The sequence below is a fragment of the Labrys sedimenti genome, from assembly GCF_034424805.1.
GTDB classification, from domain to species: Bacteria; Pseudomonadota; Alphaproteobacteria; order Rhizobiales; family Labraceae; genus Labrys; species Labrys sedimenti.
This window is the reverse complement of sequence record NZ_JAXOUF010000008.1, coordinates 1-56553: the sequence shown is the minus strand read 5'-3', so window position 1 is coordinate 56553 and position 56553 is coordinate 1. Positions and strand designations below refer to the sequence as shown.

The window sequence follows — 56553 nt, the reverse complement described above, 5'->3', positions numbered from 1 at the left end:
CGTTGCGTCGACAAATCGATGACCAGCCTGCTGATCGCCAGGGCCGGCCTGCCGACGCCGGATACCTTCGTGGTGTCGAGCCGGGAGGCGGCGGTGGACATCGTGCGGCGCGAGGCCGGGCCGGGCGTGCCGTTGGTCCTCAAGCCCCTGTTCGGCTCGCAAGGCGAGGGCCTGCGCCTGATCGGCGTGCCGGACGATCTCCCGCAGCCCGAGGACGTGGCGCGGGTGTATTATCTGCAGCGTTTCGTGCGCCGGAACGTCGAGGGCTGGCGGGACTACCGCATCTTCGTCTGCGACGGCCGCGTGGTGGCCGCCATGGCGCGCGAGGGTGACGGCTGGATCACCAATGTCCACCAGGGTGGGCGCCCGTCGCGCTGGCAGATGCCGGAGGAAGCCGAGAATCTTGCCTTGAGGGCGGCGCAGGCGGTCGATGTATCCTATTGCGGGGTCGACCTCATCGAGGATGATCACGGCCGCTTCCTGCTCCTCGAGGTCAACAGCATGCCGTCCTGGTCCGGCCTGCAGAGCATCGTTGACGCCGATATCAGCGAGGCCGTCGTCCGCGCCTTCCTGAAGGCGGTCTATGCCGCCCACCGTCCAGCCATGGTGGCGGTATCATGAACTATCATCCTCCCAGCCTCGATCTTGCCGGCACCTATCGGGACGCCTGCCTTGCCGAACTCCGGGCCCTGAAGCCTGGCAATGTGCATGTCTTCGCGGATGTCGGCGAGACCAAGGTCGCCGATTTCGAGGCGAGCGCCGTCGCTTCTGCACCCTGGATCGGCCAACCGCGCGCCAGCGTCGGGGCACGTATCCTCGGTGCCATCAGGGCGACGCGCGAGGCCATAGGCTGGAACACCAATCTCGGCATCGTGCTGCTTTGCGCGCCGCTTGCTGCGGCCGCCGAGGCGGGAGGAGACTTGCGTGCGGCGCTTGCATCGATCCTGTCGGGACTCGACAGGATCGATGCGCGCGATGCTTTCGAGGCGATCCGCCTGGCCTCGCCCGGCGGGCTGGGAAGCGCCGATCGCCACGATGTCCACGAAGCGCCGACCGTTACCTTGCGCGAAGCGATGGCTGAGGCGGCGGCGCGCGATCGCATTGCCCGCGCCTATCTCACCGATTTCGAGGATGTCTTCGAGACGGGCCTGCCGGCGCTCCGGCAGGCGCAAGGGGGCGGCCTCGACGAGCCCTGGTGCACGACATCAGTGCATATGGCCTTCCTGTCGCGTTTTGCCGACACGCATATCGAGCGCCGCCGCGGCCGCAAGCAGGCCGAAGCCGTACGGGCGCGCGCTGCCGAAATCATCGGGGCGGGTCCACCAGGCCCCGCCTCGCTCGCAACCTTGCTGGCATTCGATGCCGAACTCAAGAAAGGAGATCTCAACCCCGGAACTTCCGCCGACTTCACCGTGGCGACATTGTTTGCCGCCGCGATCATGCGCTCTCCGGCAACCGGCAGCTGAACGGATGCTTGCTGGTGACGGAATGCGCGATTACGCTCATAAAGCTATCTGGCCAACCGGTTCGGCGCCGTGCCGAACGCTGCAAACAAGGATAGATGGCTCGGCCGCCGTTCCAAGGGATCGGGGCCTTTGTTCTCGCAGGGAGGACTATCGAATATGGCAAAGATCAACAAGGTTTTGATCGGTGAATCCCTTGTCGGCGACGGCAATGAAGTCGCTCATATCGACCTGATCATGGGTCCTCGCGGCTCGGCCGCGGAGACGGCATTCTGCAATGCCCTCACCAACAACAAGGATGGCTTCACCTCGCTTCTGGCGGTGATCGCCCCAAACCTGCAATGCAAACCCAACACCTTGCTGTTCAACAAGGTGACCATCAAGGGCGCCAAGCAGGCCGTGCAGATGTTCGGTCCGGCCCAGCACGCCGTGGCGCGCGCGGTGCAGGACAGCGTCGCCGACGGTACCATTCCCGCCGACGAAGCCGACGACATCTTCATCAGCGTGGGCGTCTTCATCCACTGGCTGGCGGACGACGACGCCAAGATCCAGAAATACAACTACGAAGCGACCAAGCAGGCGATCGAACGCGCTGTCCAGGGCTGGCCGAGCGCGGCCGAAGCCACCAGCAAGCGCGAGCAGGTCAAGCACCCCTTCGCTGCATAGACAGGGGACAGCCCTGGGCAGGAGCCGCCTGCTGCGCCCATGCCTGCAGGCCTGCTTCAGCGGTTGGCCGCCATCTTTCTCGGACGCTGAAAATTCGCCGGAGGGACCCAGTTTCCTCCGGCGAAGACTTGCCGGAGGCGATTGCTTTGACCGCGGAGTAGAACCGCCGTCATTGCGAGCGCAGCGAAGCAATCCAGGATGGGCGAGCGAATCGAAGGCTTCTGGATCGCCACGTCGCTACGCTCCTCGCGATGACGACAGGGCCGTGCCATGGTCAACTTGCGGCCATGCCCTTAAAGGCGTCCGTCATGCAGGGCAGAAGCGACGAGAATGCCGGACACGCCGATTTCGGCGAGGGCGGCAAGATCGCCCTTGTCCCGCAGGCCACCAGCGGCATAGAGCCTGCAACGGGCGGGAGCCTGCCGACGAAGCGCGGACAGCCTATCGAGGTCGGGTCCGCTGCCCATGCCCACGCGCCCCAACGTCATGACGATCACCCGCTCCGGCCAGATCGACGGCGTGGCGAGGATCGCTTCGGGGCCGACATAGTCGTCGCCGCGAAAATCCAGCGACAGCACGGCATGATCAGCCAGGTCCCGCACGAGCCTGTCGCCGCTCTGGCTCTCGGAGCCGAGCACCGGGAGGCCGAGGCCCTCATCGAAAAAGGCCTCGGCTTCGGAGCGGGTGGCAATGCCGGCGTCGATCCACAGGCGCACCGCCGGAAAGGCGTGGGCGAGGCGTCGAAGGCTGGCGGTATCGCGCCCGCGTCCCTCGATACCGTCGAGGTCGGCGACATAGAGCTGGCGCGACGGCGCGGCGCGCAGCAGGCCGGCGGCGACGTCGACCGGATCGGCCGTCGGGCTGAGCGGTGTGACGATCGGCTGGTAGCGGGCGCGATCGCCCGCCTTGGCCCGCACCACCGAGCCGTGCCGCAGATCGATGACCGGCACGATCTCGACGCCGAGGTTTGCACCCGGTGCGGTATGGGCTTTGTCCTGTCGATCCGGTGCAGGCATGATGACGACTCGAAAGCGGCGTTACCCCTTTGTGGCACGGCGCCTAGAATGGTGAAAGCGACAGGCCGTGAAAGTGATTAGTATGGATTCCACTGCGTATGATGATCCGGTGCTCGCCACGAACGATCTGGTGCTGGGCTGGGATCTCGGGGGCGTGCACGTCAAGGTCGCCGCCGTGGCACAGGGACGGCTACTGGCGGTGACGCAGGAACCCTACCAGATCAGGCAGGGGCTTGCCGTGCTCGACCGAGCCTTCGCCGCCCTGCCGTCCTGGGCGCGCGAGGCGCGCCACCATGCGGTGACCATGACCGGGGAGCTCAGCGCCCTGTTCGACGATCGCGCCGCTGGCGTTGCTGCCCTGACCGACTGGGCCACCCGGCACTTCCAGGGCGAGATCGCCATCTATGGCGGACGGGCGGGTTTCCTGCCGCCCCATCGGGCGGCTGCCCATGCGGTGGATGTCGCCTCGGCCAACTGGCATGCGACTGCGGCCTTCGTCGCTTCCCGCCTGCCGAATGCCCTGCTGGTCGACGTCGGATCCACCACCTCCGATCTCATTCCGATCGAGGAAGGCCGGATCACGGGCCTCGGCTATACCGACGCCGAGAGACTGGCATCGGGCGAACTGGTCTATGCCGGCGTCGTGCGCACGCCTTTGATGTCGCTTGCCGAAAGACTGCCCTTCCAGGGGCAGGACGTCACGCTGGTCGCCGAGCATTTCGCCACCATTGCCGATGTCCATCGCCTGCTCGGCACCTTGCCCGAGGAGGCCGACCAGCACGACACAGCCGATGGCCGCGACAAGAGCCTCGCCTCCACGCGGACCCGGCTGGCGCGGGTCGTCGGCCAGGATGCGAGCGACGCGCCCGATCATGTCTGGAACGAACTGGCGGCTCATTTCGCCGAGCTGCAATTGCGCCGCCTGCATGATGCGGCGGCTCGTATCCTGTCGCGCCGCAAGGCAGAGGCGCGCCCACCCGTGGTGGGCTGCGGCGTCGGCCGCTTCGTGGTTCAGGCGCTGGCGGCGCGGATGGGCCTGGCCTATCACGACCTTGCCGATCTGGTGCCGAGTGCCGACGGCTCGGAGAGCTATTGGGCCTCCTCCTGCGCGCCGGCGGTATCGCTCGCACTGCTCGCAGCCGAGCGGGTTTCGGATGTGGCTCGGGGATGACAGGATCGTTTCGAATCCAGGGGTCGCGTCTCAGCGGGATGAACTAGCGGGTGTCGGCCCGGCCAGGATCTTTTCCTCGATCCACCGCCAGGCTTCCAGCTCGGCTTCGCCGGCCGTCTTGCCGATGGCGATGCGAAGGTAGTCCATTTCGGTGCGGATCTTGTCGGGGCTGAGCATATGCAGTCTCGTCGACAGGATGGCCGCTTCCAGCACGGCCGCCTGGGCGCGATTATAGCCGAGGAAAGGATGGTGCAGCCCCCGGTGCACGACGCGGCAGCGAAAACGGGGCCTGACCTCGTCGGGAACCACCGCCTCGACCGCAAGCTCCATATGGGCGAAGGCTTCGGCCAGCCTGACGCCCTCGATCCGCTCGCAGGGAAGGGTCGTCCAGCCGCGCCGCCCGGTAACGCAGCCGGCGATCACCCGGATGTCGAGAGGAGCGGCGGCGGCCAGGAAGGGATGGCGCTCCAGATTGGCAATGGTCGGCGAGGGGCGGAAGGGGGCGACGACATAATGCTCGTCTTCCTCGATCAGGCCGAAAGGCACCAAATGCGCACTGCCGTCGGCATTGAGCGTGGTCACGATGGTTTCGAGAATACGCGGCATCGCTACTTTTCCTTGTGGCCGGCCAACGTATGGCCGGGCGCCTTGAAGCCGGTGGCGTCTTCGCTCGGCCTGTCCGCGGCGCAGCCGAAATCGAGGGGCTCGTCCTGGGCGTAGCGCTTGCCGAGCCGCCAGGCGGTCTCGGCCTTGGCCAGCTCCGTACCGAGATAGAAGGCATGGGCCGCGTCGCCGGCGACGTCGAGCTCAGGATAGAAGGCCAGGGCATCCGTGCCGCGCGCATGGAGGGCGCGGTTATAGGCGTGGATGCCGTCATCGCTGACCTCGATGCGGAAATTGGCATCGCGCACGTCCTTGGCGTTCTGCTCCACCTGTTCCGGCGAACTCACCACCGGCCGCTTGTCATGGAGAGCGAGCAGGGCCGAGCCATAGCCCTTGGGCAGGGAATTATCGGCCTTTGCCGCGAACATCAGCCGGCGCGCGGCGTCATGCTCCTGCAGCGTGCGGCGGGTGTGGGCGCTGACCTGCACCACCAGCACATGGCGGATGGCGAGTTCCGAGCAGATCCCCATCAAGACAGCGGTGAGGCCCAGGCTGTCGGCTTCGGTCAGTTCCGTGAGGTTCCCGGTTCCCATCAGGATCTCGGCCTGCGGCTTCAGGCGCCGGAACTCGACATAGCGCGCCAGCGAGGCGGCAAAGCCGAAATGGATCGGATCGAGCACGGGATCGGCGATATAGGGCCGGCCGGCCTCTTCCATGCGCTCGACCGCCCGGAGCAGCGAGGCGAGATCGCCGGGCTCGACCGGCACCAGCACCGGGATGGCCTCAGTCCCCGAGGCGAGGTCGAGGGTGTGCTCGTTGAGGCTCAACAGGAAATCGGCACCCGCCTCGGCGCCCCGCCGGAGCTCGGCCGGTGCGGCGCTGTCGACGCTGACCCTGAAACCATGCTGCTTGAGCAGTTTGATGCTGTCTTCGAGATGCGGGAAGGGCGTGTCGGGCAGCGCGCCGAGATCGATGATGTCGGCGCCCTTGGCGGCCATGGCGCGGGCGCGCTCCAGCAATTGCTCGGGCGAAAGCTGGGACGCGTCCACGATCTCGGAAAAGATGGTGACGTCGTGGCGCGAGAGATCGGGCGGATGGCCGCCCCGGCCGAGAAAAGCGGGCAGGTCGGCGATCTCGTCGGGGCCGCGCTGCACCGGGATGCCGAAATGGCCGGAAAGGGCTTCGAGGTCGGCCCGGCAGCGGCCGGGCAACAGGACGCGGGTGACACCGTCAGGCAAGGTGATGCGCCGACGGATGATCTCTTCCGTCATCAAAGCGGCGACCTTGACGCCGGCATCCAGGATCAGCCAGTCGAAGGAAACCGGGCCCAGGGCCGTCATCGTGCGCTCGAGCCTGGTGCGGCTGAGATGACCGGTGATCAGGGCGAGGTGTTCACGCATTTCAGCCTTTCCAACACCGCCTGGCGCAGGCCCTCATAAGTCTCGACCACTGTCGTCGCCTCGAAATCCTTGAGCCGTTCGACATTGTCGAGGTCGATCCGCCTCGGATAGACCTTGACCATGCCGGAGGGGGCCTGCGTCTCCATCTCCGGTGCGGTGTCGCAGGCAAACACGATCGAGGGGATACGGCATTTGCCGGCCTGCGCATAGACATTGGTGGCGAGCGTGTCGGAGATGCCGAACACGCATTTGGCCACGGTGTTCGAGGTCGCCGGCGCCACCACCAGCGTATGGTAGTCGCCATGGTAGAAAGCGCCAACCGGGGCGGCGCTGGCCGTGGTGTCCTTGATCAGCCGCGTGCCCTTGGGCAGGGCATCGAACTGCTTGCGATACATGCGGATCACCTCGGCCGCGGCCCGGGTGACGAAGAGATCGCACTCGCCCACCTCGCGGATCAGCTCCAGGCATTCGGTGAAGTAATGCCCGGAGCCGGTGAGGGCCCAGGCCAGGCGTGGTTGTGCAGGATGCCGGCTCATGAGGCCTCGCAGGGAGCGGAGAGCAGCGCGGCAAGGCCGTCGTCGCTGGAAGGGCCCGCTACCACGATGGAGCCGGTGAACCGGGCCGCGTAGCGGGGAAAATGGGTGTCGACGATATCGGCTGCCGCCAAAGTCGCGGGTGTCGAATCGGCGGGGGCGTCGACGGATTTGACCAGGATGAGCCTGTCGCCGCCCAGTTCGGTGGCCAGCCAGGCAGCCAGGCTGTCCGAGGTCACCGCCCAGCTCTCGGTGATATCCGGATGCCCGGCGCGCAGCTCGGCGGGATGCCAGATTGGGAGCCTGCCTTGCCGCACAGCTTCCTTGACTTCAGCCCTGCTCCCGACAGCTGTCAGGCGCGGATGGCGGGTGGCCAGCACTTCGGCCAGATGCGTCATGGCGTCGAGGGCGAGGCGGTGGGCGAGCACGTCGTCGAAGGGCATGGCTGCCTGGACCTGGCGCACCGCATCGGCAAAGGGACCGCCGCCGGCAACCAGCACCAGCGGCACCTGGGTTTCACCGGCGAGTTGTGCGAGCAACTGCTCGAGGCGGGCCGAGCCGCACAGGCTGCCGCCGATCTTGACCACGGTCAGGTTCATGCAGCCCGCTCGCCGTCAATCTGCCCACTTTGCCGGATGGCCTGAAGACGGTGGGCCGCGCGGTCGATGGCCTGCGGGTCGAGCTGGCCGCGACGGTCGCCGGCCAGGCAAAGCCCCCCGCGAAAGCCGAGATAATCGGGACGGAGGACGGCGAGCGCTTCGATGTCCTCGACACGCAGGGAGCCGGCGAGCCCCGACATCAGGCCGAACCGACGACAATCCGAGATGAAGGAGGCAAGCTGGCCCACAGTCATCAGGTCGGGCAGGCGAATGCCTTTCTTCTGGCGCGTGTCCAGCATGGCACCAGCAAAGCCGGCCTCCTGGAGGGCTTCCGTCAATTTCAAGGGGGGATCCTCGTCGGCGAACAGCACCGCGATGAAGCGCCCATGCCCGCCGAGCCGCCGGCCAAGCTCGGCGATGCTGGCGACCCGGGCCATCGTCCGGCCGAGACCGAGCTTGACGAAGGTGACGCCGGTGGTGGCGATCGCCAGGGCACTGTCGGCAAGGCGTCCCACATCGTCGTCGTCACCGGCAACCGCACTGGTGATGGCGTCATCCGGCAGGCTGGCCTGAATGCTGCGGATGGTAGCAAGAGGCAGGGCGCCCAGGGCGCCGGCCTCCGGATCCTTGGCATCGACGAGATCGGCCCCCTGCGCATGGGCGAGCCGGGCTTCGGCGCTGTCGACGACACTGACAAGCAAACGGGTCACAATGGGCCCTTCCTCTTTATTTCCCACAATGCCCTCATGGGCGTTCGGCGGCAACCGCGCGATTTTTCACTGCGCCTGCCGTGCCTCTTCCTGCAACTGGCCCAGAACGAAGTCCGTGGCGTGCTGCCAGGCCTCGTTGGTGTCGCCGCGGAAGCTGATCTGGCGGAAGAAGACGCGCTTGCCGTCCCTGGCATCGAAAACGCCAACCCAGATCGCCGAGATCAGGGTGCTGGTCTTGTGCACGGCTCCGGTCAGGATGAAATCTGCGCCGGACTTGCGTGCTTCGCCCAGCAGGCAATCCTGGTCGTTGCCGGCGCAGGCGATGATTCCTGGCGTGGCCGGAACGATGCGATAGAAGCCGCCTGCCTGCAGCCGGTCGGTCAGGCGGGTCGACATCGCCTTCAGTCGGTCGGCATGGGCTTCCTTCTGGTCCGATGCCTCGCCGGAGGTGTCGAGATAGCCGAAGGGCAGAGCGAGCAGAGCCTTACCGGGCTCGCCGGCCCAGGCCTGCGAGGGGAGGACGGCTGCCATTACCAGCAGGACAAATATTGTCCTGCCCGCCTGCCGCAGCAGGCTGCTGTGTCTTCCAGTCCAATACTTCAGGCTGCGCCGGCGCGTTCCTACAATCAGGGACATCCATTCAAGCACAGTGGTCCCTTCACAAATAAGAATATTCTATGAAAACTATCAGTTCGCGTTCTAGTAAAAATTGCCATGAACATGAAAGCCAGTACAGACGTATTCAGCTTATAAATTTCTTAGGTATATTAAGTTGACGTTCTTCATTTGCAATGCGTAAGCTTGCCGATGTTCAGGCACGCAGAGGCCTGCGCGTTCGGGAGCGAAATGTGTTACCGGCTGCGAGATCGAGAAACCTGTCCAGCCTGATGGCAGCCTTGCTGTGCGCCTTTGTGGCCCTGCTGTCCTGCGGCACGGCAAGGGCGGCCGAACCGCTCGAGGTCCGCATCGGGGTCATCACCCACAAGGCGCCGCCGCCCGCGCTCTACGAACTCGATCCCACCCCGGAAGACGAAGCCGCTGCCGGCGCGGGGCTTGCCATCGACGACAACAACACCACGGGCCGCTTTTCCGGCCAGCGCTATGTACTGGACCAGGTCGTGCTGGACAAGGGCCAGTCGCCGGTGGAGGCCGCCGTCAAATTGGCCGATGCCGGGGCGAAATTCCTGGTCGTGGCGCTGACGGCGGACGAACTCCTGGCCGTCGCCGATGCCCTCAAGGGGCGCCCGGTGGTGGTGTTCAATGCCGCCGCGCAGGACGACCGGCTGCGCGGCGCCGATTGCCGCGCCAATGTGTTCCACGTTCCGCCGAGCCGCGCCATGCTGACCGATGCGCTGGTGCAATATCTTGCAACCAAGCGCTGGATGAAGCTCTTCCTCACCTTTGGACCCACAGCGGCGGACAAGCTTTATGCCGACGCGCTCAAGCAGTCGGCCAAGAAGTTCGGGCTCACCCTCGTCGCCGAGAAAGCCTGGGAATTCGGTCCGCTCGCCCGCGCCCGCAGTGACAGCATCACCCAGTCGGATGCCCTGGTGTTCAGCCGCGGCGTCGACTACGACATCATGCTGGTGGCCGATGAGGAGGCCGATTTCGGCGACTATCTCAGCTATCGCACCTGGGACCCCAAGGTCATTGCCGGCACGCAGGGCCTGATCGCCACCTCCTGGCACCGCGCCCAGGATGCCTGGGGCTCGGCGCAGCTGCAGAGCCGCTTCTTCAAGCGTGCCAAGCGGACCATGCGGCCGATCGACTATCAGGCCTGGGTCGCGGTACGCGCCGTGGGAGAAGCCGTGACACGGACCAAGTCGGCAGATGCGGCGGCGGTCTCGACCTATCTCGTCGATCCGAAATTCCAGCTGGCCGCCTTCAAGGGCGTGCCGGTGAATTTTCGCAGCTGGGACCATCAGCTGCGCCAGCCGGTGCTGATCGCCCAGCCGATGGCGATCGTCTCGGTGTCGCCGCAGCCCGGCTACCTGCATCAGCGCAGCGTGCTCGATACGCTTGGCGCCGATCAGCCCGAAAGCCAATGTCATTTGCCGTAAACGCGCTGCGGGGATGCCCGCCTGGAGAGGAACCGGATCATGCCGCATTTCGCCAAGGCTGCTTTTTTGGGGCTGGCGGCCGCTTGCTTGGCCGGAACGGCGCAGGCCTACACGGTCTATGTCTCCAATGAGAAGGGCAATTCGATCTCCGTGATCGATTCCGAGACCCAGACCGTCAAGCAGACCGTGCCGACTGGCCGGCGCCCGCGGGGCATCACCATCTCCAATGACGGCAAGTCCCTCTATCTGTGTGCCAGCGACGACGACGGTGTCGAGGTGATCGACACGGCGACGATGAAGGTGGCCCGCACCTTGCAGTCGGGGCCCGATCCCGAGCTCTTCATCCTGCACCCTTCCGGCAACCCCCTCTATATCGCCAATGAGGACGATGCCCAGGTGACGGTGGTGGACGTGAAGGAGAACAAGGTGCTCGCCACCGTGCCCGTTGGCGTCGAGCCGGAGGGCATGGGTATCAGCCCCGACGGCAAGGTGCTGGTGAACACCTCCGAAACCACCAACATGGCTCATTTCATCGACACCACCAGCTTCCAGGTGATCGATAGCGTGCTGGTTGATTCGCGCCCGCGCTTTGCCGAGTTCAACAAGGACAATTCCAAGGTCTGGGTCAGCTCCGAGGTTGGCGGCACCGTCAGCGTCATCGAGCCGGGCACCCGCAAGATCCTCAAGAAGATCGAGTTCCAAATTCCCGGCGTCACCGCCGAAACCATCCAGCCCGTCGGCGTGCGCGTCACCAAGGACGGCAAGACCGCCTTTGTGGCACTTGGCCCGGCCAATCGCGTCGCGGTGATCAATGGCGAGACGCTCGAGGTCGAGAAATATCTGCTGGTGGGCCAGCGCGTCTGGCAGCTCGCCTTCACGCCGGACGAGAAATATCTCTACGCCACCAACGGCAATTCCAACGACGTGTCGGTGATCGATGTCGCAAGCCAGAAGGTGATCAAGACCATTCCGGTCGGCGAGGCGCCCTGGGGCGTGGTGGTTTCGCCGAACTGACACGACGATTCAATCAGCAAGATCTGGGGAGGAAGAACATGCGTATCGCGACTCTTGTCGGTGCCTTGACGGTATTGGGCCTTGCCTGCAGCCCGGCCCTCGCGGAAAAGAACTCCAATCGGGTGGAGGGCAAGGGCACGCCGGCCAAGGCCTGGGCCTTGATCGGCGATTTTTGCGGCATCAAGACCTGGCATCCGGCCATCGCCTCCTGCGAGCTTTCGGAGAAGGATGGCGCCAAGATCCGCACCCTTACCACCAAGGACGGTGCCAAATTCGTCGAGAAGCTGGTGAAGTGGGACGACAAGGACACATCCTACACCTATGCCATCCTTGAGAGCCCCCTGCCGATCGAGAATTACGTCTCCACGCTGAAGGTGGAAGAGGACGACGAGCCGGGTAAGATCGCCATCACCTGGTCGTCCACCTTCGATCCCAAGGGCGTGTCGGGGGATGCTGCGCGCAAGGCCGTGGCGGATATCTATCTGGCCGGCCTGCTTCAGCTCAAGGCCAAGCTCAAGGGCAAGTGATGGTTGTTCCGACTGCCCGTTCCTGGTGTATCCTGCCGCCCTTTCGGCGCGACGGGGAGCAGCCATGACGGTTGGCACGGACAAGCCGGCGCTCTCGGTTGCGGCCGTCGGCCACCGCTTCGGCAAGCGCGAAGCACTGGCCGACGTTTCGCTCGAGGTGCAGGCCGGGCGTTTCGTCGCCCTGCTGGGGCCGAACGGCGCCGGCAAGACGACCCTGTTCTCGATCGTGACGCGGCTCTACCAGAACCGTTCCGGCCGCGTCGAGGTCTACGGGCATGATCTCAACCTCGCTCCGTCACGGGCGCTGGCCGAGCTCGGCGTCGTCTTCCAGGCCCGCACGCTCGATGCGGACCTGACGGTGCGCCAGAACCTTGCCTATCACGCCGCCCTGCACGGGCTTGGCGGGAAGGCGGTGCGCGAGCATATTCTCGCGCTTCTGCAGCGCGTGGGTCTCGCTGAGCGGGCCGACGAGAAGGTGCGCACCCTCTCCGGCGGGCAGGCCCGGCGCGTGGAGATAGCCCGCGCTCTGGTGCACAGGCCGCGCCTCCTGCTCCTGGACGAGCCGACCGTCGGCCTCGACCTTGCAGCCCGGGCCGATATCGTCGCCACGGTGCGGCGCCTGGTGGCCGAGGAGGGCATCGCGGTTTTGTGGGCGACCCATATCTTCGAGGAGATCGCCGACAACGACGACGTCTATGTGCTGCATCAGGGCCGGATCGTCGCCGAGGGCAAGGCGGCCATGCTCGCCGCCCGCAGCGGCTCCAGCCTGGCCGAGACCTTCCGCCGCCTGACCGACAGGGAGGCCGCCTGATGTCGGAAGCGACGCTCACTTCGCGATTGAGCTTCTCGGGCTATCTCGTCTGCCTCGGCGGCATCGCGCATCGGGAGATGCTGCGCTTCGTCAACCAGAAGGAACGCTTCCTCTCGGCACTGGTGCGCCCGCTGATCTGGCTGTTCATCTTCGCTGCCGGCTTTCGCAACGTGCTGGGGGTCTCGATCCAGCCGCCCTACGAGACCTATGTGCTCTACGAGACCTATGTCGTGCCGGGGCTGGCCGTGATGATCCAGCTCTTTTACGGCATGCAATCCTCGCTCTCGATGGTCTATGACCGCGAGGTCGGCTCGATGCGGGTGCTGCTCACCAGCCCGTTCCCGCGCTGGTCGCTGCTGGCCGCCAAGCTCACGGCGAGCGTGCTGGTGTCGGTGTTGCAGGTCTATGTCTTCCTGGCGATCGCGGCCTGGTGGGATGTCGACGCGCCCGTGCAGGGCTATGTCCTGGCCTTGCCGGCGCTGGTACTGACCGGCCTGATGCTCGGCTCGATCGGCCTCTTCCTGTCCTCGCTGATCCGTCAGCTCGAGAATTTCGCCAGCGTGATGAACTTCGTGATCTTCCCGATGTTCTTCGCCTCCTCGGCGCTCTATCCGCTCTGGCGCATCAGGGAGGCGAGCGAGGGTCTTTATCTGACCTGCCTTGCCAATCCGTTCACCCATGGGGTCGAGCTGGTGCGCTTTGCCCTCTATGGCCGGCTCGAGCCGGTCGCGCTTGCGGTGGTGGTTGGCACCACGGTGCTGTTCTTCGCCGCTGCGCTCATCGCCTATGACCCGTCCCGCGGCCTGATGGTGCGCCGCGGCGGCCCCAAAGGAGAAGCATCATGAGATTTGGCAGGCCCCCGATATCTGGCAGGTCCATGGTTCGGACCCTTCGGCCGGCCATCCTCATGGTGATGCTGGCGGGAGGTGTGGATTGGGTTGACGCGGTGCAGGCCCAGCAGGCCCAGCCAGATCCGGACTGGCCCTGCATTCAGCGCAAGGTCGGCACGCTCAGTGCCGGCGTGGTCTGGAGCGGGCCGGACATCGCGGCAGCGGGTGATTGGACCAAGGATTTCGACACGGCGGCGATGGCCCAGAAGCTCGCCTCGCGCCGGACGCCGATCGAGGAGGTCGACGGCCTGCTCGACGGTTTCGTGCAGCAGGCGGGGGCGGAGAAGGATGCTCGCTTGACGCGCCTGTTCGCCGGTGTGCTCGAACTGGTCAACGAGGAGCGCGACAAGATCCTGGGCGGCATCGGCCGCTATGCCCGCGGCCAGAACAAGCTCGCCGACCGCATCCGGGACGAGAGCGACAAGATCGGCGCCGCCAAGGATTCTCCCAGCGCGGCCGGCAGCAAGGAAACCGACGATCTCGAGACCCAGCTCAAATGGGACAAGCGCATCTTCGAGGAGCGCGGCCGTTCCCTGACCTATGTCTGCGAGACCCCTGTCTTGCTGGAACGCCGACTGTTCGACATCGCCCGGCGCATCCAGCAGCGGTTGTGAGAGAGATGGCCTGCACGCCATTCGAAACGAGCGTACAGCGCGATATGAGGTGGCAGCGCCGGCCAGGATAACGGGAACAGAGCCTTTTGAAGGAGGTTTGGAAGCGTACCCTGGGGCCTGGGGCACGTCACCCACTTCAAAGGAGAAGGCCAGTGATCAAGTCAACCTGTGTCGCGGCGGCTCTCACATTGGGTCTGGCAACAGGTGCGATGGCCGCGCCCAACGCCGTGTGGACACGCGCCAGCCAGTGCAATGAATCCCAACTCAAGCAGATGAAAAACAGCGTGGATTCAATTCGGGATCCGCTGCGGCAGGAAGCGGCCCTGGAGGAATTGGACACGGCCGTGGCATTGCTGCAGGACAATGATCCTGATGGATGCATGATGCATCTCAGCAATGCTGCCGAATATGTCACGCCATGACGTAGCGGGCGCTGTCGTGGCGCCCGTTTCCTTTCAACGAGGTAAAGTTCTGCGCCTCATCCCTCGGCCGGAGTGAGGCCTCGATCGGCGACTCCTTCGCTCTTATTGGCGGCAAGGATGTTGATTTCAGCTTGATCCAGGAAGGGTGCGACGCGCTGTGGATGATGTCCATGCCCTCGGGGGCGGTGCCTGCACTCTCCACCCATCTCGCCATTGTGAAGACCGCTCGCCCGAAGATCCTATAGGCTGCTGCCGGATTGACAGGGTAGGGGCGCGCGATGACCCGCATGACGGCCAGGGATTTTCCGCAGGAACTCCTCGAACTCTACGACTTCTATGCGCATGGTAAGATCTCCAAGCGCGAGTTCCTCGATCGGGCCGGCAAGTTTGCCGTGGGCGGCCTGACGGCGACGGCCATTCTTGCTTCGCTGAGCCCGAACTATGCCTATGCACAGCAGGTGCAGTTCACCGATCCTGATATCGTGGCAGAGTACATCACTTTTTCCTCGCCCAAGGGGAATGGCGAGGTGCGCAGCTATTTCGTGCGGCCGGCCAAGGCGAGCGGTCCTGTCCCCGGTGTGGTCGTCGTCCACGAGAACAGGGGCCTCAACCCCTATATCGAGGACGTGGCGCGGCGGGTCGCCAAGGCGGGGTTCGTTGCCCTCGCCCCCGACGGTTTGAGTTCGGTCGGCGGTTATCCGGGCAATGACGACAAGGGGCGGGACCTGCAGGCCAAGGTCGATCCCGAAAAGCTGATGAACGATTTCTTCGCGGCGACCGAGTTCCTGATGAAGCACAAATCCGGCACGGGCAAGGTCGGCATGACCGGCTTTTGCTATGGCGGCGGCGTCGCCAATGCCACGGCCGTGGCCTATCCCGAGCTTGCGGCTGCCGTGCCCTTCTATGGGCGCCAGCCCAAGGCCGAGGACGTGGCTCGCATCAAGGCGCCGCTGCTGATCCATTATGCGGAACTGGATACCCGCATCAACGAAGGCTGGCCGGCTTTTGAGGCTGCGCTCAAGGCCGGCGGCAAGACCTATGAGGCGCATATCTATCCGGGCGTGAACCACGGCTTCCACAACGATTCAACCCCGCGCTACGACGAGGCGGCGGCCAAGCTCGCCTGGGACCGGACGATTGCCTGGTTCCGGCGCTATCTGGCCTGAGGCGTTCGGTTCGATCCGGTTTCCGACGTGTCGCTGTGTCTTCTCCGCCTCCTGCCAAAGTGCAGGAGGCGCCGGCTGCCTGTGATGGCGGGACGGCCTCATCCGGGCGCTGACGGCTGCTGCGGCGTGGCTGGCAAGTTAATCTGACATTCCACAATTTTTTTGCTACGGAATAAAAATTCCATAGAAGGGTGGTTGTCTTACGATTTGAACAGGCACGACCTATATAGGACGGAAGATGTTGGGTACTGGGCCCGGCATCGATGTTTTGGCCGCCGTCCTGCCCAAGAGGCAGGCACCAGATAGTGTAGGATATTGGGCGTTTTACGATGCGGAATCCGCCAAAGCCGGACCCAGAATTGCTGCGGACCTGCTATCTTTCCGGGCAGATGACCGAGGCTCAATGGCAGGAGCACGTCGCCAACGGTGATGTCGAGGAGCTCGCCGGCGCCAAGGACGACAGCGCCTCGATTTCGTCCCTGGAAGCCGCAATGATCCTCGGCAGGGAGGCCATGCAGTTGCGGGCCCGGCAATTCATGGACAAGCACCCGGAACTCTCGGTTACCGATCTCATGGTCGAGTTCGCCTTGCTCGAGGCGGAACTGCTGATCGCGTCGAGAAATCGGGCGGCGTAGCGGCAGATCCCACTCAGCGCCGACCTTGCCACCCCAGCCGGCTCTCGATGCGCCGGGCGCTGGCCTTGACGAGGGCGATCAGGTCGGGATCCTTCTGCTCGAGCTTCCTGTCCGGCACCACGATCGAGATAGTGGCGCGGCAGGCGCCCTGGTTGTCGCGGATCGGGGCGGCGATGCAGGCGACCGCGAAGTCGGAATCGCCGGCCTGGATGGAAAGACCCTGCTCCAGGGCTTCGGCCGCTATCTGCGCCAGCACATTCTTGTCCGTCTCGGCCCGGCCGGTCGGCGAGGCGACCGCCGAGCGCGCGAAGATCTCACGCCGCTCCGCTTCCGGCAGATGGCCGACCAATATGCGGCCGGATGCCGTCCAGTTCAGCGGGCTGCGCGTACCGACGCGCGAGGTCACCTGGAAATGGTCCTTGCCCTCTTCCATGGCCAGCACGACCATGTGATCGCCGTCCCGTCCGCAGATCTGGATGGTCTCGCCCGAACTCTGGGCGAGTTCGTGCATCTCCTGCTCCGCCACGTTGAGAAGGTCGAGCGTGCGCGCATAGGTCAGGCCATAATGATAGAGGCGGGGCCCGAGCCAGAGCAGGCCGCCATCCTGACGGTCGAGCATCTCCTTCTCCACCAGGTCGTCGACGATGACATAGATCGTCGACAGGGGGGCGCCGATGTCGCGCGCGATCTCATAGGCGGTGGCGGGACGCTCGACCTTCTGCAGATAGTCGAGAATCTGCAGGGCGCGGTCGATGCCGCTGGTGCGCGAGCGGCGCCGGGTGGCACCGCCTTCGTTGGCGTCGTCACGCTCGAGGGCTGTCGTGGACATGGGATTCGGAGCTTTCCATCATGCATCATTCTATGCCGCGGTCGTGGCAATGAACAAGCAGGGCTCAGTCCGGCCATTGCAGAATGGCGGCCTCCTTGGCCAGCAGGCGATCCTCGAAGGGGGTGGCGATCGGCAGGTTGGACTTGCGGGCCTGCTCGAGTTCCTCGGCGAGGCGGGCCGCCACGATATCTTCCTCATCCAGGTGCAGGTTGCAGGGATCGAGGAAGAAATAGCCGTGCTCGACCTCGTGATCGCGCACGATCACCGGGCGATCGCCGGCCGCGAGACGGTCGGCAAGGTCCCAGGCGGTGATGCGGGCCTCCTGCGGGTCGATGAAGACCTGGAGCCGGTCGAGCGGATTGCTGGTCGGGTCGGGGACGACCACCGCCTTCACGCCCTGCTTGCCGTCGAGAGCCGCCACCCAGCAATCGAGGGCCTTGCGCTCACGGGAGCGGATGCCGTCATGATCGCGCGTCTTCCAGGCCTGCAGGGCGGCCAGCGTGCCGACGATGCCTTCCTTGCCCACCTTCATGCCGCGGCCGATGCCCCGGTTCTGCAGATAGACATTGCGCACCAGTTCCTTGGGGCCGGCCACGATGCCGGAGGTCGGGCCGCCGAGGAATTTGTGGCCGGAATAGAGGACGAGGTCGGCGCCATCGGCCAGGAAGCCCTGGAGATCATATTCGGAGGCGGCGTCGACGATGACGGGAATACCACGCTCATGGGCGACCTTGGCGAAGACCTTGAGCGGGATCTGCGCATAATCGACGACGTGGTGGGAGACCACATAGACGGCAGCGGCCGTGCGATCGGTGATGGCGCCGGCCAGATGGTAGGCCGAGGCGCTGGTGGCCTGGCCGATCGGCACGACCTTGGCGCCGGTGAGGCGGATCGCCTGCTCGACGGGCGCGCCGTAGCTGACCATGTGGCCGGACTGGATGATCACCTCGTTCTTCAGGCCTGTCGTATCGGGCAGGCGTTCGATGGCGGCAAGATCGTTGCCGGTCATGGCGGCGGCGACGGCGAGGCTGATCGCGGCCGAGCAGGAGGCCGTGATGAAGCCCGCCTCCGCGCCGGTGAGGTTGGCGATCACCGCGCTCGCCTTGCGATGGAGGTCGCCGAGTTCGACGAACTCGCTCAGGATCGCCGAGACCGCTTCAACGGCAGGCGGCACCACGATGGAGGCACCGAGCGAGGTCATGGTCCCGGACACGTTGATGACGGGCCTCAGGCCGAGGCGGCTGCGGATATCGTTGGCGGGCATGGAATTGTGCTCCGAAAGGCGAGGGGAAGGGCTTGAGAAAGCTTGGATCGGGATGGATCGTTTGGGCTGTCATCCCCGGCGCCACCTGCTCTCGCTGCGCTCGCGAGTAGCTCGGCCGGGGATGACAGGCATATTAGTTGCTCGAAATTCCTTTCAGTCGATCGCTACGATGGCTTCGATCTCGACGGTGATCTGGCCGGGCAGAGAACCCTGGCCGACCGCCGAGCGGGCATGGACGCCGCCGTCGCCGAAGACCTCGATGAACAGGTCCGAGCAGCCGTTGATCACGGCCGGATGCTGGGCGAAATCGGGCACGGCATTGACCATGCCGAAGAGCTTGACCACCCGCCGCACCCTGGAGAGATCGCCGAGCGCGTCCTGCATCACGGCGATCAGGTTGATGCCGGTCAGGCGGGCATGCTGATAGGCTTCCTCGACCGAGACTTCGGCACCGACCTTGCCGGTGTGCGAGCGGCCGTCGGCATGGTTCGGACCCTGGCCGGACAGGAAAAGTAACTTGCCCTCCTGCACATGGGTGACGAAATTGGCGATGGGCGCGGGCGCGGCGGGAAGCTTGATTCCGAGGGCTGCCAGCCGCTCATAGGGCGAGGCGTGCGGGCGTGGAACCGTCCCGGAAATGGTCATTGAAAACACTCCAATAATGCGAATAGCGCGGCCGTCATGCGAAGAGCCCGGCTTGGCGGATGCAGGCGACGTGGTGTCCGCCGCCGATAGGCTCGACCGGCGGGATGATGGTTGAGCAGGCCGGCGCGGCGGAGGGGCAGCGAGTGCGGAACACGCAGCCCGATGGTGGCGCGATGGGGCTCGGAATATCGCCCTGCAGCGGCGCGCGGGTGCGCCGGCGGGTGGGGTCGGGCACGGGCGCCGTCGCGAGCAGGGCCTTGGTATAGGGGTGGCGCGGAGCGGCATAGACCTGCCGGCTCGGGCCCCGCTCCATCACGCGGCCGAGATACATCACCACCACCTCGTCGCACAGATATTCGACGACGGAGAGGTCGTGGGCGATGAACAGCATGGTCAGGCTCAGCTTCTTCTTGAGATCGCCGAGCAGATTGAGGACCTGGGCCTGCACCGAGACGTCGAGAGCCGAGACGGGCTCGTCGGCGACGATGAATTCAGGTTCGACCGCGATGGCCCTGGCGATGCCGATGCGCTGGCGCTGGCCGCCGGAGAATTCATGCGGAAAGCGCGTGGCATAGTCGGGCGACAGGCCGACCAGGCTGAGCAATTCGGCGACGCGTTCGGCTCGCACCTTGCCGCGCGGGTAGCCGCAGGTGTCGAGCGCTTCGCCGATGATGGCCGAGATGCGCATGCGCGGATTGAGGCTGGAGAAGGGATCCTGGAAGACGATCTGCAGCCGGCGGCGATAGGCCAGCATCTCCCGGTTGCTGAGGCCGAACAGGTCCACCCCGTCGAAGATGGCCTTGCCGGAGGTCGGCTCGACCAGGCGCAGCACCGAGCGGCCGGCGGTGGTCTTGCCGGAGCCGGATTCACCGACCAGGCCCACCGTGGCGCCGCGACGGACGTCGAAGCTGACATCCTCGACGGCATGGACTATGCGCCCGTTGCGGGCCGGGAAATGCTTGGTGAGGTTCTGCACGCTGAGGAGCGGCGTGTCGGCCGCAGCCTGGGGGGAAGGGGCTGTCGTCATAGCTCGGCGCTCCGGATGCAACGCGAGAAGCTGGCCGCTCCCGTCGCGACCAGTTCGGGGACGGCGGCGCGGCAGGCCTCGAGCGCCAGGGAACAGCGCGGTCCGAAGGCGCAGCCGGGGGGCAAAGCGGTGATCGGCGGCACATTGCCGGGAATGGAATGGAGCGCCCGGCGTTCGCCGCGGGCATCGATGTCGCGTGCCGCGTCCGGGGTGCAGGCGAGCAGGCCCCTGGTATAGGGGTGGCGCTGATGGGCGAACAGATCGATGACGGGCGCCTGTTCGACCACCCTGCCGCCATACATCACCACCACATTGTGGGCGATCTCGGCGACCACGCCAAGATTATGGGTGATGAACAGGATGGACATGCCCAGTTCCGCCTGGAGACGGCGCAGCAGGTCGAGGATCTGGGCCTGGATGGTGACGTCGAGGGCAGTGGTTGGCTCGTCGGCGATCAGCAGGGACGGGTTGCAGGACAGCGCCATGGCGATCATTACGCGCTGGCGCATGCCACCGGACATCTGGTGGGGGTAGTCGTCGAGCCTGGAGGCCGCATCGGGAATCTCGACATGCTTGAGCATGGCAAGCGCCCGGCGACGAGCTTCCTGGCGGTTGACCGGCTCGTGCAGGGCGATCATCTCGCCGATCTGGTCGCCCACCGTATAGAGCGGATTGAGGCTGGTCATCGGCTCCTGGAAGATCATGGCGATCTCCCGGCCGCGCATGCGGCGGAACTGGCGGGGCTCGAAGGCGGCGAGGTCGTGCACGCCGCCGGCCCGGTCGCGGAACAGGATCTTGCCGCCGGCGATGATGCCGGGCCTGGAAAGCAGCCCCATGATCGACAGGCTGGTGACGGATTTGCCCGAACCGGACTCGCCCACCACGGCGAGTGTCTCGCCGCGCTTGAGGTCGAAGGTCACGCCATCAACCGCCTTGGCAGTGAAGCGCTTGTTGACGAACCAGGTGCGCAGGTCCTGGACGGAGAGGATGGTATCGGCCGCGATCGAACCTGTCATGACTGCCACCCGCAATGAGGGCAGGCGTGTTTGCCGGTCGTTGGCGCCTGTGCCGGAACGTAGCGCTCGGCGGCAATCACCTCGGCGCCCAGGATGGCCTGGCGCGGTTCGAACACCCGGGTGAGCCGGCTGACCGCTCCCTGCGAGTCCTTCACCGTGAGATCGGCGTCGGCGACCTCAAACAGGGTGAACTCGGCGGGCCGGCCCTTGTCCAGCAGCCCGTCCGCCTCAAGGCCGATGGCCCGGCGTGGGGTCGTGGTCACCGCGGCGACCACCTCTTCCAGCTTCATGCCGAGCGAGAGCAGCTTCGACATGGTCGTCGCCATGTCCCACACCGACCCGTCGAGCGAGCGGTTGTGCAGGTCGGTGGAGATGGTGGCGGGCGGCAGGCCTCGCGCCAGGGCCGCCGTGGCGACATCGAAGGAAAAAGAAGCACCGCCATGGCCGACATCGAGCACGATGCCGCGCGCCGCCGCGTCCTCGGCGAGGCGGTAGAGGTCCTCGTCCTCCAGGATCGAGCTGCCGGCCTTGCCGTTGAAGCAATGGGTGACGATGTCGCCTTCGGTCAGCAGGCCGAGGACGTCGTCATAGAGCGGCGGCGGCTCGCCGACATGCACCATCAGCGGCAGCTTGAGGATGCGGCCGAGCTTCTTGGCGAGCTTGACCGGCGTGAGGTCCCATCCGCCGGTGATGACATGGCTGGCTCGCACCTTCAGGCCGACGATGACGTCGCGATTCTTCTCCACCGTGGCGATGATCCGCTCGAAATCGATGGAGCGGATGTCCATCAGCTCGCTGACGCGGTTGCAGGCGACCAGGCCGATCGAGCCGAGATTGAGGAAGGCGTAGACGTTCTCCCGTGCCGGCTCGATGATGAATTCGCGCAGGCCGTGGAAATTGGCCTCCCCGGCAGAGCCGGCGTCGACCATGGTGGTGACGCCGCGCGCGGCGCCGCATTGCTCGGGCCGGAGCGAGATGTCGGTGCCGCCATACCAGACATGGACATGAAGATCGGTCCAGCCCGGCGACAGGAAGCGCTCGCCGGCATCGAGGATTCGAACATCGTCGCCGGCCGCGATCGAGGCGGCGACCTCTCCAATGCGGCCGTCGCGGTCGACGAAGATGTCGAGAGGCGTGCCGGCCGGGGCGGCGGTGAAGCCAATGGTCCTGGCACCCTTGATGAGAAGCGGCCGGTCGGCCTGGAGGAAGCGATTGCCGATCATGGCTCAGATATCCTTTGCCAGGCGCGGATCGAGGAGATCGCGCAGGCCGTCGCCGACCAGTTGCAGCGACAGCACGGTGATGACGATGGCGGCCCCTGGGAACCACATGAGCCAGCCTGCCTTGTCCATGAACTGGCGCCCGACGCTGATCATGGTGCCCCAGGTCGGCGTGTCGGGCGAAATGCCGACGCCGAGGAAGGACAGGCCCGCTTCGGCGAGGATGGCATTGGCGAAGATGAAGGTGCCCTGCACCAGCAGGGGCGAGGTGACGTTGCGCAGCACGTGGCGCAGCAGGATCTTCCAGGTCGGCACACCCAGCGCACGGGCCGCCTCGACATAAGGCAGTTCCCGGATGACCAGAGTGGAGGCGCGCACCACGCGGGCCAGGCGCGGGGCATAGACGATGCCGAGTGCGATGATGACGTTGATGGCCGAGGCGCCGAGAGCGGCGACCAGCGCGATGGCCAGAAGGATGTCGGGAAAGGCCATCATCGCGTCGATCACGCGCGACAGCGGCGTATCGGCCTCGCGGAAGAAGCCCGCGGTGAGGCCGAGCGCGATGCCGATCAGCGAGGCCAGCACCACCACGGCGAGGCCGACGGACAGGGAGGTCTGAGCCGCATAGAGCATGCGGGTGAAGATGTCGCGCCCCAGGTCGTCGGTGCCGAACAGATGGGCGAGGCTCGGCCCCTTCAGGCGATTGGCGACCGAGAGCTTGGTCGGCGAATAGGGCGCGATCAGCGGCGCGAGGATCGCGGCCAGGGCGATGATGGCGAGAACGGCAAGCCCGATGAACGAGGTCGGCCGCCGGATCAGGCGCGACAGCAGGCCAGGCGCCGCCAGGTGGGAGGAGGAGATGGCAGCCATCAGTAGCGCACCCTCGGATCGATGAGGAGGTAGAGCATGTCGATGCAGAAATTGACGAGGACGTAGAGCCCGGCGATCACCAGCAGTGCGCCCTGGATCACCGGGTAGTCGCGCCGGAGCACGGCCGAGACCACGAGATTGCCGATACCTGGCACACCGAACACGGTTTCGGTCACCACGGCGCCGGAGATCAGCAGGGCCGCAGTCAGGCCGATCACGGTGAGGATGGGGATCAGCGCGTTCTTGAAGGCATGCCTGATCACCACGCGCCATTCGCTCATGCCCTTGGAGCGGGCGGTGCGGACATAGTCGTCCGAGAGCACGTCGAGCATCGAGGCGCGGGTGAAACGGGTGATCAGGGCCGATGAGACCACGCCCAGCGCTACCGCCGGCAGCACCAGATGATTGAGGCGTTCGCCGAAGGACGCCCCGGGCCCGCCGTAGCCGGAGGTGTCGAACCAACCGAGCTTCACCGCGAAGATCTGCATGAGGACGAGGCCGAGCCAGAAGCTCGGCACACTGGCGGCAAACATGGCGAGCGTGGTCGCCGCCTGGTCGAACAGCGAGCCGCGCCAGTAAGCCGAGAGGATGCCGACCGGCAGGGCGATGGCGCTGGCGATCAGCAGCGAGAACAGCGTGAGGAAGAAGGTCGGCTCGGCGCGGGCGGCGAGAGCCCGCGTCACCGGCTGGTTGAGGAAGATCGACTGGCCGAAATCACCCTGGACGAGACCGAGGACGTAATAGGCGAACTGGGTGATGATCGGGCCGTCCAGGCCGAGCTTGGTGCGCAATGCAGCGATATCGGCCTCGGACGCGTCGGGCCCGAGCATCATGGCGGCCGGATCGCCCGGCGTGACCCGGACGATGATGAATACGATCGTCACGACGAGGGCCATCACGATGATCATGCCGAGAAGGCGGTGGAGAATCGTGCGCAGCATCTGGGATCCTGGCGTTGTTCGAGGCCGGAGAGCGTGACGAGGCGATCTGAGCGAGATCGCGGGCACCGCCGGTGTCGGCTGGTGCCCGCTCTCAAGCCTCCCCGGGAGAGAAAAGGAGGCTATGTCAGCCCAGAGGCACTGGTCGCTCTTGGGGCCGCAGGGGGCTTTACTTGCCTTCCAGATAGGCGTTCCAGAAATAGGGCCAGGGGGCCGGCGTGACGCCCTTCAGATTGGGGGCCTGGGCGGCGAGGGCATTGAAATTGCCGACCTTGTAGGCTGGCGCCTCGTCATAGAAGGCCTTCTGGACGGCCGGCCACAGGGCCAGCCGCTTGGCGGGATCGGACTCGGCGTTGAAGGCGCCCAGTGCCTCGTGCTTCTTGTCCGAGACCCACCAACCGGGCGAGCTGTCCGACATGAAGCCGGTCAGCGACGGCTCGGGCAGGAAGGGGCTGTGGGTGATGTAGATGTCCCACAATTTGGGATCGGTGCGGTTCTTGGTCAGCGTGGCCCACTCCACCACGTCGAGCTCGACCTTGAAGCCGGCCGCCTTGAGATATTCGGCGGCGACCTGCGCCAGCTTGTAGTGGAACTCATATTGGCGGCTGGTTAGGATGCGCAGAGGCTTGGAGCCGTCATAGCCCGCCTCCTTCAACAAGGCGGTCGCCGCCTCGACGTCACCCTCCGGCTTGTAGGGCTCAGTTCCCTCTTCGGTATGCCACTTGTAATCCTTGGGGTAGAGGGCGCCGTCGACCGAGAAGAATTCCTCCGAGCCGAAGGCGGCCAGCATCATGTCTTGCGGGGAGAGCGCCGCCTGGATCGCCTTGCGGATGCGGATGTCGGACGCGAGGCCCTCCTTGTTGTTCATGAAGAGGACCGGCCAGCCGAAGGGTTTCAGCAGGACAGGGGCGGTCTTGCCCTTGGAGATCTTGTCGAAAGCCTCGACGGGCAGGGAGTCGACATAGGCGAACTGGCCCGATGCGGCGCCCTCGACGCGGGTATTGGGATCGGGGACCGGCACGAAGCGGATCTCGTCGAGATATTGCTTGCGTGCGCCGCCATAGCCGTTCGGCTCGCCCGGGCGGGACGCATACTCGTCGAAGCGCGCGAGCTGGATGAACTGGTCGGGCTTGCGCTCCTTGAGCTTGTAGGGTCCGGTACCGATGAAGCTGGTCAGGGGATCCTGCCCGGCATTCTTGGCCGGAATGATGATCGCCGCGGCATTGTTGAAGGCGAGCAAAGCGAGCAGCGGTGCATAGGGTTTCTTGAGCGTGATCTTGACGGTGTGATCGTCGGTTGCGTCGATGGCGGCGATCATCTCGGCCGTCTGCTTGCCGCGCGTGGCGATCTTCGTCCAGCGTTGCAGCGAGGCGACGACATCGGCGGAGGTCATCACCGAGCCGTCATGGAACTTGATGCCGGTGCGCAGGGGAATGGTGTAGGTCAACCCGTCGGCCGAGATTTTCGGCATCTCGGCGGCGAGCAGCGGTGTCACGCCCCAGTCCTTGTCGAAGGTGAACAGCGTTTCGAAGATATGCTGGGAAACGATGCCGACGAGGTCGGCGGTCGAAGCCATCGGGTCGAGCGTGGGCGGTTCGCCGACAGTGGCGACGTCGATGACGCCGCCTTTGGTGGCATCGGCCCATGCTGGTCCGACGGCCGGAAGCAATGTCAGTGCAAGCAGGGCAGTCAGTCGTGCCAAGCGTCCCATATTGCGTCCCTTTGTTACATTATTATGTAATCTATAACTTATTTATGTATCACTATGCCTTCAATGCTGTGTTTGGTCAAGCCGGCTCGTGTTGGCGAGCCTCTGCGAGGGGCGATTCAGGCATTGGCCAAGCGATGGAGCACGATGTCGGCGCTGCGGTCGGAATTGAGGATGACGGCGTCCTCCAGGCAGCGAACGCTGAACAGCCAGGGCAGTTCCCACGGCGCCGCCCGCCAGACGTCATGCGTCTCCCGGCTGGCCGGATGGGCGAGGAAGAGATCGTGGTCGCAGGGTTCCAGGCCGAGATCGAGCGCCCCGAAAGGCGAGGACAGGCGCAGGCCAGGGCCGTCGGCGGTGCGATGGAAACTCGCCTCCAGCCCGCTCGTCTCGTCGCGATAGCGTCCCGCGGGCAGGACGCTCCGGTCTGGTGGAGTCTCGACGAGCCTGAACCGGCGGCGGCGTCCAAATTTTTCGGTCTCGATGCTGCCATCTGCCTGAACCAGGAGATCATAGGGCGCCAGCCCCGCCCGGGGGCGGAAGCGGTCCTGCGACACCTCCTCGAGCTCTGCTGCCCCCATGCTGGACACCAGGCTGGGCGTGCCGCCCTCGTTGGCGATACGGATGAGGGCGCTGGTGCCGTCTTCCCGATAGGTGCCCGCGCGCTCGTTGAGCAAGGCGATCGCAGAGGGTGACAGCGCCGGCCCGCCTTCCAGGCCCAGGACGATGTCGGCGATGCGCCGGGTCAGGGCATAGGGCGAGAAATCATCGTGATTGGCGAGGAGGACGATGCCGAGATCCTGGTCGGGGATGCGGATCGATTCCGAGCGCGAGCCTGCGATCCAGCCGCTATGGCCGACGCAGCGAAGGCCGCTGTGCCGGCTGGTGACGAGACCGAGGCCATAGGGGGAAGCGATGCCGTTGATCAGCGCGCCGGGAGCCTCCATGCGGGCGATCATCGCGGCATCGCCGACCTTCGGCCGGGCGAGATTGGCCTGCCAGGCCAGCATGTCCTGAAGCGTCGAGACCAGCCCGCCCTCGCCGCCGATGGCGATGCCCCAGGCCGCCTTGAGCCAGGTGCCGCCGGCGCCGCGGCGGTGATGGGTGGCGAGGCGCGGATAGATCTCGTCGTCGCGGGCCATCAGCCTGGTGTCGTGCATGCCGAGGGGGCCGGTGATGCGCTCGCGCAGGAGATCGTTGAAGGAGAGGCCCGAGACCTGTTCGAGGATTTCGGACAGCAGCAGGAAATTGGAGTTGGAGTAGAGCAGATCGGTGTCGGGCGGGAAGTTGAGGCCCTTCTGGCGGGCGACGATGGCGCGTGCGGTGGCGCGCGAGGAGGGGGCCAGGATCGGAATGCCGGCCAGGATCATGGTGTCGAGAATGTCGCGCAGGCCGCTGGTATTGGCGGCCAGGTGCCTCAAGGTGATCGGCTGCTCATAGGCGGGCAGCCAGGGGCAATGCTCGCGCACGTCGTCGTCGAGCGAGAGCTTGCCTTCCGCTTCCATCATTAGGGTCAGCAGCACGGTGAACTGCTTGCTCTGGGAGGCGATGCGCACGACCGAGGTCGGCGACAGCGCGACGCCATGGGCGAGGTCGGCCATGCCGGCGCAGCGCTGATAGACAACGGCGTCCCCGAGCCTCACCGCCACCATGAAGCCCGGCGAGGTCTCGCTGGCCCAGGGCGTGAAGAGGGCATCGATCTCGGTGACGGCGGCGGGGGCAAGGGAAGAGGTGGTCATGGCATGCGACTTTCTGGCAAAGTGGCTTTGGGCATTGAAAACACTGTCATTCCCGGCGGTGACTTGCGTCGCAGCAGCTACTCACCCTGTTTGCGCTACGAGATGCACACATCTCGACCAAGCCGGCTGGAGCGCGCGAATCCCTCCCCGGCTTCGGGGAGGGTGGGCGAGCGAAGCGAGGTCGGGTGGGGGAGAGTGGTACAAATCCAGCCATCATTGGCGTGGTAGTGCCACCCTTCCCCATCCGTCGCTGCTTTATCTGGAAAGCGTGAGATGTCAGCATGCCGTGGCCTTCTTACAGGGCGGTGCTGCGCGACCTCGACGGCAGCGCCGCTGCAGGCGACTCATTTCTCGAGATAGACGTTCCAGAAGGCCGGCCAGGGCGAGGGCTCGAAGCCCTTCAGCTTGGGCGACTTGGCCGAGAGGGCGTTGAAGTCGCCGATCTTGACGATCGGGGCTTCGGTCATGATCAGCTCCTGCACGCGCTGCCAGTGCTTGACCCGCTCGGCTGGATCGGAGGTGGCGTTGAGGGCCTCGACCGCCGCCCGGCTGTCGGGCGTATCCCACCAGCCGACCGAGGCCGGCGCCAGGATATTGATCAAGGCGGGCTCGGGCAGGAAGGGGCTGTGGGTGATGAAGATGTCCCAGGAGGCGGGGTTCTGGATCTGCTGCACCAATGTCGCCCAGTCGACCACGTCCATCTTCACCTTGAAGCCGGCGAGCTTGAGATATTCGGCGGCGACCTGCGCCATCTTGTAGTGGAACTCATATTGGCGGCTGGTGAGGATGCGCAGCGGCACCTCCTCGCCGAGGCCCGCCTTTTTCAGTTCGGCCTTGGCCTTTTCGGCGTCGGCGATATCATAGTTGCCTTCGACGCCAGCATCCGTGCGCCAGGGATAGCCTTCCGGATACATGGCGCCATCGACGGCATAGAATTTGGTGTCGCCAAAGGCGGCTGCCAGCATGTCACTTTCGCTGAGCGCGAGCTGCACCGCCTTGCGCACGCGCATGTCGGCAAGGACGCCCTGCTTGGCGTTCATGCGGATCATCGGCCACCCGAAATGTTCGAGCAGCACCGGCTCCGACTTGCCCGACTTGATCTTGTCGAACTGTTCGACGGGCAGCGAGTCCGCATAGCCGAATTGGCCGGAGACCGCGCCTTCGATGCGGGTATTGGGATCGGGAACCGGTACGAAGCGGATCTCGTCGAGATATTGCTTGCGCGCCCCGCCATAACCGTCGGGCTCGCCGTCACGCGAGCGGTAGCCCTCGAAGCGCACGAGCTGGATATATTGATCGGGCTTGCGCTCCTTGAGCTTGTAGGGTCCGGTGCCGATGACCTGCTTGAGCGGCGTGTCCTGGTCCTCGGATGGCAGGATCACGGCGGCCGAATTGTTGAAGGCGAGCAAAGCGGGCAGTGGCGAATAGGGCTGCTTGAGCGTGATGCGCACCGTCAGCGGGTCGGCGGCAGCGATATCGACGACCAACGGAGCGACCTGCTGGCCGCGGGAGGCAACGGTCAGCCAGCGCTTGAGGGAGGCGACGACATCGGCCGAATCCATCGCGCTGCCATCGTGGAAGGTGATGTCCTGGCGCAGCTTGATCTCATAGATCTTGCCATCCGGGCTCACCGTGGGCAGCGCTTCGGCCAGCAGCGGCGTGACGTTCCAGTTGCGATCGAAGGTGAACAGGGTTTCGAAGATGTGCTGGCCGACCATGCCGACGATGTCGGTGGCGCTCGCCATCGGGTCGAGCGTCGGCGGTTCGCCGATGGTGGCGACGTCGATGACACCGCCTTTCTCCGGCGCGGCCATCGCCGGGCTGATCGTCGGCAACAAAAGTACAGCCAGGGCTGCGGCCAGACTGAGGGCGCGCTTCATGGATCCTCCCCAAAATGATATTATAATGGAATATATATCTTATTTAGGGACTATGGTTGCATCCCCCTCCAGCGTCGTCAAGATGGTACCGGCCGCTCGTCGTCCGAGAGCTTCTTGCGGTAGCGTGGCGTGAAGCCGCGCGTACCGACGTGGAAGGCGAGTTCGTGCAACCTTGTGAGTAAACAGCGCGGACGAACAAGAATCGGAAGGATTTGGCCAAGCACGACGTTAGGGTAGGGCAGTGTTTCTGCCCAAACGCGCTTTGGCCTAATCTGAACGCCGGACGACATCCGGTTGGACAGGGAGGCCCATGGTTGAGAGGAAAAGCGGCATGATCGCGCTTGCGGATATTCGCCAGACGCTCCGGGGGCTTTATTTCGGTTCGAGCCGGAAAGCCGTCAGTTTCCAGATCCTGCGCTTCGTCATCGATGTCGGCATTCTCGTCTTCTTCATCGCCGGGCCGAGCATGAAGAACGAGGCCTGGCATGCCGCCATCAATGCCATCGTCGCGGCGATCATCGTGCTCGAACTCGCGGCCAGCGCCCTCGTCGCGCCGAACCTGAAAAAGTGGGTGCTGCGGCCGATGACCTGGATCGACCTGGCCATTCTCGCCACTTTCGTGGTGCCCGCCTTCTTCTCCAACCTGTTCCTGCGCGTGCTGCGCATCTGGTCGCTGAGCAAAAGCAATCTGTTCACGCTGGCGCTGCGCAAGTCGGGCTACCGGCAGATGGAAGACACGTTGCGCGCCGTGATCGATCTCACGGTGTTCCTGTTCCTGGTCTCCAGCTTCGTCTACACCATGTTCTACGCCAACGGCTTTGATGGCTATATCCAGGCCCTGTACTTCACCGTCGCCACGGTGACGACGACGGGCTTTGGCGACATCACGTTGCCCGGCAATCTCGGCAAGCTCACCTCCATCGTCGCCATGATCATCGGCGTGTCGCTGTTCGTTCGCCTCGCCCAGGCGATCGTACGGCCGCACAAGGTGAATTTCAGCTGCCCTCAATGCGGGCTCTCTCGGCATGAGACGGATGCGGTGCACTGCAAGGCTTGCGGCCATGTCCTGAACATCCCGGATGACGGGGAGTAGGGGCGGTCAATCCTGCCCGGCCTCCAGGAGGGCCATGATCCCTGTAGCCAGCGCGGGCTCGATATCCATGTTTCCGATCATCGCCACCAGATTTTGACGCTCGACGGCACCGGCACCCGAACCGATGGTCGTGGCCGCGATGGCACCCGCCGCATTGGCAAGGGCGCTGGCGCCGGCGGGCGCCAGGCCGTTGACGATGCCGAAAATATAGCCGGCGGCGAAAGCATCACCCGCGCCGGTCGTATCGATGGCTTCGACTTGGGCCGCAGGCGAGACGACCTGAGGCTGTCGGCTATGGACGAGGGATCCCAGGGCGCCACGCTTGACGACGACCTGTTTGGTGCCAGCCTCAACGAGGCGTTCGGCCGCCTGGTCGAAAACCGCATCGCTGCCGATGCCGGCAAGGAGACGGGCATCGGCCTCGCCCAGGAACAGGATGTCGATTGCCGGCAAAAGAGGGAGGACCGTCTCCTTGATCGTGCCGGTGATGCCGGCCGGGATGTCCAGGCTGACGGCAATTCCTGCTGCCCCGGCGAGTTCGAGCGCGCGGAGCGCGGCCTCGCGCTGCGGTGCCGGCAGCAGGGCATAGCCGGACAGATGCAGGAGGGCCGTGCCGGCCAGGGCGGCCGGATCGACCTCCTCCGCGGCGAGGCGGGCATTGGCGCCGCGATAGGCGAACATAGTGCGCTCGCCCTCGGGGCTGACGATCACGACATTGAGCTGGGTCGGCTCGGCCTCGTCGCGCCGAATCCAGCGCGTTTCGACGCCTTCGCGTTGCATCGCGGCCAGGCACCAGTCTCCCCAATTGTCCTTGCCTGTCTTGCCGATGAAATGCACCGGCAGGCCGAGACCCGCCAGGATCCGGGCGGTATTGGCGCCGGAACCGCCGAGGCCATGATTCTGGCGCTCGGCGATGCCTTCCCCGCCTTCCGGCGGATAGGCCGGAACCTGGAGCGTCAGGTCGACATTGATATCGCCGAGGACTGCGACTGCCGGCACGGTGCCTCCTCTGCTTCCGTCATCGGGCGATGGTATCGGCCTAGACCTCGAAATGCATCTGGTCGATCGCCTGGGCGACGTCGGCGATGATGTCGTCGGCGTGCTCGATGCCGACCGAGAAGCGCACCAGGCCGTCGACGATGCCCATGGCCTGGCGCTCCTGGGAGGGAATGTCGAGGAAGGCCATGGTGCCCGGCATCTGCGTGGTGGTGCGCAGGCCCCCGAGGCTGGCGGCGAAGGAGCACAGCTTCAGCCGCTTGAGCAGGCGCACGCCATGCTCCTCGCTTTCCACCTGGAAGGACAGCATCGCCCCGAAATTGCGCAGCTGTTCCTGGGCCGAGGTGTGGTTGGGATGGGAGGCCAGGCCCGGATAGAACACACGCTTGACCTTGTCGTGTCTCTCCAGATAGCGGGCGAGGGCAGCCGCATTGGCGCATTGCTTTTCGAGCCGGAGAGCCAGGGTCTGCGCCCCGCGCAGCAGCAGCCAGGCATTGAAGGGCGAGAGCGGTGCGCCGAGCTTGTTGAGCGTATTCCAGCGCACGTCCTCCAGCCAATCCTTGGGCAGGATTTCGGATTTCAGCGTGATGATGCCGCCGACGGCGTCGTTGTGGCCGCCGATGAACTTGGTGGCGCTCTCCACCACCACGTCGACGCCGAAGGCATGCGGCTGGCATACGGCGGGGCTGGCGAAGGTGTTGTCGCAGATCACCGCGATGCCGCGGCTATGGGCGAGCTCCACCAGCTTGCGCATCGGGGGCACCTTCATGGTCGGGTTCGCGAGCGCCTCGAAATAGAGCACCTTGGTCTTTTCGGTGAAGGCGCGCTCGACCTGGACGGGGTCGGTGGTGTCCACGAAGGTGACGGTGATGCCGAAATCGCCGATGCGATGGTCGAAGAATTCGTGGGTGCTGGAATAGGTGGTGAGGTCGGTGACGATGTGGTCGCCGGCCTTGAGGATACCGAACAGCGCGTGCGAGATCGCGGCCATGCCCGAGGCGGTGGCGAGGCAGGCATCCGCGCCGGTCAACTGCGCCATGTGTTCCTCGAGCTTGTACTCGGTGGGATTGCCGCAGCGGCTGTAGATGTTCACGTCCTTGCGCGCGCCGGCCACGATCTGGTCGTAGATGTCGCCGGCATATTGGAAGTTGGCCGACATGTAGATGGGATAGCTGATCGATTGCGATTCCGGCTCGGGCGCGTAGAACACGGCGCGGCTGGCGAAATCGAGCTCTTTGGACGACATGCGGGCACTCCTTGAGGTGTCATTCCTTGACGGCGCCGCCGGTCAGGGCGGCGGTGATCTGGCGTTCGAACAGGACGAAGAGGACGAGCGGGGCGAGGGCGGCGATGAAGATGGCCGCCAGCATCACCGGATAGTTGGTGATGTGCTCGCCGACGAAATCGGCAAGGCCGACCGGCAGCGTCTTCTTGGCCGGCGTGTTGATGAAGACGAGCGGGAAGAGGAAGTCGTTCCACACCCAGATCATGTTGACGATCGCGGCGGTGAACATGGCCGGCCGGGCGAGCGGCACCGCGATGCGCCAGAAAATGCCGAATTCGCTGCAGCCGTCGATGCGTGCCGCGTCCATCAGTTCACGCGGCAGCGTGACGAAGAAGGCGCGCATGATGAACAGCGTCACCGGCACGTTGAAGGCCGCCGTCGGCAGGATCACGCCGAGATGGGTGTCGAGCAGGCCCATGCCGCGCAGCACCACCACCAGCGGCACCAGCGCGACATAGGCCGGGATCGCCATGGCGACCATCAGCCCGGCCTCGACGCCGGCCAGCCAGCGCGGGCGGTAGATGGCGAGCCCATAGCCGCCGGCCGTGGCGGCGGCGACGGCCAGGAGGGTCGAACCGACCATCACGATCAGCGAGTTCAGGGAGTAAGTACCGAGCGCGCCGTTGCTCCAGGCCTGCGCGAAGGCGTCCAGGCTCGGGGCCGCCGGCAGCGACCACACCGAGCGCATGAACTCCTTGTTGGTCTTGAGCGTGCTGTAGGCCATCCAGGCGAAGGGAGACACCACGATCGCCACATGGAGCGACAGGAAGGCGAGGACGCCGAGGCGCATCGGGCTCCAGCGGGAAAGGGCCGGCATGCTCACGCCTCCCTGCCGGCGGCGCTGCTGCGCAGCGCGCGGAAGACGATGAAGGCGCCGATCGCGGTCAGCAGCATCTGCGCAAAGCCGATGGTGGCGGCATAGCCCATCTCGAAGGCGTTGAAGCCGACCTTGTAGAGATAGGTGGAGACGACCTCGCTGGCATGGTTGGGCCCGCCATTGGTAAGCACGAAGACCAGGGAGAAGGTCTTCAGCGAGCCGATGACGCAGAGCAGGACATTGGCGCGCAGCGTATCCCACACCATGGGCACGGTGACCGAGACGAAGGAGCGCCAGTGGCCGGCCCCGTCGAGCTCCGCCGCTTCGAACACGCTTTCGGGCACGTTGCGGATGGCCGCGACGAACAGCAGCACATAGAGGCCGAGATAGGTGAAGCTCATCACCGCCACCACGGACGCGAAGGCGGTGGAGGACTGGCCGAGCCAGCCCGAGGCCAGGCTGCCGAGGCCGAGCGCCTTCAGCCCGGCATTGAGCAGGCCGAAATAGGGATTGTAGATGAAGCGCCAGAGCAGGCCGATGCACACTTCGCTGACGATCACCGGGACGAGATAGAGAAACAGGAAGAAGCGCCCGACTTCGCCGACGATGCGCACCAGACAATAGGCGATGAGAAGGGCGAGCAGCACCTGCAGGACGATGGCCGAGACGGCCACGGCAAGGTTCCGGGCCAGCGCGGCCCAAAAGAAGCCGTCGCCGGCCAGGCGAACGAAATTATCGAGGCCGACGAAGACCGGGGCGGCCGAGCCGTTCCACTGGTAGAAGGACAGCACGCCCGAATGCAGCAGGGGATAGGCGACGAAGAGCCCGACCAGGATCAGCGTCGGCAGCAGGAAGGCGAATGCGTAGCGTGCATCGCGACTTGCCGACGGGTCCTTTCCTGCTTGCCGAGATGCCATGGAACACTTCTTTCCTTTCCGGAAGGCGCTGCTATGGACTGCGCCTCGGGGCGGGGCCTATTTCGCCTTCAGGGCGTCTTCCACGCGTTTGGCGGCATCAGCCGGGGCGACAGAGCCGTCGAGCACGCCCTGGAGCGAGGTGTAGTAGGCGTCGGTTCCCTTGGGCGGCATGGCGGTGTCGTAGAAGGGATCGAGCTTGCCGGCCTTGCTCATCAGATCGTTGCTGATGGCATAGAGCACCGGCCCCGCGGCCGCCTCAGTGGTGGCGCCCTTGACGGTGACCATAGTCTTGCGCAACTCGACATATTTGGTCATCACCGCCGGAGAGGTGAGGAAGCGCAGCAACGTCACCGCGTCCTTCTTGTTGGCGGTCTTTTCGGCGATGCCGAAGGCGGCCGCGACGCCGCCCAGCACGTCGCCGGGATTGCCCTTGCCGCCGGCCACGCTCGGGAAGGGGAAGAAGCCGAGCTCGAAGCCCTCAGGCGCGTCGGCGGAGGCGCCGATCTGCCAGGTGCCGTTGAGCATCATCGCGGCCTGGCCGTTGAGGAAGAGCATATTGGCTTCCTGGTCGCTCATGCCGTTGAAGCCGACGGGGAAATAGCCCTTGGAGGACAGGCTGGCGATGCGGGTGAAGGCCTCGGCGGCCTCCGGGCCGAGGGCGGCATCGGCCTTGCCGGCCACGATGTCGGAAACCAGGCCCGAGCCCTTCAGGCGCATTTCGAGATATTGGAACCAGAAGGTGGCCGGCCAGGAATCCTTGTTGCCCAGCGCCATCGGCACCAGGCCGTCAGCCTTGATCTTCTCGCACAGGGCCAGGAATTCGTCATAGCTGGCGGGAACCGTCCAGCCCTTCTCGGCGAACAGGGCCTTGTTGTACCAGAACACGGCGGCATCGATGTCGATCGGCACGGCATAGCTGTGCCCGGCCATGCTGGTCTGGGCCAGGGCCGTCGGCAGGAAGCTATCGCCCCAGCCATCCCTGGCGAGATCCGCGTCGAGGGTGTACATCTGGTGGCCGGCCACGAAGGCGCCGAGGAAGCCACCGGGCAGGGTGTAGAACACGTCCGGCGGGTTGCCCGAGGCCATGGCGGTGTTGAGCTTGGTCTTGTAGGCCGACTGTTCGGCCGCCACCACGTTGAGCTTGATGTCGGGATGGGCCTTGGCGAATTCGTCCAGAGCATAGGTGATGAAGTCGACCTTGTCCTTCTGCCCCGAATAGGCGTGCCAGAAGGTCAGCTCGCCGGCGAGTGCCGACAGGTTCATCGCCAAGGACGCGGCCAGGGAGGCGGCAACCCCGAGTGCGAGTGCGCGCAAACGCATGTCTTCAATCCTTCCCCACCGGTTTCGAATGCTCGGTTTGATTGATGCAGTGGTGCCACATTGAAGTTGTAATGTCTACAGTGGCACCACAAACAAGGTCGTGCTAGAAGCTGGACGGCGAGTGCAAGATTCGAGGCGGGCATGATCGATCAGGCCAAGAATGCGGCGGGGGGGCAGGCGGCGAGCCGGCTGCGCAGTGCATTGCCGGCACTTTCCGACTCGGAGCGGCGCGTGGCGCTGTGGGTCCTCGACCATGTCGATCTGGCGATCCGCCAATCCATGTCGGCCATTGCCCAGACCGTCGAGGTCAGCGATACCACGGTCCTGCGCATGTGCCGCACTGCGGGCTTTGCCGGCTTCACCGATCTCAAGCTCGCTCTGGTCCGCGATACCGGCGAACGCTCGGCTGCCAGGCCCGACGACGGCATGGCCGGCGCCGGTGGCGATCACGGCTGGGCCAAACGGGTGTTCAATGCCAACATCCAGGCGATCAGCGACACCTTGTCGATGCTCGATCGGGGCGATTTCGCCCGTGCCCTCGACCTCGTCGCCGGCGCCCGCCACATCCTGATCGGCGGTATCGGCGGCTCGGGCATCGTGGCCCAAGCCCTTTATCAGCGCTGCTTTCGCCTGGGCCTGCGTTGCGATGCGCCGGTCGATTCGCAGCTCCAGCTCATGCATGCCTCGCTGCTCGGGCCAGGTGACCTCGCCGTGGCCATTTCCTATTCCGGCATCACCAACGACCCGGTGCTCCTCCTGCAGGAAGCCAGGACGCAGGGCGCTTCGACCCTGTGCATCACCGGCAACCGGCGCTCGCCCTTGGCGCGCCTTGCCGACGTCGTCCTGGTCAGCGTCTCCCATGAACTGCGCAGCGAGCCGATGGCCGCCCAGATCGCGCAGCTGACGCTGGTCGATGCCCTCTATGCCGCCCTGGTCGCGCGTGCGCCCGACACGGCCCAGCTCAACGAGGAGCGCATGGTCAATGCCATCCTCCCCAAATCCATCTGAACAAGGCCTATCATGAAAGTACAGATCTATACGATGCAGACCGCCGCCGAGGCGCTCGAACTGGCCGCGCTCGGCGTCGATTGCCTGGGCGTGACGCCTTCCGATCGCGGCCTTCCCGGCGAGATCAGCAACGAGGCGGCGCGCGAGATCGTCTCCGCCCTGGCGGGCAAGGCCACGCGTGTCGCCCTGTCGGTGGAGGCCGATCCTGCGGTGATCGCCGCCATGGTCGATGCCGTCAGGCCCGACGTGCTGCATCTGTGCGGCGATATCGCCAAGGTCACGCCGGAGGTGGTGAAGGCGTTGCGGGGCGCGCTTCTCCCGCGCCATCCTGACTTGAAGATCCTGCAGGCGATTCCGATGACGGGGCCGGAGGCGCTCGACCATGCCGCGGCGTTCGAGCCGGTGTCGGACATCTTCATCCTCGATTCGGTCGCGGCCCATATCGGCGGTATCGGCGCGGCCGGCGTGACGCATGACTGGTCGCTCAGCCGCGAAATCGTCGCGCGCAGTAAGCTGCCCGTCATCCTGGCCGGCGGCCTCGGCCCGGACAATGTCGGCGAGGCCATTCGCGCCGTGCGTCCCTGGGCGGTGGATTCGCTCACCCATACCAACAGCCCGCTGGCCTCGGGCGGTTTTCGCAAGGATCCGGCCAAGGTCGCGGCCTTCGTTGCGGCGGCGCGGGCAGCTGCCTGAGCAGCCTTCGTTAAAGCGGGCAGGTCTTGCATCGCGCAAGGTCTTCCGTGCGATGGCGCCGGCAGCAAATTCGGCGCCTGCGTCCTTCCTCGGCGCCGTAGCGGACGGGCTCGAACAGCGGATTGCTTGTGCTGTCCCCAGAGCCGGGTCGCCAGCAACGTGCGGGCCTGGGTAAGCCCTGGATGACCTACTCCCAGGAATGCCTCCAACTCGCCCAGGCTGGGCTCGACGATGGTTCGAGATTCTTCAAGATCCGAGAATGATGAGGCGGCGGCTTCTTGGGCGGGCCGGGCGCAAACGCCGGCCACGCCACACATACTTCAAGCAAATTGCGCCCGGTGCAGCCGTCCATAGATACCGGATTTGTCGAGGAGGTCGCTATGGCGACCCTGTTCGACGATGCCGCCGCCGTCGACGACGAGAATGCGGTCGGCATTCTTGATCGTTGCCAGGCGGTGGGCGATCACCAGCGTGGTGCGCCCCCTGGAGAGTTCGGCAAGGGCCTGCTGGATCGCGAGCTCCGTTTCGGTGTCGAGCGCCGAGGTTGCCTCGTCGAGGATCAGGATCGGCGGGTTTTTCAGGAACATGCGGGCAATCGCCAGGCGCTGTTTCTGGCCGCCCGACAGTTTGACGCCGCGTTCACCGATAAGGGTGTCGAGCCCGTTCGGCAGTGAGGCGATCACCCCGTCGAGCCGGGCGCGGCGGGCCGCCTCGAGGATCTCGTCCTCGCTTGCTTCGAGGCGGCCATAGGCAATGTTCTCGCGGATGGTGCCGCCGAACAGGAAGACGTCCTGCTGCACGATGCCGATCTGGCTGCGCAGCGAGCGCAGGCTGAGGTCGCGGATGTCGATGCCGTCGATGGTGATGGCGCCCTGCGTGACGTCATAGAAGCGGGGCAGGAGCGAGCAGATCGTGGTTTTGCCGGCGCCCGACGGGCCGACGAAGGCCACCGTCTCGCCGGCTGCGATCGACAGATCGAGCTGGGTCAGGATCTGCCGGCCGGGCGTATAGCCGAAGCCGACCTTCTCGTAACGGATGGCGCCGGTGAGAGGCGGGGCAGACCGGGCAGCGGGGCGGTCGGTGATGTCGGGGCGGGTGTCGAGGAAGTCGAGATAGCGGCGGAAGCCGGCAATGCCCTTGGGATAGGTCTCGATCACGGCGTTGATCTTTTCGATGGGACGGAAGAACACGCCGATCATCAGCAGGAAGCCGACGAAGCCGCCATGGCTGAGCTGGCCCGTGAGGACGAAATAGCTGCCGGCGATCATCACGGCGAGCTGGGTCAGCCGCATGCTCAGATAGCTCAGCGAGTTGGAGGCGGCCATCAGCCAATAGGCCTGCAGCTTGGTGCGGCGATAATTGGAATTGTCGCGCGAAAACAGGGCCCGCTCATGGTCCTCGTTGGCGAAAGCCTGCACCACGCGGATACCGCCGACATTTTCCTCGATACGGGTGTTGAAGCTGCCGACGCTGTCGTAGAGCGCACCCCAGTTCTTGGTCATGCGGCCGCCGTAGCGCAGGGTCACCCAGGCCGTCACGGGCACGACGAGAGCCGTGATCAGGGTGAGCTCGACATGCAGCGAGAACATCAGGAGGAAGGCGCCGGCCAGGGTCATCACCGCGATGAACAGATCCTCCGGGCCGTGATGGGCGATCTCGCCGATCTCCTCCAGGTCCTTGGTGAGCCGGGCGACCAGATGTCCGGTCTTGTTGTTGTCGAAGAAGCCGAAGGACAGTTTCTGGAGATGATCGAAAGCCTTGCGCCGCAGCTCGGTCTCGATGTTGATGCCGAGCATGTGGCCCCAATAGGTCACGATCGCCATCAGACCGGTATTGACGACGTAGACGGCTAACAGGCCGATACAGGCCAGGGCGATCAAGTGCCATTGTCCCGTCGGCAGCAATGTGTCGATGAAGACTTTGATCGCGACCGGAAAGCCGAGCTCGAGCAACCCCGCTGCAATGGCGCAGGAGAAGTCCAGCAGGAACAGGCCGCGATGGGGACGATAATAGGCGGCAAAGCGTTTGAGTAATTCCATCGTCAGCCAGCAATTTCGATTGATTGGGCGTCGGGGAGGCCAGGCGGGAAATCCCCGGAAGAGCGGGCCGAGCCAAGCGTGGCGTGCTTATACACGCTGGCCGGCGGCAGGGCCATCGTTTGGATGGCAACATTCATTGCACTTTGCCTTCTCAATGCGGCCTGCGCCCGAGCTGCCAGATCAGGTAGGGCAATCCGATCAGGGCGGCCACGACACCGGTCGGCAGTTCGCGGGGGGCGATCAGCGTCCGCGCCAGGACATCGGCGACGACCATGACCAGCGCGCCGATCAGGACCGAGCCGAGGATCTGCGACCACGCCCGGCGCAAGCCGATGAGGCGCGCCATATGGGGGCCGGCAAGGCCGACGAAGGTGAGCGGACCTGTGGCCATGACCGCGACGGACGTCAGCAGCGAAGCCATGGCCAGGATCGCCAGCCGGCTGGCCTGGACCGGCAATCCGAGGGCCCTGGCTGTGACAGAGCCCATCGGCACGATGTCGAGCCATCGCCTCAGCGCGAGGGCGGAAGGCAGCAGCAAGCCTGCAAAGACCGCCGTCGTCAGGACCTTCGACCAGTCGGCGTAATAGGTCGATCCGGCCATCCAGGCGAGCACCTGCGGCGCGCGCGGATCACCCAGCGCGAGGAAGGCGACGATGACGACGTCGAGCAGCGCCGAGAGGGCAAGGCCGGTGAGGAGGACCTGGTCGGGGGCAAAGCCGCTGCGCCGGCCGACCATCAGCACCAGGAAGAGCGCAAGAAAACCCCCGGCCGCACCGGCGGCGGTGTGGGCAGCCAGGCCGCTCGTCTGGCCCAGGATCATCGCCAGGGCCATGCCGAAGGCAACGCCGGTACCGATGCCGAGGACTTCGGGTGCGGCCAGCGGATTGCCCGATACCCGCTGCAGCAGCAGGCCCGCGGTGGCGAGCATGGCGCCGGCCAGTGCGGCGATCGCGGCGCGCGGGGCCCGCCAGGGCTCGACCAGGGCGAACTCGGCCGGCGGTATCAGCTGCCAACCCGAACTGCCATGGCCGATCAGCAGGGCGCCGACCGCCGCAAGCACGAGCAGGACGGCAAGCAGGGGCAGGAGCCCGGTCCGGTCGCGAGCGCTGGTAACCAGGGAGCGCTGCGCGGAGGGCGGCTCGCTGCGGCGCAGCCGCGGCAGCAGCCAGAGCAGCAGCGGCGCACCCAGCAGGGCCGTGGCCGCGCCCGTGGGCAGGTCGATGATGCCGCCCGCCTCCAGCAATCCGACGATGGCGTCGACCGCCAGCACCAGCAGGGCACCGGTCAGGGGTGCCAGCACCAGCCTGGCAGCAAAGCGGCGGGCTCCCGCCAGGCGCGCGATTTGCGGTGCCGCCAGCCCGACGAAGCCGATCACCCCGACATGGGCCGTGATCACCGCCGTGAGCAGGGCGGCGAGAAGGAGGCCGGCGCTGCGCACCAGGCCGAGCGGCACGCCCAAAGCGCGGGCGTTTTCCTCATCCAGGGCGAGCAGTTCGAAGGGGCGGGCCAGCAGGGCGGTAAGGAGGTAGAGCGCGCCGATGGACGGCGCCAGCGCCGCCGGCGCCGACCAGTCCTGCTGCGCCAGCGAGCCGCCACCCCACAGGAAGAGGGTGGCGACATATTCCTGGTTGAGAAGGCGCAGCGCGATGGTGAGGGCGCCGCAGAACAGCCCCGCCACCAGGCCGGCCAGCACCAGCGCGACGGATGAGAAGCGATTGCGCGCCGCGCACGCCATCACGAAACCCAGCGCCAGCAGCGTGCCGGCCAATGCGATCACGGGTCGCCCGAGCACGAGCAGCCCGGGAGCCGCGACGAGCACGACGGTCAAGGCGAGCTGGGAGCCCGCTTCCAGGCCGAGCGTGGTGGGGGAGGCCAGCGGATTGCGTAGGGTCTGCTGCAGCAGGAGGCCGGCCAGGCCGAGCCCTGCGCCGGCCAGAAGCGCGGTGAGCGCGCGAGGCAGGGCCGAGAAATGAAAGACGAGCTGCTGCGGGTCGTCGAGCCGGGGATGGAGCAGGGCGCCCCACCATTGCAGGGCTGGCAATTGCGTCGTCCAGCACCAGGCGGTCAGCACGAAAGCCAGCAGGCCAAGGACCGCATAGGCAAGCAGGGGGCGGTGCGCGTCAAAACCGGGCATTGCCGCCCTCCGCCGCGCGGTTCGCGCTGAAGGCATCGACCAGGAGATGGGCGAAGCGCTCCGCGGCTGTGAGATCGCCGAAGGGCCAGGTTGCGGCAAGCCGCTTGACGCGGCCTTGCCTCGCCGCAGGCAGATTGCCCCACAGGCTGTCCGTGTCGGGTGCAAGCGTCACCTCGGTGGGCAACGGATCGACCACCACGATCTCGGCATCGGCGAAGGCGGCGAGCTTCTCCACGCCCGCCAGGGCAAAACCCCAGCCATTGGTCGGCGCGTTCCAGGCATTGGTGAGGCCGAGCCGTTGCAGGGCCCCGCCGAACAGGCTGGAGGGGCCGTAGATGCGCACGAAACGCTTGTCGAGAAACTGGATGACGAGCAGGCGGGGTATGGCCGTGCCTGAGAGGCGCTGGCGTAAGCCCGCAAACTCGGCATCGGCCTGCGCCACGACGGCTTGCGCCTGGGCCTCGCGCCCCACGACCGCGGCCAGCGCGTGGAGCTCGGTTTCGGCGTGGCGAAGGGGATCGCCCGTTCCGGAATAGACCGCTACCTCCCGGGTGGGCGCGATGCGCTGCAGCGCCGGCCGTGCGGCGGCGCCGAGCGGGCTGACGATGATGAGGTCGGGCTTGAGGGACGCTATGGCCTCCAGGTTGGGGGTATCGCGAAGGCCGACATCCGGTGTGCCCTTCGAAAGCGCCGGCTCGCCCACCCAGATGCGATAGAGATCGGCATCGCCCACACCGATGGGATCGATACCCAGCGACCGCACCATGGCCGTCGCCGTCCAGTCGAGCACGACGATGCGCTCGGGCACGCTGGAGGCTTGCGCACGCGCGATGCCCGGGACGAGTACCAGGCAGGCCAGGGCAATGGCGCCGTGGCGCAGGGCTGTCGCAAGGATGGCGGTAGGCTGCTTCACGGCGTCTCCGCGCACCAGACACATTCTCCTGGGGCGAGCTCTGGGCTCGATCCAGGAGAATGTGCTGGATTTCAAACTCGGCTTGAGGAAGTGGAGCATCCGCCGGCCGTGACCGGCCGAGGGCGCCCACTTCACCGAAAGGCTCTCAGTTTCTGACAGGGGCGGCTTATGGCACCCGAAATATACGTTATGCAACAGAGAATATTATTGCTCTTGCGCAGTTTTGAATTCCTATAAATTGTGCAAACAAAAATAAGTATAATGATGTTTGTGTGTGAGTAATTCTATTATAAGTTTGTTTACATGGTAAAGCTTGTTGGTCTAAACGTCTGCCAAATGTCGCTGCGGGCTGCTGACGCTGCGCGATATTGTTTCTCTCACTGGGATGGCAGAGGTGATGGACTGGCGGGTTGGAGTTTGCGTCAAGCTGTCCATAGGGACGGCATCGGGCCTGTTGGTGCTGGCTGCGGCGACGGCCGCGCGGGCACAGGAGGGAGGCAATGGTGGAACGATTGCGCTTGACCCGGTTGTCGTCAGCGGCGGGACCGGCACGAGCCCGGTGACGGGCTATGTCGCGAAGAAGACCACGGCGGGCTCCAAGACCGACACGCCGATCGAGAAGGTTCCGCAATCGGTGACCGTGATCGGCCGTGACCAGCTGGAGGCGCGCCAGCCCCAGAAGCTCGACGAGGTCTTCTACTACACGCCCGGCGTGACCGGTGCGCCCTATGGTTACGACCCGCGCACCAACTGGGTGTTCATCCGCGGCTTCGATGCCAGCCAGACCGGCATCTTCCTCGACGGCCTGCCGCTCTACCAATATGCCTTCGGCAGCTTCTACGTCGATCCCTACGCCCTCGAGCGCGTGGAGGTGCTGCGCGGTCCCTCCTCGATGCTCTATGGCGGCGGCAATCTCGGCGGCATCCTCAACCTCGTCTCCAAGCGGCCGAGCGATGAGCCGCTGCGCCGGATCGAGGCAGGTATCAACAGCTGGGGCCAGGCCACCACGGGCTTCGACTTCGGCGGCAAGCTCGACGAAGCCGGTGTGTGGACCTATCGCCTGACCGGGCGGATCGCGGGCGGGGGATATGAAACCGACAAGGCCAGAGGCTTCCAGGGCTTCATCGCGCCAGCCCTGACCTACAAGCCCAATGATGCCACCAGCCTCACGCTGCTGGCCAACTACACCAATATGGATCTCGACCATACCGGCGGGTTCCTGCCCTATTACGGCACGGTGAAGCCGACGCGCTTTGGCCGCATTCCTCGCGATTTCTATTCCGCCGAGCCGTCGGATGACCTGTATCGCCGCTCGCAGGCGATGATCGGCTATCAGTTCAAGCACGATTTCAACGATGCCTGGACCTTTCGCCAGAACGTGCGCTACGCCTATCTCGATACGCGCGAACGCTATGCCTACCCGTATGGCTATTACAATCCCGATGCCGACTATGGCGGGGGAAACCCACTTCCGCTGACGCCTGGCAATGAGCTTTACCGCACCGGCTTTGCGCACCACACCACGGTCAACACCTTCTCGGCGGACAATCAGCTCGAAGGCCGGTTCGATACCGGGCCGCTGGCGCATGACCTGCTGTTTGGCCTCGACTACAAATACTATGCCATCAACCAGATGCAGGGGTTGTTCAACGCCACGCCCATCAGTCCCACCGATCCGGTCTATGGCGCGCCGCAGGGCGGGGTCGTCACGCCCTATCTGCGCCAGAAATATACCATGCACCAGCTCGGCGCCTATCTGCAGGACCAGATCAGCTTCGCCGACAATTGGCTGCTGACCCTGAACGGGCGCTATGACCGGGTCTGGACGGACAGCACGGCTTCCGTCGGCAACGCCAATTTCAACGGAGTCGAAGGCGCCTTCAGCGGCCGCGCCGGCCTTTCCTATAGCTTCTCCAACGGCATCACCCCCTATGTCTCGATTGCGCGCGGCTTCAACCCGGTGATCGGATCCAACTTCGCAGGCCAACCCTTCAAGGCGGAGACCGGCGTGCAATATGAAGCCGGCGTGAAATATCGACCGACCTTCTTCGACGGTCTGATCACGGCGGCCTATTACGACCTCACCAAGCAGAATGTGGTGACGCCGGATACAGCGCATCCCTTCTTCAGCAACCAGCTCGGCGAGGTGCGATCGCGCGGCTTCGAATTCGAGGTGCAGGCCAACGTCACCGATGCCCTCAAGATGACGGCTGCCTTTAGCGCCTCGCAGATCCGCATCGAGAAGGACACGGATGCAACCGTGGTCGGAAAACGGCCGAACGTGGTGCCGGAAACCACCGCCTCGCTGTGGGCCGACTACACCTTCCAGGAGGGGGTGCTGCAGAATCTCGGCTTGCAGGGTGGCATTCGCTATATCGGCTCGTCCTATGCCGACAACCAGAACATCTACAAGGTGCCGGCCGTCACCCTCGTCGATCTCGGCATGCACTACAAATACAAGGCATGGGACTTTGCCCTGAACGTGAACAACGTCTTCGACAAGCGTTACGTCGCGGGCTGCTCCGGCATCTATAGCTGCAACTACGGCGCGGGCCGCGTCGCAACTTTGAAGGCCAGCTACACATGGTAGATTTTCGCCGCAACGGGCCGCTGATGGTCCTGGTTTCGCTCGCCTTGATGGCACCGGTTCGGGCCTTCGCCCAGGACACACAGCCGGCATCGGCGAGCCCGCCGGCCGGCGATCCAGCCGCCGCCGCAGCCAGCATCCTGCCGCATGACCTGTCGCCCTGGGGCATGTTCATGCAGGCCGACGTGGTGGTGAAGGGCGTGATGATCGGCCTTGCCTTCGCCTCGCTGGTGACCTGGACGATCTGGCTGGCCAAGGGCATCGAGTTGCTGCTCGCCAAGCGCCGGGCGCAGACGGCGGCTCGCCTGCTCGAAACCGCCGAGAGCCTGGAAGCCGCCTCCCAGACCATCCGGTCGCGCCAGTCCGGCAAGGGAGCCGTTGCCGATCTCGTGACGGCGGCCAACCGCGAATTGCAGCGCTCGGACGATTTGCCGGCCGAGGGCATCAAGGAGCGCCTGGCGATCGCACTTGCGCGCATCGAGGCGCGTGCCGGCCGCTCGATGACGCGCGGCACCGGCCTGCTCGCCACCATCGGTGCCACGGCCCCCTTCGTCGGCCTGTTCGGCACGGTCTGGGGCATCATGAACTCCTTCATCGGCATCTCGCAGTCGCACACCACCAATCTGGCGGTGGTGGCCCCCGGCATCGCCGAGGCCTTGCTGGCCACCGCGATCGGCCTCGTCGCCGCCATTCCGGCCGTGATCATCTACAACGTCTTCGCCCGTGCCATTGCCGGCTACCGTGCGCTGCTGTCGGATGCTTCGGGCGAGGTGCTGCAGCATGTCTCACGCGATCTCGAGCGTCTGGAGCGGGATGGCGCGGCCACTCCGCTCCGCACGCTGGCGCCCGCGCGCACGCAGACGGCGGGCTGACGGCATGGGCGTCTCCCTCAAGGATCCGCAGGACGGCGATCTGTCGGAAGTCTCCGACATCAACGTCACGCCGTTCATCGACGTCATCCTGGTGCTGCTGATCATCTTCATGGTGGCGGCGCCGCTCTCCACCGTCGACGTCGCCGTCGACCTGCCCGTCTCCAACGCCAAGGTGCAGCCGCGCCCGGACAAGCCCGTCTTCCTGACGGTGAAGAAGGACCTGACCCTGGCGCTCGGCGAAAACAGTGTGCCGCGTGAACAGATCCAGCCGGCCATCGACCAACTTACCGGGACGGACCGCGAACAGCGCGTCTTCCTGCGCGCCGATGGCGGCGTGGCCTATCGCGACATCATGGCCGTGATGAACCTCCTGCGCAATGCGGGCTATCTCAAGATCGCCCTGGTCGGCATCGAGGATACCGGGCAGGCCTCCGACACGGGCGCCGCGCCCCCGCAATGAGTGAGCAGGTGCCTTCGTCCAGGCTGGCCGGCAGGCCATCGAGCCTGTCCAGTGTCGGCTTGTGGGCCTCGGCGGCGGCCGTGATGCTGCTCGTGCATGGTGCCGGCATCTGGGTTGCCCGCGACTGGCACCCGATCGGCCCGCCGCCCGCCGGCAATCCCGAACCGGCCATCGAGTTCGATCTGGCCCCGCCCACCACCTTGCCCGAAGCACCGCCCCAGGAGGCCGTAAAGGAGATCGTGCCGGATCAGGCGCAGGACACGCCGGCCGACACCGTGCAGCCGGTCGAACCCGAGCCCGTCCAGCCGCAGACGCAGGAGGTCGAGCCCACGCCGGTGGAGCCCCAGCAGGTGCCGGAGCAGACGCCGCCCGAGCCAGAACCGGTGCAGCCTGACACCCCACCCGAGCCTCCCCCGGAGGTGGTGCCTGACTTGCCGACGAAGGACAAGGCCGAGGTGATCCTGCCGGCCGCGCCCAAGCCACAGCCCAAGCCGAAGAAGAAGCCCGCGCCCCGCAAGGAGCCGGAGCGGCAGCGTCCCGTGGTGCAGCCCCGGCCCACCGTCGTCGCCCCTCGCCAGCAAGCGGTTCAGCCCACAGCGCCGCGCCTGTCAGGCACGGCAACGGGCGACGAGCTTGCGGCTTGGAGGCGAGCCGTGGGCGCTCGAGTCCAGCGGGCGGCTAGTTCGATGTCCGTGAGCGGGAAGGGCACGGTCCGCGTGGCCTTTTCAGTGAGCGCAAGCGGACAAGTTTCATCTCCCCGCCTCGTCGGTTCGAGTGGCAATCCAAGTCTCGATGCCAGTGGTATCAATGCTGCCCGACGCCTTGGTTCACTGCCGCCGCCACCGGGTGGCGCAAAAGCCATAACCGTACCCATCATCTTCAAGTGATAACGCCGATGCATATGACCGCTTCGCACGAGAACGCATCCATTCCGATACCGGCTCTTGCCGACGCGGATCTCTTCGCGCTCGAGGAAGTCAGCTTTGCCATTCCCGGGCGCGTGCTGCTGCAGCCCCTGACGTTGTCGCTGGCGCCAGGGCGGGTGATCGGGCTGGTCGGCCATAACGGCTCGGGCAAGTCGACTCTGGTCAAGATCCTGGCGCGCCAGCAGGCGCCGACCTCCGGTTCCGTGCGATTCGGCGGCACCCTGCTCGGGGACTGGGGCGAACGGGCCTTTGCCCGTCAGGTCGCCTATCTGCCCCAGCATATCCCGCCGGCGACCAGCCTGCTTTCCAAGGAGCTCGTCGCCCTCGGGCGCTATCCCTGGCATGGCCCGTTCGGCCGGTTCAGCAAGACCGATTCCGAAAAGGTTGCCGAGGCCATGGCACTGGCCGATGTCGGCCCCTTCGCCGAGCGCCTGGTCGATACGCTGTCGGGTGGCGAACGCCAGCGTGTCTGGCTCTCCATGCTGATGGCGCAGGATACGCGCTGCCTCCTGCTCGACGAGCCGATCTCGGCGTTGGACATCGCCCATCAGGTCGACGTGCTGGCCCTGGTCCAGCGCCTGTCGCGCGAACGCGGCATCGGCGTCATCGTGGTGCTGCACGACGTCAACATGGCCGCCCGCTATTGCGACGAGCTGGTCGCCCTGCATGGCGGCCGCCTGATCGCCCGCGGCACCCCCGCCGAGATCATGACCCCGGCCTGCCTCAAGGCGATCTATGGCATCGAGATGGGCGTGATGCCCCATCCCCAGAGCGGGGGGCCGGTGAGCTTCGTGCTGTAACCGGCCTGCCTCGGGACCGAATTTCCTCGCGATTGCCTGCTCTTCCATCCTCTTGTCGAGGCGCTTCCAAGGAGGGGGGCCGGAACGAGATTGGGAGTGTCAGCCTCCAGGCCGACATCTTGAAAACGAAGCGCTTGCAAGCAAGCAGGATGTCAGCCAGGAGGCTGACACTCCGCATATCCCGTAGCCCCTTCATGCAACACAATTGCAGTGCTGGGCCGGCGAGGAGATTTCCCCCGTTGCGGGAACGGTCAGGCCGCAGCCCTTGCCGAGCGGGCGTCGAACACGAAACCGAGGAAATTCAGCAGCACCTGCGCCGCCAGGATCGCGGTGCCCCCGGTCTGGTCGTAATCGGGCGCCACCTCGACCAGGTCGATGCCGACGACCTCGTTGCGCCGGGCCAGCGCCTGCAGCATTTCCAGCACCTCGTAATAGAGAAAGCCGCCATGCGAGGGCGTGCCGGTTCCCGGGGCGATCGACGGGCAGAAGCCGTCGATGTCGAGGGTGACATAGACGCGCGCGCCGGCCGGAATGCGGTCGATCACGCCCTTGGCGCCGAGTGCCCGCATCTGGCGCACCGAGAGGATATCCGAGCCCATGCGGCGGGCATCGTCATAGCCCTCCTTGGCGGTGGAGGAGACGTTGCGGATGCCGACCTGGGTGAGCCCGCTGACATAGGATTTCTCCGCGGCGCGGCGCATCGGATTGCCGTGGCCGTAGCGCACGCCGTGGCGCTCGTCGACGAAGTCGAGATGGGCGTCGATCTGCAGGATGTGGATGTCGCCGCGTCCGGCAAAGGCGTCGATGCAGGGAATGTTGACCGAGTGGTCGCCGCCGATCACCACCGGCAGCGCCCCGGCGTCGAGAATGGCTGAAACGCCGGCCTTGATATTGGCATGGCTCTTTTGCGTATCGGTGTGCACGATGTCGGCATCGCCGATGTCGATCATCCTCACCGAGGCCGGCAGATAGGTACGGTCGTCCTCATGGTCATAGGCGCCGGCATGGCCGAAGCTGAACAGCGTGGAGGCTTCGCGCACCGCGCGCGGGCCGAAGCGAGCACCGGCGCGGAACTGGGTACCGAAATCGAAGGGGGCGCCGAGAATGGCGACATCGGCGTCGATCCGGCTCCAGTCGCCGACATAGGGGCGCTTGGCGAAGGTGGAGATGCCGACGAAGGGCAGGTTCAATCGCCCGGCTTCGTAGGAGTGTTCGCTCATCGATAAATCCTTGCAGTTTTCAGGACGTGGAGTGGGTGCCCCGTCTTGCCCCTATGGCGTTTTGCGATTTGACGGGGTCACCTCGCATCGCAAAGACGCGTCGGAACAAGGAGCTAAAGCAAATGGGCGTTCACACTCGAACGCACTTTGCTCTAGTCGTTCTCGAGGGCGGAGCCTGCGCGGCCGGCCGTGGTCATGGCGATGGCGGCGAGGGTCACCAAGGCGGCGGCCACCAGGAACCAGGCCGGGGCGAGCTTGCTGCCGGTGGCCCCGATCAGCCAAGTGGCGATCAGCGGCGCGGTGCCGCCGAACAAAGCGTTCGCTGCGTTGAAGCTGAGGGCGAAGCCCGAATAGCGCACCCGCGTGGGAAACAATTCGCACAGCAGCGTCGGTAGCGTGCCGCCATTCATGGCGAGGAGGGCGCCGAACAAGGCCCAGATCCCCAGGATCGCCAGGAAGCCGCCGGAACCCAGGCCCGTGAAGCTGACCGACGAGAGCACGATGAACAGCGGCACGGTGAGGATCGCGAACAGCAGCGAGCAGGTGATCAGCACCGCCTTGCGGCCAAGCCGATCCGACAGCGCCCCCATCACGAAGATCGAGGCGAGATAGACCGTCAGCGTGATGGTCGAGCCGAGGAATGCGGCGGTTTCGCTGATGCCGAGCTCGGTGGCCAGATAGGTCGGCATGTAGCTGAGCACGAGATAGAAGCCGACGGCGTTGAGCAGCGTGCCGCCGAAGGCGATCAGCACTTGGCGGCGGTGTTTGCCGAGGAGCTCGAGCACCGGTGCCGGCGGCACGTGATGGGCCGCCTCCAGGGACTTGAAGTGGCGCGTCTCCTCGAGCCGGCGGCGGATGAAGACGCCGACATAGCCGAAGGGCAGCGCGAACAGGAAAGGCAGGCGCCAGCCCCATGCCTGCAGCTGTTCGGTGGTGAGCAGCGCATGCAGCAGGGCCACGAACAGCGAGGCGGCCAGCAGGCCCGCGGCCTCGCCGGCCGGCACCAGGCAGGTATAGATGCCGCGCTTGCGGTCGGGGGCGTGCTCGGACAGGAAGGAAGCGGCGCCGGCATATTCACCGGAAGCGGCAAAGCCCTGCACGAGGCGTGTCAGCAGGAGCAGCACCGGCGCGGCCAGCCCGGCCGTCTGGTAGGACGGCAGGAAGGCGATGACGAAGGTGGCGGACGACATGATGAAGATCGACAGGGTCAGGGTCGATTTGCGGCCGAACCTGTCGCCGAAATGGCCCCAGATCACCCCGCCGATCGGCCGGACGATGAAGGATAGGGCGAAGACGCCATAGGTCGCCATCAGGGCGCTGCGGGTGTCGGTGGCCGGAAAGAACACCACGGCGATCACCGTGGCAAGGAAGCCATAGACCGCATAGTCGAACCATTCGACGAAAGTGCCGATGAAGCTCGCAAAGGCAGCGCGGCGCAAGACGGGGCTCGTGGCGGCGGCATCGCTACCGGTGCGAAGTTGGGATGGCGTGGTCGCAGGATGTGGATGGCTCATGGAAATGTCCCCTCTTGGATGAAGCTGGATCATCAAGGCGTCGTCCGGCCGGAATGGTGATGTTGCCTTCTATGGGCATAGGGCAGCCGGGCGATTGGTCGGGGAGGATGCCGCAAATGAATGCATTCATAATTCGGAACTTTTCAATTCTTACATCGGGAATTTTGATGTAACGGGAAGCCGTCGAAACCTGTCTGTCCCGGGGACCGCCATGCGGATCAGCGACTACATGGTGCGGAACCTGCGCACCTTCTGCGCGGTGGTGGAGCATGGCGGCTTTGGCGGGGCACAGGCCGTTCTCGGCGCGGGCCAGTCCGTGATCTCGACTCATCTCAAGGATCTCGAGCTTGCTCTCGGTTTCACGCTTTGCCAGCGCGGACGCGGGGGCTTCTCGCTGACCCCTAAGGGCGAGGCGGTCTATCACGAAGCCAAGCGCATGCTGGGCTCGCTCGAGACCTGCGAGGCCAATCTCGGCGTCCTGCGTAGGATTCTCACCGGTCATTTGCGGGTGGGCATCGTCGACAGCGAGGCGGACAATCCCGATTTGCCGGTGCATCGGGCGGTGCGGCGTTTTTTCGAACGCGAGCAGCAGGTTCGCCTCAGCCTGGAGGTCGGCACGCCCGAAGCGCTGGGCAAGGGATTGCAGACCGGGGATATCCATGTCGCCATCGGCCCGTTTCCGAACCGCCAGGCCAATATCAACTACGCGCCTGTCTATGTGGAGGAACATGCCCTCTATTGCGGGCAGGCCCATCCGCTCTTTGCCGGCGATGCCGCGCAGATCACGCCGGCGGTGATTGCCCGCCATCCCATGACGGTTCGCCCCTATCTGCATCGCGCCGAACTCGCCGCATTGCAGGATCCGCTGATCACGGCCTCGGTCTCGAATATGGAGGCGCAGGCCGTGCTGATCCGCAGCGGCTGTTTCCTTGGTTTCCTGCCCGTTCATTTCGCACGCAAATGGGTCGAACGTGGCGAAATGCGCGCGCTTGACGGGCCCGGCCTGGTGTGGCGGTCGCAATTTTATATCGCTTTGCGTGTGCAGCCCGAACCGACCGAAGTGGCGCGTCAGTTCACGCGCGATCTCGCGGCGACCTTGGTACTCCCTGGGCTGGGAGAGCAGCTCGGATAACGTCTTTCTATCAAATGGATGACGGCCTTAACAGTCGATCAGGGGTCATGGATAGTTGATCCATTTCGCAGCGATCGAATTGGTTCAAATCAGATTGAAAGGATCCGGTGGCAATCGTCCGACATGGTTAAAATAGACCGATGAAATACGTTCGCCACGATTGCGACCGAATCATTACTTAGCGGTAATCTGGCAAATGGAGACCGATAGATGAAAAAAATTCTGATCACAGTTTTGGCGGGCACCGTCGCTATGTCGGTAGCGGGGTGTGCGTCGGACAATCCCGGGGACCGGGCGGTCGGTGGCGGCGTGCTCGGCGGCGTGGCCGGCGCGGCCATTGGCGCCGGTGTCTCGAAGAACAAGGGGCGCGGTGCTCTCATCGGTGGCGCCATCGGTGCGGCCGGCGGCGCCGCCGTCGGTGCGGCCACCACCCCGAGCCGCGAACCTGAGCCGGGTTATGATGGCTATGGCGGCGGTCCGCGCCAATGCGCCCAGGTCGGCTATGATTCCTACGGCAACCGGGTTTGCACGGCCTATTACTGAGAAAGCCTGCGAACGGGATGGGCCGTTTCCGTCCCCACGAGAGCGACCGGCCTTTTTGGGCCGGCTCGCCATCCGGTCCGCCCCCGGGATCTGATTTCTCGCGACGAAATCACCCAAAGGGGCCGGGCATTCCTGAACGGCAAATGACGTCCTGCAAATTGATTTCGGCCCGTCGGCCCCGCCCCGAGCAGCTCGCCAAATACGGCCTCGGCGAGTTTTCCTGCCTGCCGGACCCATGTTTTCGCCCAAATCCGGCTTCACATCATTGGCGGCAGAGTAGCGGGAACCTGCGGAGCATTTCCCGATGATCATCGGCGCAAATCAGTACAGGGCCAAGACTTGCTTGGTCATCGGAAAGCCGAAAAGGCCCTTTAGCGCATAGATACCGTCGTCGATAAGCGTTGGTCCGACCATGATCGAGGGGCCGTCGCATCAGTTGCAGAAGGAACAGGGCCGCTTCGTGAATTGAAGCGGGTATGGTGGTGGATGAAGGATGGATGGGTGCCTGGTGCACAAGGTGAGCAGGGGAATGGCAATCCCGCCGAGAAGGGAAGCCTTTCCGTCAAGGCGCGATCTTGGTTTGGCGGGCAGACATTCAATTGGGTGCGTGGGCAAGAGATCTCCTTGCAGCTGCGGCGGAATCAAGAACGGAGCAGTTCGTTCGGGATGGTTGACAGCCCGAGGGCTGTTCGCCGACAACTGCGAATGAAACTTGCCGTTTTGCGAAAGTCTCGGTTCGTGGTGGCAGATCAGGCGGACGGGCACCAGCATTTGACCGCCTTCCTCCAGGCCCGGCTGGAAAAGGATTGCACCATGTCCGCCAACACGAATCGACCGGGCTGACGGCATGCGGGGTGTCATCGGAGCGATCGTCCTGTCTACCATGGTCCATTCCGGCGCGGCGCTGGCTCAGGAAGTAAGGCGCTCGGCCGTCGGCTATATGGATGTGACCTGCGACAGGTGGACGGCAAGCGCCAACTCGACCCAGGGCACGGCCTATGCAGCCTGGGTCGCCGGCTTCCTCAGCGGGGCAAATCTCGCCGAGCGGGCGGAGGATTGGCTGATCGACGAGGACGGCACCTCGATTCGCCGCTGGATCAGCGAATATTGCAAGGCCCATCCTGTGGAGACGCTCGGGGCCGCAGCAGTGATGCTGCGTCAGGCGCTTCAGCAGCGCGCGCGGTAACGTTCAGGCTGGGCTGCGTACCTGCCTCAGCCCAGCTGATCCATTGCATCGGAAAACTCTAATTTGCCGTTGCTGCGGGCTCCCCGAAATTGGTGGTGATGCTCCAGGGCAAGCTTGTTCATGATCGAGCGCCTGCTTGCTCCAACGCTCTGGTTCGAGGCGTCATCGCGATTTGAAGCAGTTCGTTCAGATCGCGCTACGCTTCGGGAGGCATCGGGACGCCTCGCATCTGCCCGGCGGTGCGATCGTCGAACCCGGGGAGTTTCATGCGCGATCCACGCTACGATATTCTGTTCGAGCCGATGAAGATCGGCCCGGTGACGGCCAAGAACCGCTTCTACCAGGTTCCCCATTGCAATGGCGGCGGCTATCGCGATCCGTCCGCTGCCGCCGAGATGCGGCGGATCAAGTCGGAAGGAGGCTGGGGCGTCGTCTTCACCGAGCAGACCGAGATGCATCACACCTCGGAAATCACGCCCTTCATCGAGTTGCGCCTGTGGGACGATGCCGACATTCCCGCTTTGGCCAGGATGGCCAATGCCATGCACGAACATGGCGCCCTTGCCGGCATACAGCTCGCCTATTCCGGCATCAACGGCCCCAACCTCTACACCAAGGAAGTTCCGCGCGGGCCTTCGGCCCTGCCGATTCGCACCTTCACCAACGATCCCGTGCAGGCCCGTGCCATGGACCGGCAGGATATCCGCGACCTCAGGCGCTGGCACCGCAATGCTTTCAAGCGGGCGAGGCAGGCGGGCTTCGATCTCGTCTGCCTCTATGGTGCGCATGGATTCGGCATCATCCAGCATTTCCTGTCTACCGCCACCAACCAGCGCACCGACGAATATGGCGGCTCCCTGGAGAATCGCACCCGCCTGATGCGCGAACTGATCGAGGAGGGGCGCGAGGCCATCGGCGACACCTGCGGGCTGACGCTGCGCATTTCGCTCGACGAGGTCGTCGGCGAACTCGGTTTCGCCAATGCCGAGGTACGCGACATGATCGAGATGCATGCCGATCTGCCCGATCTGTGGGACCTTGCCCATGGCGCCTGGGAGGATTGCTCCGGCCCCTCGCGCTTCAAGGAGGAGGCCGCGCAGGAAAACCTGGTCGCCGGCATCAAGACGTTGACGTCCAAGCCCGTCGTCGGCGTCGGCCGCTTCACCTCGCCGGATGTGATGGCCAGGATGATCCGCTCCGGCACGCTCGATTTCATCGGCTGTGCCCGCCCCTCCATCGCCGATCCCTTCCTGCCGAGGAAGATCGAGGAGGGCCGGATCGAGGACATTCGCGAATGCATCGGCTGCAACATCTGCGTCACGGGCGACATGACGATGTCGATCTCGCGCTGCACGCAGAACCCCACCTTCATGGAGGAATGGCGCAAGGGCTGGCATCCCGAGCGCATGCAGGCCAGGGGCGCCAGCGAGAGCGTGCTGGTCATCGGTGCGGGGCCGGCCGGGCTGGAGGCGGCGCGGGCCTTGGGAATGCGCGGCTACAAGGTGATTCTGGCCGAGGCCGGCACCGAACTCGGTGGCCGCGTGGCGCGTGAAAGCAGATTGCCCGGCCTGTCGGCCTGGGGCCGCGTGCGCGACTATCGCCAATACCAGCTCAGCCAGATGCCGAATGTCGAGATCTATTTCGACAGCCAGCTCTCGGCCGACGACGTTCTCGGCTTTGGCTTCGAACATGTCGCGCTCGCCACTGGCTCGACCTGGCGCCGGGACGGCGTGGCGCGAGCCCATGTCGTGCCGATGCCGATCGATCCGGCCATGCCGGTGTTCACCCCCGACGATCTGATGGATGGGACACTGCCTACCGGCCGGATCATGCTGTTCGACGACGATCACTACTACATGGGCGGCGTGCTCGCCGAATTGCTGGCACGGCAGGGCGCCAGGGTGACGCTGGTGACCCCTTCCGCCTATGTCTCCGACTGGACGCGCAACACGCTGGAGCAGGGCGCCATCCATCGCAGGCTCGTCGGGCATGGGGTCGAGATCGTGCTCAACCGGGCGGTGGCGCGCATCGACGCCGGCAGCGTGGTCACGGCCTGTACCTATACCGGGACCGAGGCGAGGCTGGAGGCCGATGGCGTCGTGCTGGTCACCGCGCGCCTGCAGCGGGACGAGCTGTGGCAGGGCCTTAAGGCAAGGCGGGACGCATGGGCCGATAGCGGCATCTCCAGCATCAAGGTGATCGGCGATGCCGAGGCGCCGAGCCCGATCGCCTGGGCGACCTATGCGGGGCACCGCTATGCCCGTGAACTGGACGAACCCGACATCGGCGACGCCCTGCCGTTCCGGCGGGAAATAACCGCGCTCGCGCGAGCTTAGAAACACGATTCGAGTCAAGCTTTACGGGGGTGCGAAGCTTGCATGACGGTTCTGCAAAAAAGTGATGTTTTCAGTGTTGACAGTGCGGGCGGGGGTCCCCTATACAGCGGCCATCGACGGACGGCGTTGCCGCGGATTGAGCGGCGGCGCTGACGTGTCGCTTCACGGACAAGGAGCTCTGGCTTAACCGGCCGCTTGGCGGGGGTAGCGGGGTGTTCGCTGAAGGTTGGGAGGCTTTGAGTTTCCCTTGCTATTTGACAATTGCATCGGAAGAAAGAGAAGCGTAGGCGACGATGTCCTTGCGGATGTTGGGAAACCGGCATTGA

The 56553-nt window shown here is 65.2% G+C and carries 53 protein-coding genes (1 of these 53 only partly in view); 25 read left to right on the top strand and 28 right to left on the bottom strand.

From position 1 onward, the window contains the following. The 3 genes from U1R88_RS21760 to fae all read left to right on the top strand — a co-directional run. Positions 1 to 621, top strand: the 3' portion of a protein-coding gene (locus U1R88_RS21760; RefSeq protein WP_322433291.1) for an ATP-grasp domain-containing protein. It extends 291 nt beyond the left edge of the window; the window shows 621 of its 912 coding nt (coding positions 292–912); its start codon lies off the left edge, out of view; its stop codon occupies positions 619 to 621. Further along, positions 618 to 1466 carry a triphosphoribosyl-dephospho-CoA synthase gene (locus U1R88_RS21755; protein WP_322433133.1) on the top strand — a complete coding sequence of 283 codons (849 nt, stop codon included), beginning with the start codon at positions 618 to 620 and terminating at the stop codon, positions 1464 to 1466. The genes U1R88_RS21760 and U1R88_RS21755 overlap by 4 nt, the downstream gene beginning before the upstream one ends. Before the next feature lie 156 nt (positions 1467 to 1622). After that, positions 1623 to 2129, top strand: a complete 507-nt coding sequence (gene fae / locus U1R88_RS21750) for a formaldehyde-activating enzyme (protein ID WP_068288968.1) — start codon at positions 1623 to 1625, stop codon at positions 2127 to 2129. Between the two features lie 293 nt (positions 2130 to 2422). Here the strand turns inward: fae and U1R88_RS21745 are convergent, their stop codons facing one another. Further along, positions 2423 to 3145: a HisA/HisF-related TIM barrel protein gene (locus U1R88_RS21745; RefSeq protein ID WP_322433132.1), complete on the bottom strand. Its 723-nt coding sequence runs from the start codon at positions 3143 to 3145 to the stop codon at positions 2423 to 2425. A gap of 82 nt (positions 3146 to 3227) precedes the next feature. Between U1R88_RS21745 and U1R88_RS21740 the strand changes: the two genes are divergently transcribed. Then, on the top strand, positions 3228 to 4316 hold the full coding sequence (locus U1R88_RS21740; protein ID WP_322433131.1) for a hydantoinase/oxoprolinase family protein: 1089 nt from the start codon (positions 3228 to 3230) through the stop codon (positions 4314 to 4316). A gap of 30 nt (positions 4317 to 4346) precedes the next feature. Here U1R88_RS21740 and U1R88_RS21735 read toward each other — a convergent pair whose 3' ends face one another. From U1R88_RS21735 to U1R88_RS21710, 6 genes are all read right to left on the bottom strand, one after another. Further along, positions 4347 to 4922, bottom strand: coding sequence for a DUF447 domain-containing protein (locus U1R88_RS21735; protein ID WP_322433130.1), 576 nt, complete (start codon positions 4920 to 4922; stop codon positions 4347 to 4349). A 2-nt stretch (positions 4923 to 4924) separates the two neighbouring features. Then, a complete protein-coding gene (locus U1R88_RS21730; protein ID WP_322433129.1) occupies positions 4925 to 6319 on the bottom strand; it encodes a DUF6513 domain-containing protein in 1395 nt (464 codons plus the stop codon). After that, on the bottom strand, positions 6298 to 6855 hold the full coding sequence (locus U1R88_RS21725; RefSeq protein ID WP_322433128.1) for a flavoprotein: 558 nt from the start codon (positions 6853 to 6855) through the stop codon (positions 6298 to 6300). The genes U1R88_RS21730 and U1R88_RS21725 overlap by 22 nt, the downstream gene beginning before the upstream one ends. Further along, positions 6852 to 7451, bottom strand: a complete 600-nt coding sequence (locus U1R88_RS21720) for an amino acid kinase family protein (RefSeq protein ID WP_322433127.1) — start codon at positions 7449 to 7451, stop codon at positions 6852 to 6854. Before U1R88_RS21720 ends, U1R88_RS21725 begins: the two co-directional genes overlap by 4 nt. Then, a complete protein-coding gene (locus U1R88_RS21715; RefSeq protein WP_322433126.1) occupies positions 7448 to 8161 on the bottom strand; it encodes a (5-formylfuran-3-yl)methyl phosphate synthase in 714 nt (237 codons plus the stop codon). Before U1R88_RS21715 ends, U1R88_RS21720 begins: the two co-directional genes overlap by 4 nt. Positions 8162 to 8227: 66 nt before the next feature. Continuing rightward, the gene (locus U1R88_RS21710) at positions 8228 to 8692 is read right to left on the bottom strand and encodes a DUF2380 domain-containing protein (RefSeq protein WP_322433125.1); all 465 of its coding nucleotides are present in this window, start codon (positions 8690 to 8692) and stop codon (positions 8228 to 8230) included. 356 nt (positions 8693 to 9048) lie between these two features. Between U1R88_RS21710 and U1R88_RS21705 the strand changes: the two genes are divergently transcribed. From U1R88_RS21705 to U1R88_RS21665, 9 genes are all read left to right on the top strand, one after another. Continuing rightward, positions 9049 to 10221 (top strand): ABC transporter substrate-binding protein, encoded by a 1173-nt coding sequence (locus tag U1R88_RS21705; RefSeq protein ID WP_322433124.1) that lies wholly within the window; start codon positions 9049 to 9051, stop codon positions 10219 to 10221. A 39-nt stretch (positions 10222 to 10260) separates the two neighbouring features. Next, positions 10261 to 11235, top strand: coding sequence for a YVTN family beta-propeller repeat protein (locus tag U1R88_RS21700; protein WP_322433123.1), 975 nt, complete (start codon positions 10261 to 10263; stop codon positions 11233 to 11235). Between the two features lie 38 nt (positions 11236 to 11273). Then, positions 11274 to 11762 carry an SRPBCC family protein gene (locus tag U1R88_RS21695; RefSeq protein ID WP_322433122.1) on the top strand — a complete coding sequence of 163 codons (489 nt, stop codon included), beginning with the start codon at positions 11274 to 11276 and terminating at the stop codon, positions 11760 to 11762. 64 nt (positions 11763 to 11826) lie between these two features. Continuing rightward, positions 11827 to 12573 (top strand): ABC transporter ATP-binding protein, encoded by a 747-nt coding sequence (locus U1R88_RS21690; RefSeq protein ID WP_322433121.1) that lies wholly within the window; start codon positions 11827 to 11829, stop codon positions 12571 to 12573. Then, positions 12573 to 13418: an ABC transporter permease gene (locus tag U1R88_RS21685; protein ID WP_322433120.1), complete on the top strand. Its 846-nt coding sequence runs from the start codon at positions 12573 to 12575 to the stop codon at positions 13416 to 13418. Before U1R88_RS21690 ends, U1R88_RS21685 begins: the two co-directional genes overlap by 1 nt. A gap of 32 nt (positions 13419 to 13450) precedes the next feature. Continuing rightward, positions 13451 to 14077 carry a hypothetical protein gene (locus tag U1R88_RS21680; RefSeq protein ID WP_425545467.1) on the top strand — a complete coding sequence of 209 codons (627 nt, stop codon included), beginning with the start codon at positions 13451 to 13453 and terminating at the stop codon, positions 14075 to 14077. A gap of 152 nt (positions 14078 to 14229) precedes the next feature. Beyond that, a complete protein-coding gene (locus U1R88_RS21675; RefSeq protein ID WP_322433119.1) occupies positions 14230 to 14499 on the top strand; it encodes a hypothetical protein in 270 nt (89 codons plus the stop codon). Positions 14500 to 14777: 278 nt separating this feature from the next. After that, on the top strand, positions 14778 to 15665 hold the full coding sequence (gene yghX / locus U1R88_RS21670; RefSeq protein WP_322433118.1) for a YghX family hydrolase: 888 nt from the start codon (positions 14778 to 14780) through the stop codon (positions 15663 to 15665). A 329-nt stretch (positions 15666 to 15994) separates the two neighbouring features. Continuing rightward, complete coding sequence (locus U1R88_RS21665) at positions 15995 to 16300, top strand: hypothetical protein (RefSeq protein WP_322433117.1); 306 nt, start codon at positions 15995 to 15997, stop codon at positions 16298 to 16300. A gap of 13 nt (positions 16301 to 16313) precedes the next feature. On the opposite strand, the gene U1R88_RS21660 is transcribed toward U1R88_RS21665, so the two are convergent. The 11 genes from U1R88_RS21660 to U1R88_RS21610 form a co-directional block, all read right to left on the bottom strand. Then, on the bottom strand, positions 16314 to 17129 hold the full coding sequence (locus U1R88_RS21660; protein ID WP_068288924.1) for an IclR family transcriptional regulator: 816 nt from the start codon (positions 17127 to 17129) through the stop codon (positions 16314 to 16316). Between the two features lie 64 nt (positions 17130 to 17193). Then, positions 17194 to 18393: an aminotransferase class V-fold PLP-dependent enzyme gene (locus U1R88_RS21655; RefSeq protein WP_322433116.1), complete on the bottom strand. Its 1200-nt coding sequence runs from the start codon at positions 18391 to 18393 to the stop codon at positions 17194 to 17196. A 153-nt stretch (positions 18394 to 18546) separates the two neighbouring features. Further along, complete coding sequence (locus U1R88_RS21650) at positions 18547 to 19038, bottom strand: RidA family protein (RefSeq protein WP_068288917.1); 492 nt, start codon at positions 19036 to 19038, stop codon at positions 18547 to 18549. A 34-nt stretch (positions 19039 to 19072) separates the two neighbouring features. Further along, positions 19073 to 20065, bottom strand: coding sequence for an ABC transporter ATP-binding protein (locus U1R88_RS21645; protein ID WP_322433115.1), 993 nt, complete (start codon positions 20063 to 20065; stop codon positions 19073 to 19075). Beyond that, complete coding sequence (locus U1R88_RS21640) at positions 20062 to 21069, bottom strand: ABC transporter ATP-binding protein (protein WP_425545468.1); 1008 nt, start codon at positions 21067 to 21069, stop codon at positions 20062 to 20064. Before U1R88_RS21640 ends, U1R88_RS21645 begins: the two co-directional genes overlap by 4 nt. 8 nt (positions 21070 to 21077) lie before the next feature. Beyond that, positions 21078 to 22304, bottom strand: a complete 1227-nt coding sequence (locus tag U1R88_RS21635; RefSeq protein ID WP_322433113.1) for an amidohydrolase/deacetylase family metallohydrolase — start codon at positions 22302 to 22304, stop codon at positions 21078 to 21080. 3 nt (positions 22305 to 22307) lie between these two features. Then, positions 22308 to 23171, bottom strand: coding sequence for an ABC transporter permease (locus U1R88_RS21630; protein ID WP_322433112.1), 864 nt, complete (start codon positions 23169 to 23171; stop codon positions 22308 to 22310). Then, positions 23171 to 24112 (bottom strand): ABC transporter permease, encoded by a 942-nt coding sequence (locus U1R88_RS21625; RefSeq protein ID WP_322433111.1) that lies wholly within the window; start codon positions 24110 to 24112, stop codon positions 23171 to 23173. The genes U1R88_RS21630 and U1R88_RS21625 overlap by 1 nt, the downstream gene beginning before the upstream one ends. Before the next feature lie 166 nt (positions 24113 to 24278). Then, positions 24279 to 25820, bottom strand: a complete 1542-nt coding sequence (locus U1R88_RS21620) for an ABC transporter substrate-binding protein (RefSeq protein WP_322433110.1) — start codon at positions 25818 to 25820, stop codon at positions 24279 to 24281. A 116-nt stretch (positions 25821 to 25936) separates the two neighbouring features. Beyond that, positions 25937 to 27556 carry a serine hydrolase domain-containing protein gene (locus U1R88_RS21615; protein ID WP_322433109.1) on the bottom strand — a complete coding sequence of 540 codons (1620 nt, stop codon included), beginning with the start codon at positions 27554 to 27556 and terminating at the stop codon, positions 25937 to 25939. Between the two features lie 344 nt (positions 27557 to 27900). Continuing rightward, positions 27901 to 29436 (bottom strand): ABC transporter substrate-binding protein, encoded by a 1536-nt coding sequence (locus U1R88_RS21610; RefSeq protein WP_322433108.1) that lies wholly within the window; start codon positions 29434 to 29436, stop codon positions 27901 to 27903. A gap of 331 nt (positions 29437 to 29767) precedes the next feature. Here U1R88_RS21610 and U1R88_RS21605 point away from each other — a divergent pair, with 331 nt between their 5' ends. Then, on the top strand, positions 29768 to 30529 hold the full coding sequence (locus tag U1R88_RS21605) for a potassium channel family protein (RefSeq protein ID WP_246683519.1): 762 nt from the start codon (positions 29768 to 29770) through the stop codon (positions 30527 to 30529). 6 nt (positions 30530 to 30535) lie between these two features. Here the strand turns inward: U1R88_RS21605 and U1R88_RS21600 are convergent, their stop codons facing one another. From U1R88_RS21600 to U1R88_RS21580, 5 genes are read right to left on the bottom strand one after another with little or no spacing between them, the layout of a single operon-like run. Beyond that, entirely contained in the window at positions 30536 to 31528 is a 993-nt protein-coding gene (locus U1R88_RS21600) for a carbohydrate kinase family protein (protein ID WP_322433107.1), read from the bottom strand. A gap of 40 nt (positions 31529 to 31568) precedes the next feature. After that, positions 31569 to 32771 (bottom strand): trans-sulfuration enzyme family protein, encoded by a 1203-nt coding sequence (locus tag U1R88_RS21595; protein ID WP_322433106.1) that lies wholly within the window; start codon positions 32769 to 32771, stop codon positions 31569 to 31571. A gap of 19 nt (positions 32772 to 32790) precedes the next feature. Further along, positions 32791 to 33627 carry a carbohydrate ABC transporter permease gene (locus tag U1R88_RS21590; RefSeq protein ID WP_322433105.1) on the bottom strand — a complete coding sequence of 279 codons (837 nt, stop codon included), beginning with the start codon at positions 33625 to 33627 and terminating at the stop codon, positions 32791 to 32793. 2 nt (positions 33628 to 33629) lie between these two features. Next, positions 33630 to 34544 carry a carbohydrate ABC transporter permease gene (locus tag U1R88_RS21585; protein WP_322433104.1) on the bottom strand — a complete coding sequence of 305 codons (915 nt, stop codon included), beginning with the start codon at positions 34542 to 34544 and terminating at the stop codon, positions 33630 to 33632. Between the two features lie 57 nt (positions 34545 to 34601). Next, positions 34602 to 35864 (bottom strand): ABC transporter substrate-binding protein, encoded by a 1263-nt coding sequence (locus U1R88_RS21580; RefSeq protein ID WP_322433103.1) that lies wholly within the window; start codon positions 35862 to 35864, stop codon positions 34602 to 34604. Positions 35865 to 36005: 141 nt separating this feature from the next. On the opposite strand from U1R88_RS21580, the gene U1R88_RS21575 reads away from it, so the two are divergent. Next, positions 36006 to 36872 (top strand): MurR/RpiR family transcriptional regulator, encoded by an 867-nt coding sequence (locus U1R88_RS21575; RefSeq protein ID WP_322433102.1) that lies wholly within the window; start codon positions 36006 to 36008, stop codon positions 36870 to 36872. A gap of 12 nt (positions 36873 to 36884) precedes the next feature. After that, positions 36885 to 37565: a phosphoribosylanthranilate isomerase gene (locus U1R88_RS21570; protein WP_322433101.1), complete on the top strand. Its 681-nt coding sequence runs from the start codon at positions 36885 to 36887 to the stop codon at positions 37563 to 37565. A gap of 320 nt (positions 37566 to 37885) precedes the next feature. Here U1R88_RS21570 and U1R88_RS21565 read toward each other — a convergent pair whose 3' ends face one another. The 3 genes from U1R88_RS21565 to U1R88_RS21555 all read right to left on the bottom strand — a co-directional run bounded on the left by U1R88_RS21565 (position 37886) and on the right by U1R88_RS21555 (position 42651). Beyond that, positions 37886 to 39604, bottom strand: a complete 1719-nt coding sequence (locus U1R88_RS21565) for an ABC transporter ATP-binding protein (RefSeq protein WP_322433100.1) — start codon at positions 39602 to 39604, stop codon at positions 37886 to 37888. 151 nt (positions 39605 to 39755) lie between these two features. Next, positions 39756 to 41738, bottom strand: coding sequence for a Fe(3+)-hydroxamate ABC transporter permease FhuB (gene fhuB, locus U1R88_RS21560; protein WP_322433099.1), 1983 nt, complete (start codon positions 41736 to 41738; stop codon positions 39756 to 39758). Then, positions 41725 to 42651, bottom strand: a complete 927-nt coding sequence (locus U1R88_RS21555; RefSeq protein ID WP_322433098.1) for an ABC transporter substrate-binding protein — start codon at positions 42649 to 42651, stop codon at positions 41725 to 41727. Before U1R88_RS21555 ends, fhuB begins: the two co-directional genes overlap by 14 nt. A 397-nt stretch (positions 42652 to 43048) precedes the next feature. Between U1R88_RS21555 and U1R88_RS21550 the strand changes: the two genes are divergently transcribed. Genes U1R88_RS21550 through U1R88_RS21530 form a run of 5 tightly spaced genes read left to right on the top strand, consistent with a single transcriptional unit; the run spans position 43049 to position 48296 of the window. Beyond that, positions 43049 to 45241: a TonB-dependent siderophore receptor gene (locus tag U1R88_RS21550; protein WP_322433097.1), complete on the top strand. Its 2193-nt coding sequence runs from the start codon at positions 43049 to 43051 to the stop codon at positions 45239 to 45241. Then, a complete protein-coding gene (exbB, locus tag U1R88_RS21545; RefSeq protein WP_425545466.1) occupies positions 45235 to 46110 on the top strand; it encodes a tonB-system energizer ExbB in 876 nt (291 codons plus the stop codon). The genes U1R88_RS21550 and exbB overlap by 7 nt, the downstream gene beginning before the upstream one ends. Positions 46111 to 46114: 4 nt before the next feature. Beyond that, the gene (gene exbD, locus U1R88_RS21540) at positions 46115 to 46570 is read left to right on the top strand and encodes a TonB system transport protein ExbD (RefSeq protein ID WP_322433096.1); all 456 of its coding nucleotides are present in this window, start codon (positions 46115 to 46117) and stop codon (positions 46568 to 46570) included. An 8-nt stretch (positions 46571 to 46578) separates the two neighbouring features. Next, positions 46579 to 47457 (top strand): energy transducer TonB family protein, encoded by an 879-nt coding sequence (locus U1R88_RS21535; protein WP_322433095.1) that lies wholly within the window; start codon positions 46579 to 46581, stop codon positions 47455 to 47457. Between the two features lie 14 nt (positions 47458 to 47471). Further along, positions 47472 to 48296: an ATP-binding cassette domain-containing protein gene (locus U1R88_RS21530; RefSeq protein ID WP_322433288.1), complete on the top strand. Its 825-nt coding sequence runs from the start codon at positions 47472 to 47474 to the stop codon at positions 48294 to 48296. Between the two features lie 251 nt (positions 48297 to 48547). Here U1R88_RS21530 and speB read toward each other — a convergent pair whose 3' ends face one another. Both speB and U1R88_RS21520 read right to left on the bottom strand, forming a co-directional pair. Beyond that, the gene (gene speB / locus U1R88_RS21525; RefSeq protein WP_322433094.1) at positions 48548 to 49516 is read right to left on the bottom strand and encodes an agmatinase; all 969 of its coding nucleotides are present in this window, start codon (positions 49514 to 49516) and stop codon (positions 48548 to 48550) included. Positions 49517 to 49668: 152 nt separating this feature from the next. Continuing rightward, positions 49669 to 51030, bottom strand: a complete 1362-nt coding sequence (locus U1R88_RS21520; protein ID WP_322433093.1) for an MFS transporter — start codon at positions 51028 to 51030, stop codon at positions 49669 to 49671. 211 nt (positions 51031 to 51241) lie between these two features. On the opposite strand from U1R88_RS21520, the gene U1R88_RS21515 reads away from it, so the two are divergent. The 4 genes from U1R88_RS21515 to U1R88_RS21500 all read left to right on the top strand — a co-directional run bounded on the left by U1R88_RS21515 (position 51242) and on the right by U1R88_RS21500 (position 56227). Next, positions 51242 to 52162, top strand: coding sequence for a LysR family transcriptional regulator (locus U1R88_RS21515; RefSeq protein ID WP_322433092.1), 921 nt, complete (start codon positions 51242 to 51244; stop codon positions 52160 to 52162). 210 nt (positions 52163 to 52372) lie between these two features. Then, complete coding sequence (locus U1R88_RS21510; RefSeq protein ID WP_322433091.1) at positions 52373 to 52705, top strand: YMGG-like glycine zipper-containing protein; 333 nt, start codon at positions 52373 to 52375, stop codon at positions 52703 to 52705. 847 nt (positions 52706 to 53552) lie between these two features. Then, positions 53553 to 53891: an HdeA/HdeB family chaperone gene (locus U1R88_RS21505; protein WP_322433090.1), complete on the top strand. Its 339-nt coding sequence runs from the start codon at positions 53553 to 53555 to the stop codon at positions 53889 to 53891. A 266-nt stretch (positions 53892 to 54157) separates the two neighbouring features. Further along, a complete protein-coding gene (locus tag U1R88_RS21500) occupies positions 54158 to 56227 on the top strand; it encodes an oxidoreductase (protein WP_322433089.1) in 2070 nt (689 codons plus the stop codon). Positions 56228 to 56553: the final 326 nt, after the last annotated feature.

Excerpts from the sequence above, each read along its gene's own strand:
- U1R88_RS21755 (WP_322433133.1), top strand. The coding sequence starts at position 618 with ATGAACTATCATCCTCCCAGCCTCGATCTTGCCGGCACCTATCGGGAC.
- fae (WP_068288968.1), top strand. The coding sequence starts at position 1,623 with ATGGCAAAGATCAACAAGGTTTTGATCGGTGAATCCCTTGTCGGCGAC.
- U1R88_RS21745 (WP_322433132.1), bottom strand. The coding sequence starts at position 3,145 with ATGCCTGCACCGGATCGACAGGACAAAGCCCATACCGCACCGGGTGCA.
- U1R88_RS21740 (WP_322433131.1), top strand. The coding sequence starts at position 3,228 with ATGGATTCCACTGCGTATGATGATCCGGTGCTCGCCACGAACGATCTG.
- U1R88_RS21735 (WP_322433130.1), bottom strand. The coding sequence starts at position 4,922 with ATGCCGCGTATTCTCGAAACCATCGTGACCACGCTCAATGCCGACGGC.
- U1R88_RS21730 (WP_322433129.1), bottom strand. The coding sequence starts at position 6,319 with ATGCGTGAACACCTCGCCCTGATCACCGGTCATCTCAGCCGCACCAGG.
- U1R88_RS21725 (WP_322433128.1), bottom strand. The coding sequence starts at position 6,855 with ATGAGCCGGCATCCTGCACAACCACGCCTGGCCTGGGCCCTCACCGGC.
- U1R88_RS21720 (WP_322433127.1), bottom strand. The coding sequence starts at position 7,451 with ATGAACCTGACCGTGGTCAAGATCGGCGGCAGCCTGTGCGGCTCGGCC.
- U1R88_RS21710 (WP_322433125.1), bottom strand. The coding sequence starts at position 8,692 with ATGGCAGCCGTCCTCCCCTCGCAGGCCTGGGCCGGCGAGCCCGGTAAG.
- U1R88_RS21705 (WP_322433124.1), top strand. The coding sequence starts at position 9,049 with ATGGCAGCCTTGCTGTGCGCCTTTGTGGCCCTGCTGTCCTGCGGCACG.
- U1R88_RS21700 (WP_322433123.1), top strand. The coding sequence starts at position 10,261 with ATGCCGCATTTCGCCAAGGCTGCTTTTTTGGGGCTGGCGGCCGCTTGC.
- U1R88_RS21695 (WP_322433122.1), top strand. The coding sequence starts at position 11,274 with ATGCGTATCGCGACTCTTGTCGGTGCCTTGACGGTATTGGGCCTTGCC.
- U1R88_RS21690 (WP_322433121.1), top strand. The coding sequence starts at position 11,827 with ATGACGGTTGGCACGGACAAGCCGGCGCTCTCGGTTGCGGCCGTCGGC.
- U1R88_RS21685 (WP_322433120.1), top strand. The coding sequence starts at position 12,573 with ATGTCGGAAGCGACGCTCACTTCGCGATTGAGCTTCTCGGGCTATCTC.
- U1R88_RS21680 (WP_425545467.1), top strand. The coding sequence starts at position 13,451 with ATGGTTCGGACCCTTCGGCCGGCCATCCTCATGGTGATGCTGGCGGGA.
- yghX (WP_322433118.1), top strand. The coding sequence starts at position 14,778 with ATGACCCGCATGACGGCCAGGGATTTTCCGCAGGAACTCCTCGAACTC.
- U1R88_RS21665 (WP_322433117.1), top strand. The coding sequence starts at position 15,995 with ATGCGGAATCCGCCAAAGCCGGACCCAGAATTGCTGCGGACCTGCTAT.
- U1R88_RS21660 (WP_068288924.1), bottom strand. The coding sequence starts at position 17,129 with ATGTCCACGACAGCCCTCGAGCGTGACGACGCCAACGAAGGCGGTGCC.
- U1R88_RS21655 (WP_322433116.1), bottom strand. The coding sequence starts at position 18,393 with ATGCCCGCCAACGATATCCGCAGCCGCCTCGGCCTGAGGCCCGTCATC.
- U1R88_RS21650 (WP_068288917.1), bottom strand. The coding sequence starts at position 19,038 with ATGACCATTTCCGGGACGGTTCCACGCCCGCACGCCTCGCCCTATGAG.
- U1R88_RS21645 (WP_322433115.1), bottom strand. The coding sequence starts at position 20,065 with ATGACGACAGCCCCTTCCCCCCAGGCTGCGGCCGACACGCCGCTCCTC.
- U1R88_RS21635 (WP_322433113.1), bottom strand. The coding sequence starts at position 22,304 with ATGATCGGCAATCGCTTCCTCCAGGCCGACCGGCCGCTTCTCATCAAG.
- U1R88_RS21630 (WP_322433112.1), bottom strand. The coding sequence starts at position 23,171 with ATGGCTGCCATCTCCTCCTCCCACCTGGCGGCGCCTGGCCTGCTGTCG.
- U1R88_RS21625 (WP_322433111.1), bottom strand. The coding sequence starts at position 24,112 with ATGCTGCGCACGATTCTCCACCGCCTTCTCGGCATGATCATCGTGATG.
- U1R88_RS21620 (WP_322433110.1), bottom strand. The coding sequence starts at position 25,820 with ATGGGACGCTTGGCACGACTGACTGCCCTGCTTGCACTGACATTGCTT.
- U1R88_RS21615 (WP_322433109.1), bottom strand. The coding sequence starts at position 27,556 with ATGACCACCTCTTCCCTTGCCCCCGCCGCCGTCACCGAGATCGATGCC.
- U1R88_RS21610 (WP_322433108.1), bottom strand. The coding sequence starts at position 29,436 with ATGAAGCGCGCCCTCAGTCTGGCCGCAGCCCTGGCTGTACTTTTGTTG.
- U1R88_RS21605 (WP_246683519.1), top strand. The coding sequence starts at position 29,768 with ATGATCGCGCTTGCGGATATTCGCCAGACGCTCCGGGGGCTTTATTTC.
- U1R88_RS21595 (WP_322433106.1), bottom strand. The coding sequence starts at position 32,771 with ATGTCGTCCAAAGAGCTCGATTTCGCCAGCCGCGCCGTGTTCTACGCG.
- U1R88_RS21590 (WP_322433105.1), bottom strand. The coding sequence starts at position 33,627 with ATGCCGGCCCTTTCCCGCTGGAGCCCGATGCGCCTCGGCGTCCTCGCC.
- U1R88_RS21585 (WP_322433104.1), bottom strand. The coding sequence starts at position 34,544 with ATGGCATCTCGGCAAGCAGGAAAGGACCCGTCGGCAAGTCGCGATGCA.
- U1R88_RS21580 (WP_322433103.1), bottom strand. The coding sequence starts at position 35,864 with ATGCGTTTGCGCGCACTCGCACTCGGGGTTGCCGCCTCCCTGGCCGCG.
- U1R88_RS21575 (WP_322433102.1), top strand. The coding sequence starts at position 36,006 with ATGATCGATCAGGCCAAGAATGCGGCGGGGGGGCAGGCGGCGAGCCGG.
- U1R88_RS21570 (WP_322433101.1), top strand. The coding sequence starts at position 36,885 with ATGAAAGTACAGATCTATACGATGCAGACCGCCGCCGAGGCGCTCGAA.
- U1R88_RS21565 (WP_322433100.1), bottom strand. The coding sequence starts at position 39,604 with ATGGAATTACTCAAACGCTTTGCCGCCTATTATCGTCCCCATCGCGGC.
- fhuB (WP_322433099.1), bottom strand. The coding sequence starts at position 41,738 with ATGCCCGGTTTTGACGCGCACCGCCCCCTGCTTGCCTATGCGGTCCTT.
- U1R88_RS21550 (WP_322433097.1), top strand. The coding sequence starts at position 43,049 with ATGGACTGGCGGGTTGGAGTTTGCGTCAAGCTGTCCATAGGGACGGCA.
- exbB (WP_425545466.1), top strand. The coding sequence starts at position 45,235 with ATGGTAGATTTTCGCCGCAACGGGCCGCTGATGGTCCTGGTTTCGCTC.
- exbD (WP_322433096.1), top strand. The coding sequence starts at position 46,115 with ATGGGCGTCTCCCTCAAGGATCCGCAGGACGGCGATCTGTCGGAAGTC.
- U1R88_RS21530 (WP_322433288.1), top strand. The coding sequence starts at position 47,472 with ATGACCGCTTCGCACGAGAACGCATCCATTCCGATACCGGCTCTTGCC.
- speB (WP_322433094.1), bottom strand. The coding sequence starts at position 49,516 with ATGAGCGAACACTCCTACGAAGCCGGGCGATTGAACCTGCCCTTCGTC.
- U1R88_RS21520 (WP_322433093.1), bottom strand. The coding sequence starts at position 51,030 with ATGAGCCATCCACATCCTGCGACCACGCCATCCCAACTTCGCACCGGT.
- U1R88_RS21515 (WP_322433092.1), top strand. The coding sequence starts at position 51,242 with ATGCGGATCAGCGACTACATGGTGCGGAACCTGCGCACCTTCTGCGCG.
- U1R88_RS21510 (WP_322433091.1), top strand. The coding sequence starts at position 52,373 with ATGAAAAAAATTCTGATCACAGTTTTGGCGGGCACCGTCGCTATGTCG.
- U1R88_RS21505 (WP_322433090.1), top strand. The coding sequence starts at position 53,553 with ATGCGGGGTGTCATCGGAGCGATCGTCCTGTCTACCATGGTCCATTCC.
- U1R88_RS21500 (WP_322433089.1), top strand. The coding sequence starts at position 54,158 with ATGCGCGATCCACGCTACGATATTCTGTTCGAGCCGATGAAGATCGGC.